The sequence below is a fragment of the Nonomuraea monospora genome (genome assembly GCF_039531895.1).
Lineage (GTDB): Bacteria > Actinomycetota > Actinomycetes > Streptosporangiales > Streptosporangiaceae > Nonomuraea > Nonomuraea monospora.
In genome coordinates this window covers 1-40,441 of the sequence record NZ_BAAAQX010000066.1, presented here as the reverse complement: position 1 = coordinate 40,441, position 40,441 = coordinate 1, and the positions used below count along the sequence as shown (strand labels likewise).

Sequence of the window (40,441 nt, the reverse complement as noted above, 5' to 3'; positions counted from 1 at the left end):
ACCATGCGGACGGCTTCTTCCTTGAACTCCGGCGAGAACTGCCTACGACGCCTTGCCACGTACCTACCTCTTCCAGACTTCTGTCAGCTTATGTAGCCGACTGTCCGGAATCTGCTGGGCACCTCAAGGCCATCGAGGGCATTCGGACCTCAGGCCGCATCATTACGCTGGAGATACAAAGGGAGTTGGCCGCGCCGATCAATGGCGCTGACCGGCGCCTGTATGGGGATCCACTGTCACGTATCCCGCCTTTCAGGATGGCGAGATTGGAGCTCGGCCAGCACTTCTACTGAGGCAGTCGAGAGGCATGATGCATGGAGCATCACAGAGTTCCTGACATGGCGCCTTGAGAGGTGACTGAGTGAGTGGACCTACGCTGACGGACTACCTTCAAGGCTGGGGAACTCTTGCCGCCGTAATCGTGGCCCTCCTGGGAATGTGGCTTGCTCACCGTGCTGGCAAGCAAGATCGCATCGATGCAGAGCGGCGACTGCAAGATGAGCGCCGCATCGCCGACCGGCGACTTATTGAGCAATACGTACGAGAGCGCGAGCGCATTACCCAAGAACACATGCTGGCCAGGCTGCTTCAGGTAGGGGAAATCTTCGCCGACTATGTGCTCGCGGTGCAGCAATCCGAAGACGAAGCCGCAGGCCACGCCATGCAGCGTCTCGAGCTTCATCTGCGCGCGATTCCACGGCGTTGGGCAACTGTCTTACGTCAGCAACTCAGCATCGCCCAGGACGAGGTCTCCGAGAGTGAAGCTGATCGACGCCTCAAGGATCTGCGAGAGGACTCAGGGCTCATCCGTATCGAATGGATCTACGATGAACTTGCTGACAACATCGGTGAGCTGCTCCGATACAGCGAGCTAGAGGAGACATGGCAGCACCTCACAGACGAGCCAGAGGTCCGTGCGCAGGTGCAAGGCGATCGCCACCGCCAGTGAAGCCAGCAGATTCATAGCCATCGCGGGGGCTTCTTCCCTGCGACGCCCTTAGCCCGTGAACGAGAAGCGAACCGCAAGAGGCGCGCGGGAACCGAAGGTCCCGTCCAGTTCACGTCACGCTTGGGTCATCGAGACCTCATGTTGCGGTGAGAACGAGTGGTACTGCGAGCCAGGGTAGTTCTTCGTCCTGCGCCACACATCCAGACCCATGATGGAACCCATAGACATGCAGAAGCCCTCTGCGAAATCGCAGAGGGCCTTTGACCTGGAGCCGCCTTGGGGATTCGAACCCCAGACCCCTTCATTACGAGTGAAGTGCTCTGGCCGACTGAGCTAAGGCGGCGTGCGCTGTGCAGCTTGGAAGAGTCTACAGGAGCCCAAGGGGTTCTCGCTCCCTCCGATCACCCGATGCCCGGACACACCACCCCATCCCCCGGCACCACCCCCGCCACCAGGTACTCCTCCACCACTGCGTCCACACACCCCGACCCACTGGCGTACGCGGTGTGCCCATCCCCCTCGTACGTCACCAGCACCCCCGACTCCAGTTCCCCGGCCAGCCTCCGAGCCCAGGCGTATGGCGTGACCGGATCCCGTTCGGTGCCGATGATCAGGATCGGCGGGGCACCCTCCGCACGTAGGAGGGCGTGGTCGAAGGACGAACGGTGTGGCCAGTAGGCACATGGCAGCGACGCCCACACCAAGTGCGCGCCGAAGCGCGGCGCCCGCCGCCCCGCGAACCTCCCATACATCGAAGGTTCCGTCGGATGGTCCGCGCAGGTGACGGCCATGTTGGCCGCCATCTCGCCGGAGTAGCCCCCGTCATCGCGCCGGCCGGCGAACTGGTCGGCGTTGCGCAGCAGCAGCGTGCCATCGCCTTTGAACGCCCGCCGCAACGCCTCGCTCAACTCCGGCCACAGAGCCGGGTCGTGAAGCGGGCCCAGCAGCCCGAGGACGGCCACCGACTGCGTCACCTGACGCCGTCCGTCGCCACGCAGCGGACGCTCGTCCGTACGCCGGAGCAGCCCGCTCACCTCCGCCAGCACCCCGCCCACAGTGCGGCTGCTGAACGGGCAGCCCGCCGCCGCGACGCAGTCCTCGGCGTACGAGCGCAGCGCCCGCTCGAACCCCACCGCCTGTTCCGCGGCGAGCCGCAACGGCGAGGCGCCGGGATCGAGCGCCCCGTCCAGCACCATGGCCCGTACGCGACCGGGGAAGAGCTCCGCGTACACCGCCCCCAGCAGCGTCCCGTACGACTTGCCCAGGTAGGTGAGCTTCCGCTCCCCCAGCGCCTGCCGCAGCAGGTCCAGGTCGCGGGCCACGTCCGCCGTCCCCAGGTGCGGTAGCAGCTCGCCCGAGTGGCGGCGGCACGCCTCCGCGAATTGCCTCGCCCTCTCCTCAAGCGCCGCCCGTTCCGCGGCTGAGTCGGGGGTGCCGTCGAGGGCGGTGAACGCGTCCAGCTCCGGGTCGGTCAGGCAGCGGACGGGGGCCGACCTGCCGACTCCTCGCGGGTCGAAGCCGACGACGTCGAAGCGTTCGCGTACCTTCTCGCCCAGGACGAGCCGAGCCGCCCGCACATACTCCACCCCGGAGAGGCCAGGCCCGCCCGGGTTGACCACCAGCGACCCGATTCGTTCGCCGCTGGCCGGCAAGCGGATCACCGCCAGGTCCACCTGTTCACCGGATTCAGGGCGACGGTGGTTCAGTGGCACCCGCAGGGTGGCGCAGGAGAATCCGTCGCCGCAAGCCGTCCAGGACAACCCCGCCCGGTCGGAGGTGGAGGTTCCCACCGGGCAGGTCATGGCCATGGCCAGCACGCCGGCGACGGCAGCCGTCCGACGCCACCGTCTCTTCACGTGAAGCTCAGAAGAGCGAGCCGAGGAGCGCGCCCTGGCCGGACTGCAGGACGTGCGCGTTCTTCAGGGGGATCCAGAAGCATTCGAAGTCGGTCGGCTCCTGTTCGCCGTCGTGCAGCTCCCGGCTGGCCCATCGCTCCGGGGTGGGCTCGTCGAGCTCCAGGTGGAAGACGTGGCGGCGTTGGATCTCGAACCGGTAGGGGCTGATGTCGTAGGTGTCCTCGCCCAGCTTCCGGACGATCCTGTACTGGGTGAAACCGGTCTCCTCCCGTACCTCGCGCAGGGCGGCCTCCTCCGGCGTCTCCTCGGGCCGGATGCTGCCCGCGGGGACCTGGATGCCGACCTCCTCGTAGCTGTAGCCGGTGTGCCGGAAGACCAGCAGCCGTCCGTCACGGACGACGTAGCACAACACCTTGTCCTTGAGGACCTTGTCCGTCACGGTTGGGCGAGCTCCGCGGTCAGCCGCTCCAAGCCGCCCCTGATGAGCCGGCCGTAGTCGTCGTCGCCCAGCGCGCCGATCGTGTCCCGTGCCTGCCGGAGGTGCTCGCGGGCGCTGTCGAGGTCGTCCAGCTTGCGGTAGCACTCGGCCAGGTTGAGGTGCAGCGACGGGTACAGGCCTGCCACCGACAGCGGCACCCCGGCTCCCGCCACCCGCTCGTCGGTGAGCGAGTCGGCGGCGGCGAGTGCGCGCAAATCCCACATCAGCTCCTGCCGCGCGTCGTCCTGGACGTCGGCCATCGAGTGGGCGAGCACGCACACGTGCAGCGGGTCGCCTCGCTCGCCGCCGATCTCGTCCCAGATCTTCGCGAACAGGTCGCGAGCGGCGTCACGCTGACCGTGCTGATGGTGTAATTCCACCGCCTGGCCGATTTGCGTGAGGATGGGGTCGTTGTTCATCGGCTGCTCCCTGGGCCACATCGGGTCACCCTGACAACAATGCCAGGCGGGACCGACGATCAAACCGAAACGGACGCATCAGCCTCCCGCACCCGGTATCGGTAACGCAGCGGCGACTCCCCCACCTCGCGCTTGAACGCGGTGCTGAAGGCGCTCTCCGACCCGTACCCCAGCTCGGCCGCCAGCGCCCCGACCCGCGTATCGCCGTCGCGCAGGGCTCGCCGCGCCAGCAACATGCGCCACCGGTTCAGGTACGTCAGCGGTGGCACCCCCGCCAGGTCGCGGAAGCGTTCGGCGAACGACGTCCGCGACATCGCCGCCGCCCGCGCCAGCTCCTCCAGCCGCCACGGCCTGCCCGGCTCGGCGTGCATGACCTTGAGCGCCGGACGCAGCCGGTCGTCGGTCAGCACCCGCAGCCACCCCGGCGGCAGCTCGGTCTGGTCGACGTAGGCGCGCAGCACTTCGAGCAGTAGGAGCTGACCGTACTGCCGGATCGCGAACGCCGAGCCGATCCGGTTCCCGGTCACCTCCTCGAACAGCCGGTCAAGGCTGCGGCGCAGGCCGGTCGCCGCCGACGCCCGCACGTGGCCCACCGGGGGAAGCGCCTGCAGCAGCAGCGCCTGACCTGCCGGATTGAGATCGACGCGCCCACCGACCACGACGTCGGAGGCGCCGTCGTGGGAGGCACCGCCGTCGTGGGAGGCACCGCCGTCGTGGGAGGCACCGCCGTCGTGGGAGGCACCGCCGTCGTGGGAGGCACCGCCGTCGTGGGAGGCACCGCCGTCGTGGGAGGCACCGCCGTCGGAAGCGGAGGAGGCGGAAGCGGAGGCGGCGGAGGAGGAGGTGTCGAAGCGGGTGAAGCCCTCCACGGGCATGATGTCGCGGACGGGACCGTCGCCGGCACCGCCCTCCATACGCAGCCAGGAACGGTTGTTGAGGATGGCGACGTCACCCGGTCCGAGCTCGATCGGCTCGTCGAGGCCGTCGGATTCCAGCCGGGCCCGGCCGCGTACCATCGCGATGAGCTTCAGCGGGTCCTCGACGGCGTGCGCCGCCACCCACCGCCCGCGCACCTCGAACCCGCCGGTCATCTGCCCGCGCACCTGCACGAGCTCGAAGACCTCGGAAAGCTGATCATCCACCACGCCCGTACTCCTGCGAAAGAAATTCGAACTACTGATTATTCAGAGTACGGACGATCCGCCGCAGAGTGGTGTCATGCAGGAAAGACAACACCCCATCGGCTCCGGCTTCACCGCGGCTTCGACGGCCGCCGACGTGCTCAGGGGCATCGACCTGACCGGCAGGAACGTCATCGTCACCGGCGGCCACGTCGGGCTCGGCCTGGAGACCACCCGAGCGCTCAGCGAGGCCGGCGCGTCGGTCACGGTGGGCTCGCGCGACCCGGAGCGCGCCGCCCCGGCGCTGGCCGGCATCGAGCGCGTCGAGATAGCCCGGCTTGACCTCCTCGACCCGGCGTCCATCGACGCCTTCATCGCCCGCTACCTGGGCCTGGGCCACCCCCTCCACATCCTGATCAACAACGCCGGCATCATGGCGGGCCCCCTGGTGCGGGACGCGCGCGGCTACGAGGCGCAGTTCGCCACCAACCATCTCGGCCACTTCCAGCTCACCCTGGGCCTGTTGCCCGCGCTGCGTGCCGCCCACGGCGCCCGCGTGGTCAACGTGACGTCCGGCGGCCACCGCCTCTCCGACATCCGCTGGGACGACCCGCACTTCACCACCGGGTACGACGGCATGCTCGCCTACGGCCAGTCGAAGACCGCCAACGTGCTGTTCGCCGTCGAGCTGGACCGCCGCTGGGCCCCCGACGGGATCCGCGGCTACGCCGTCCACCCGGGCGTCGTCTTCGGCACGAACCTCGCCCCCTCGATCACCGATGACGAACTGCGCGCCATGGGACTCATCGACGAGACCGGCCAGCCGATCATCGACCCGGCACGCGGGAAGAAGACCGTGCGGCAGGGCGCCAGCACCGCCGTGTTCGCCGCGACCAGCCCGCTGCTGGCCGACCTCGGCGGGGTCTACCTCAAGGACAACGACGTCTCCCGGCTGGACACCCCGAGGCCGATCAACTTCGGTGCCGAGGAGGACATCCCCTCCGACGTCGTGCCGCACGCCATCGACCCGGTGTCGGCGCGGCGCCTCTGGGAGCTGAGCGAGCAGCTGCTCAAGGCATGAGTTACACCATCTCCCCGCCCGATTCCTCGCCATAAGCAGAGTCGTACGCCTTCCGCGGCCCGCACACGCTGGCCTTGGAGCACGAGCACCGCCGCCCTCCGTCGTTCAGCCGCACCACCACGGAGTCGGACGGCACGTTGTGCCCCACCACCGTCCCGGCCCCCTGCGGAGTCTCCACGCTCGCCCCCACGCGCGGAGCCGAGGCGCGAAACTCCTGGTAGAGCGGGTGCTCGTACTTCAGGCAGCACATCAGCCGCCCGCACGCCCCCGCGATCCGCAACGGATTGACCGGCAGGTCCTGGTCCTTGGCCATCCGGACGGACACCGGCTCGAAGTCCTTCAAGAACGTGGCACAGCACAGGTCGCGCCCGCACGGGCCGATGCCGCCCTGCAGCCGCGCCTCGTCCCTGGGCCCGATCTGCCGCAGCTCGACCCTGGCCCGCAGGTTGCGAGCCAGGTCGCGCACCAGGGCGCGGAAGTCGACGCGGTGCGGCGCCGAGAAGTAGACCGTGTAGACGTTGTCCTGGTCGAGGTAGTCGATGCCGACGACCTTCATCGGCAGCGTGTGCCGCTTGATCAGCCGCTTCGACACGCTGCGCGCCTCGGCCCTGCGGCGTTTGTTCAACTCGTCCCGGGCGAGGTGCTCCTCGCCCGCCATCCCCGCGCACACCGGCAATCCGTCGATGTCCTCGCTCGTGTACTGCGGCGCCCACACGCACTCCGCCACCTCGGCGCCCGAGTCCGTCGGGACGAGCACCTTGTCGCCCACTTTCGGGCTGTGCTCGCCGGGGTCGAGGTAGTAGAGCCTCCCGTAGCGGGTGAAGCTCACGGCCATGATCATTCCCATGGGCTCGAGCTCGCCTCCTGACGGCCTAGGGGTTACTTACGGCCTTCGCTTGCCACATTACGTGTGCCCACACACTGAAGGTCAGGGCTGGGTGCGCGGATCTTGCGCCGGGTCATTCGCTCCCGGCGCACATCTTGGTGTCCGGCCGCATCAACCCGAAGTCCCACAGCAGGGTCGCTCGCGTGCGCACGCACCTGCCGTCCATCACCTGCGCCACACCAGGCTGCCTCGCCAGCGCTTCGCTGCTCTCCTCGCCCCATCGAGCCCCTTCCTTCAGCTTGATCCTGAACGACTGGGGCATATCCTCCACGCGGGTCGCCTCCAGGAGTGCCTTGTTGTTCGCGAAGGACTCCTTGAAGTGCCGGAACGCGGCCTCCTCGTCCTCGAAGACGACCTCCGCCACCTCCGGCCTGGTCTGGATCAGCTTCTGAATGGCCTTGGTCTGGGCGAGCGTCGCCGCCCTCCCCTCCTTGGTCTCGCCGCCTGCGCGGCAAGCCGGAAGGTTGGTCTCCTTCTTGCACAGGAAGACGCTGACATCCCACTCCTGCGCCTTCGAGGTCGGCGCCGGGGAGGTGGTGCGGTCGATGACGGACAGGACCCCGGCCATCCGGCTCAACGGCCGCTCCACCTGCTTGGGGTCAGCGCCCGGCTGCAGCTTGAGCTGGTACGACGCCGGCACGTCCGTGACCTTGACCTCGTCCAGCAGCGCCCGGTCGTGGGCGAACCGCCGGCGGAATTCGTCGTAGGAGGTCTCCTGGCTCACCCACTGAGCGGCGGCGATCCGCGGCGCCTGCTCCGTCAGCGCGTGCTCGATCGCCTCCCGCTGCCCGGGCGTGACGGCCCCCGCGCACGGCGCGTCCTTCGGCACCGTCGCCGTACACAGGAACACCACCAGGTCGGCGTCGTCACGGCCGAATACCTCCGCGGCCGTCGCCGCCGTGCGATCGTCGTCCCCGGCCAGGCCCCCGCCTGCCAGCACGGCGGTCGCCGACCCCACGAGCACCACGGCCGCCGCCGCTGTCAGCATCCGGAAGTCCACCCGCGACCGCCTGCGCTCCGGAGCCCGCAGCGGCCTCAGCGTGCTCGCGTCCACCGAAGCCCCCGCCTCGGCGAGCGCGTCGCGCAGTCTGTCTTCCACCGGGCTGCTCATGCATCCTCCCCAAGCGCTCTGCCGAGGGCCGCCAGCCCTCGCGCGATCGTCGACCTGGCCGTGCTGGCGCTGATCCGCATCGTGTCCGCGATCTCCTGGTCGGCGAGATCGAAGTAGTAGCGCAGGGTCAGCGCCTCGCGCTGCCTGCGTGGCAGCTCGCGCAGCGCGAGCAGGACCTCGCGCCGCTCCTCGCCCACCAGCACGGCGCTCTCCGCCGACCAGACCGGCGGCTCGTACGGCAGACCCCGTCTGAACACGGTCGCCCGCCTGCGCAGCACCGACCGGCAGCCGTTGAGCACCGCCGAGCGCACGTACGTCAGCATCTTGTCGGCGTCGCGCAGCCTGGCCCGGCCGGCGTGCGTGCGCTCGAAGGCCTCCTGCACGACGTCTTCGGCGGTGGCCTGGTCACCGACCATGAGGAGGGCCAGCCGCACGAGGCCGACGTGGTGCTCGGCGAAGATCGACGCCACGTCGACCCGCTGCCGTGCCAGGGCCTCTTGCTGGGTGAGTAGTTCGACTTCCACGTATCAGAGACGTCTCAGGGTCTCGTCTGCTGCTTGCGGCACAGGACTATCTTGCGCCGCCGCCGACACCTGCCCACGCCTTCATCCACAGCCTGTGGACGACCATCGCCCACCTACGGGCGAAGCGACAGCATCATCGCCTCGACGGCCATCTGCGGGTTCACGTTCGCCGCCAGCCGCTCCCTGCACCGCATGATCGCGTCGATCCGCCGCAACGTCTCCTCCGGCGTGGACGACTTGGCAAGCTGATCCAGATCGAACCGCAGGTCATCGTTGGCCAGCTCCACCCCAGCCGCCCCGAACTGCATGGCCAGCACGTCCCGATAGAACGACACCAGCTCCAGCAGCGCCGCGTCCAGCGAGTCGCGCTTGATCCGGGTGGCCCGCGACTTCTGCCGGTCCTCCAGCTCCTTCAGCGCCCCGGCCCCACCGCGCACCAGCCCCCGGTTGAGCCCCTTCCCGCTGGACCCCTCCCCGTACAGCTTGCGCAGCTCCGAGGTCTCGCTCTCGTTGAGCGCGGTCGTGGCGGCGGCGGCCTCCTCCTCGGCCGTCTTCACCAGCCGCTCGGCGGCGGACACGCACTCGCCGACGCCCGTCAGCGAGCGCGGGATGCTCAGCACGGCCTCCCGCCGCGCCCTGACGCCCTCGTCCAGCGCCAGTGCCCGCGCCCGGCTGATGTGCCCCTGCGCGGCCCGTGCCGCGAACCTGGCGGTCTCCCACGGCACGCTGTCGCGGGTGGCCAGCACGTGGGCGACGGCCTCGGTGGCGGGGGTGGTGAGGGTGACCAGGCGGCAGCGCGACCTGATGGTGATCATCAGGTCGTCGGGGGCGGGCGCGCAGAGCAGCCATACCGTACGCGGCGGCGGCTCCTCGATGGCCTTGAGCAGGGCGTTGGCGGCGGATTCCGTGGCCCGGTCGGCGTCCTCGAACAGGATGACCCGCCACCGCCCCTGTGTCGGCGCGCCGGCCGCCCGCAGGATCAGCTCGCGGGTCTGCTTGACGCTGTAGGACAGCCCCTCGGGACGTACGGACTCCAGGTCGGGATGCGAGCCGATGAGCACCTGGTGGCACTGGTCGCAGTGGCCGCAGCCGCCGTCGGGGCACATCAGCGCGGCGGCGAAGGCGCGGGCGGCGTGCTCCCTGCCCGAGCCGGGCGGGCCGGTGAACAGCCAGGCGTGCGTCATGCCCGCGCCGCGCCCGCCCGCGACGACCTCGCCGGCCGCCGCCGCGGCCCGCGACAGCACGGCTGTCGCCTGGTCCTGCCCCACGAGGTCATCGAAAACCGTCACGCCCGTAAGGCTAGTCGTGCTTCACGCTGCGAGGGACGCCAAAGCCGGGATCGCGGAAGGCTGGTCGCGAAGGCTGGTCGCGGAAGGCTAGTCGCGGATGGCGGGCATCGTGCCGGTGATGTCCTCCGACTCCCTGGGCACCGGGTCGGGCAGGATCTCCCTGATCCGGTCCTGGATCTGCCGGGTGATCACCTCTTGCGGCAGCGTGCCGTCCACCACGAGGTACCGCTCGGGCGTGGCCGCCGCCAGCGCCCTGAACTCCTTGCGCACCCGCTCGTGGAAGTCGAGCGGCTCGGACTCGATCCGGTCGGCCGCGCCGCCGAGCCGGGTCAGCCCCACCTCGGGCGGCGTGTCGATGAGCACGGTCAGATGCGGGACGAGCCCGCCCGTCGCCCAAGCGTTGATCTTGGATACGTCCTTGGGGTCGAGGGCCCGCCCGGCGCCCTGGTAGGCCAGCGACGAGTCGACGTAACGGTCGGTGATCACCAGCGAGCCCCGGTAGAGCGCCGGCCTGATCACCTTCTCCACGTGCTCGGCCCGGTCGGCGGCGTACAGCAGCGCCTCGGAACGCGCCGACAGCCCGCGCTCGGCCGCGTCGAGCAGGATCGCGCGCAGCCGCATGCCGATCTTGGTGGAGCCCGGCTCGCGGGTCTGCACCACGTCGTAGCCCTGGTCGCGCATCCAGATGGCGATCAGGCGCGACTGGGTGGTCTTGCCCGACCCCTCGCCGCCCTCGAACGCCACGAACAGCCCGGGCACGTGCTCGGCCGCCTCGGCGGGGAAGCGCTCACCGCGCACCGCCGCGATCAGGTCGGCCGCCAACGAGACGCCCTTCCTGTCGTCCATGTGCCGCAGTGCCAGCACACCGACGCCCACCGCGAGCGCCCCGCCGATCACCAGCACCAGGTTGGTGCCGTCGAAACGGTAGCTGAACTCGCCCAGCCCCAGCACGTGCACCCCGAAGATGGCGGCCAGCGGGTTGGCCAGGGAGACCACGAGCAGCAGCGTCACCCGCGCGGTCGACTGCAGGAAGGAGAACGTGCGGCCGCGCAGCGCGTCCTCGACCTCCAGGCCGATCAGCGTGTAGCCGATGATCCAGGCGATGCCCGCGCACGCGCCGAGCACCACGGTCAGCATGACCACGATCACCAGGTTGTGCACCAGCGCGATCGCGATCAGCACCAGCCCCGCCACGGTGATGGCCAGCCCGAACAGCCGCCGCCGCGACAGCTCGCGCAGCAGCCTGAGCCCGAAGAACATGCCCAGCGCCATGCCGACGAAGACCGCGCCGAACACCACGCCGTAGGCCGCGTCGCCGCCGCCGAGCGCCTCGACGTAGATCCTGGCCACGCCCACCACGGCGCCGCCCGCGGCGAACGCGCCGAGCATGCCGATGATCAGACCGCGCACCATGCGGTTGCGGCCCACGAACCGCCAGCCCTCGACGATCTGCTTGAGCACGGAGGGCGTGGAGATGGCGCCGTCGCGCTTGGGGATGTCGCGCAGGGTGAAGATGAGGAAGGCCGACACGAGGTACGCGCAGGCGTTGACGACCAGGGCCAGCCCCGTCGCGTCCTGGCCGAGCGGGAACGGGATGACGCCGGCGATCAGGTCGCCCGCCACCGACAGCGCGGCGAAGAGCATCGCCGCGATGGGCGCGGTGCCGTACGTGACCAGCAGGTTGAGCTGGTTGGCCGACTCGAGCTGCGCCTTGGGCACCAGGTTGGGGACCGTGGCCTCCTTGGCCGGGACCCAGAACAGGTTCACGCACTCGACCAGGACGGTCGCGATGATGACCCACTGGTAGCTGCCCACGAACGGGATCGACAGCACCACGGCGAACCTGGCCAGGTCGGCGCAGAACATCGTCAGCCGCCGGTCGAACCGGTCGGCGAACACCCCCGCCAGCGGCCCCAGCAGCACGGCGGGCAGCATCTTGGCGAGGAAGACACCGCCGACGGCCAGCGACTGCACGCGGTAGTCACCCTGCGTGAGGTTGCCCGCGAGAGCGGTCAGCGCCAGCAGGTTGAGCCAGTCGCCGAGGCTGCACACCGACATGGCCGTCCACAACCGGCGGAAGGGCGCATTGGCCAGCACGTGGGTCGGGCGGCTTCGGCCAAGGGCAGTCATGATTTCAGCGTATCCAGGTGTTGACCGGAAGGGGGCGGACAAGAGACGAGCCGGATATTCCCGGCTGCTCGTGGCCGAGGGTATTACGGGAACGACCCCGAGCGCAGGTTACACACCTCGAATAGGCCCCCAAAAACATCATCAATTCATAACTCCGGACTCTTGCCGCGCCTCTTCCACCAATGGCTGCCACGCGCCCCTGATCTCGTCGGGAAGCACCAGCTCATCCCACAGATCGATCAGCAGCACGCCGTCGACGTGGCCGAGCACCTCCGCGGGCCCGCCCCCGCACAACAAGGCCGTGTAGGCCGCCCGCCGCTCGTCACGGTCGGACAGGTCGTGGTCGCGCTCGCCGAGCCGCACGACGCCCAGCGCCGCCGCCACCGGCAGCCGCCGCAGCCGGCTGGGCACGTGGAACGCCCGCCCGTCGGCGCCCTCGTGGGCCGCGCACTCGACCTTGGCCTCCAGCACCAGCCGGAACCCGGCCGCGTCGAGGATGCGCCCCGCCGTCTCCAGCGTCGGCGACTTCCTGCCGTGCTCGTAGGCCGACAACGTCGTGCGCGACGTGCCGCTCACGCTGGCCAGCGCCTTCTGGTTGAGGCTCGCGGCATGCCTGGCCTGCCTGAACAGCAGCCCGCCACGCCTGGCCCAGACGGCTATCTCCTGGCCGAGCATGCGCTCCACAGGGGACGCGACCACGTATCACCTCCGCAAAGTATCCGGGCGGATACTCTACGCTATCATGGCATGGCGTGACCACTGGATTACCCGAAGTCAGGCGTGCACTTCCAACATGGTGATCTCGGGCGGCGCCCCGACGCGCACCGGAGGGCCCCAGAATCCCGCGCCCCTGGTCACGTACACCTGCGTGCCGCCCACCTTGGCCAGCCCCGACACGACCGGCTGCTGCAGCCCCACGACCAGGTTGAACGGCGCGATCTGCCCGCCGTGCGTGTGCCCGGACAACTGCAGGTCCACGCCGTGCTCGGCCGCCTGGCCCACCTGGATCGGCTGGTGGGCGAGCAGCACCGTGGATCGGCTGGTGTCGCGCCCGCCGAGCGCCTTATCGAAATCGGGCCCGTCGCCGGAGGCGGCCCCGCCGACGTCGTTCACGCCCGCCAGGTCGAGCACCGCGCCCCGATGGCTGATCTCCACCCGCTCGTTGCGCAGCGAGCGGGTGCCCAGCTCCTTCAGCTCCTCGACCCACTCGCCCGGGCCCTCGGCGGTGAAGTACTCGTGGTTGCCGGTCACGAAATAGGCGCCATATCGGGACTCCAGGCTGCGCAACGGCCGCGCCAGCGCCCCGAGCTGGGCCACCGTGCCGTCCACGAGGTCGCCCACGATCGCCACCACGTCGGCTTCCAGCCCGTTGATCATCCGGACGATCCGCTCGGTGTGCGCGACGCCCGTGAGCGGGCCCAGGTGGATGTCGCTCACCACGGCGAACCGCAGGCCGCTCAGCCGCGCGTCCAGCTTCGGCAGGGTGACCATGACCCGTTCGATCACGGGGTCGCCGAGCGCGCTCGACAGGCCGTACCCGACCGTGCCCAGCGCACTGACCCCGGCGATGGCGGCGGTCGTCCGCCCGAGAAAGAGCCGCCTGCTCATCGGCGAGGCGCTGGGCACCGGCGCCTTCTCAAGCTCAGGCACCGGCGCCTCTTCAAGCTCAGGCACCGGCGCGACCGCGACCACCTCATCCGCTTCGGCCACCGGCGCCGCCGTGCCCGCCAGCACCGCGACCGGCTCGGGCTCCGGCGCCCGTTCCCGCCGCTCGCTCCCGCGCAGGACCGCCGCCGCGACCGCTCGCGGCACCTCCAGCACGATCAGCCCGATGACCAGGTAGAACATCACTGCCAGCCAGATGTACCCCGGCCAGGCCACCCAGCTCTCCAGCCCCATCCGCGTGCCCACGAACGTCACCACGAGCACCACGAACAACGCGCCCAGCCCCAGGGTCAGCGCCTTGCGCGACCGCCCTGGACGGGTCGTCTGACGCACCAGCCGATGCCACAGGTACCAGTGCGCCAGCAACACCAGGGCCACGAAGATCAGGACGATCACACCATTGATGCTACTTCCGGCAATTACGACTTGGTCGCGGGCTTCTTAGCCGGAGCCTTCTTCGCGGGCGCCTTCCTGGTGGTACCGCTCTTCGTGGTACTGCTCTTGGTGGTCGTCTTCTTGGGCGCGGGCGCCCGCTCACGCCGCTCGGCCAGCAGCTCCGCCGCCCGCTCGATCGTGATGTCCTCGACCGTGTCGCCCTTGCGCAGCGACGCGTTCGTCTCGCCGTCGGTCACGTACGGCCCGAAACGCCCCTCCTTGACCACGACCGGCTTCTTGGAGTTGGGGTCGTCGCCCAGCTCCCGCAGCGGCGCGGCAGCCGCCGCCCGGCCCCGCCCGCGCTGCTTGGGCTGCGCGAACAGCTCCTTGGCCTGCTCGATCGTGACCGTCAGCAGGGCCTCCTCGGACGTCAGCGACCGCGAGTCGGTGCCCTTCTTCAGGTACGGGCCGAACTTCCCGTTGTGCGCGACGACCTCCTCGCCCTCCAGCTCGCCCACCACCCGCGGGATCGACAGCAGCTTGAGCGCGTCGTCCAGCGTGATCGTGTCCAGCGACATGGTCTTGAACAGCGAGCTCGTCCGCGGCTTGGGCGCGTCGGCCTTCTTCGTCCGCCGCTTCGGAGTCTCCTCCTCGGCGGCCGGCTCGGGCAGGACCTCCGTGACGTACGGCCCGTACCGCCCGTCCTTGGCCACGATCATGTGACCGGTCGCCGGGTCGTTGCCGAGCTGCCGGTCGCCGGTCGGCCGCGAGAACAGCTCCTCGGCCTTCTCCGCCGTCAGCTCGTCGGGCGTCATGTCCTCGGGCACGTTGACCCGCGCGCCGTCCCTGTCGAGGTACGGCCCGTAGCGCCCGACCCGCAGCACGATGTCGGTGCCCTTGACCGGGAACGAGCTGATCTCCTTGGCGTCGATCTCGCCGAGGTCCGTGACCATCTCCTTCAGGCCCTCGTCGCCGTCGGCGCCGTAGTAGAAGCGCTGCAGCTCCGGCACCCGCTCCGCCCGGTCGTTGGCGATGTCGTCGAGCACCTTCTCCATCTCGGCCGTGAAGTCGTAGTCGACCAGGTTTCCGAAATGCTGCTCCAGCAGGTTGACCACGGCGAACGCGAGGAACGACGGCACCAGCGCCGTGCCCTTCTTGAACACGTACCCGCGGTCGAGGATGGTGCCGATGATCGAGGCGTACGTCGAGGGCCGCCCGATCTCGCGGTCCTCCAGCTCCTTGACCAGCGACGCCTCGGTGTAGCGCGCGGGCGGCTTGGTCGAGTGCCCGGCCACGTCGAGCCGCGTCAGGCCGAGCGCGTCGCCCTCCGCCAGGTTCGGCAGCCGCTTCTCGGAGTCGTCGCGGTCGGTGGAGGGGTCGTCGGCCCCCTCCACGTACGCCTTCAGGAACCCGTAGAACGTGATCGTCCGCCCGGACGCGCTGAACTCGACGTCCTCGCCGGCCGACGACCTGCCGCCCACCTTCACCGTGACCGACTCGCCGACCGCGTCCTTCATCTGCGAGGACACGGTGCGCTGCCAGATCAGCTCGTACAGCCGGAACATGTCGCCCGACAGCCCGGTCTCGCCCGGCGTGCGGAACTCCTCGCCCGACGGCCTGATCGCCTCGTGCGCCTCCTGCGCGCTCTTCACCTTGCTGGCGTAGACGCGGGGCTTGTCGGGCACGTACGAGGCGCCGTACAGCTTGATCGCCTGTGACCGCGCGGCCGCCACCGCCGTCTCCGACAGCGTGATGCTGTCGGTACGCATGTAGGTGATGAACCCGTTCTCGTAGAGCCGCTGCGCGACCTGCATCGTGTACTTGGCGGAGAAGCCCAGCTTCCGGCTGGCCTCCTGCTGCAATGTGGTCGTCCGGAACGGCGCGTACGGCTTGCGCGTGTACGGCTTGCGCTCCACGGACTTGACCGCGAACGGAACCCCCCGAAGCCTTCCCGCCAGCTCACCGGCGGCGGCCTCCGACAGGTGCAGCACGTCGGCGCCGCTCTTGAGCTGCCCCGTGCTGGCGAAGTCGCGCCCCTGCGCCACCCGCTTGCCGTCGACCCCGGTCAGCGTGGCCGTGAAGTCGCGCGGACGCTCCTCGGGCTTGTTCGTGTCGAACAGCGCCTGGAGGTCCCAGTAGTGGGCGGGCGTGAACGCGATGCGCTCCCGCTCCCGCTCCACCACCAGCCGCGTCGCCACCGACTGCACCCGCCCGGCCGACAGCCTCGGCTTGACCTTCTTCCACAGGACGGGGCTGACCTCGTAGCCGTAGAGCCGGTCGAGGATGCGCCGCGTCTCCTGGGCGTCCACCAGCCGGAGGTTGAGGTCGCGCGGGTTGGCCACCGCGTCGCGGATCGCCTGCGGGGTGATCTCGTGGAACACCATCCGGTGCACGGGCACCTTCGGCTTGAGCACCTCGCGCAGGTGCCAGGCGATGGCCTCGCCCTCGCGGTCCTCGTCAGTGGCCAGGTAGAGCTCGTCGGCGTCCTTGAGCAACTGCCGCAGCTTGGCGACCTGCGTGCGTTTGTCGTGGTTGACGACATACAGCGGCTCGAAGCCGTGCTCGACGTTCACCCCGAGGCGGGCCCATGGGGCTCCCTTGAACTTCTCGGGGATGTCGTCGGCCCGCTCCGGCAGGTCGCGGATGTGACCGATGCTCGATTCGACGATGTAGCCGCGCCCGAGGTACCCGGCGATCGTCTTCGCCTTGGCCGGCGACTCGACGATCACCAGGCGTGTTCCGCCGGCGCTGCCGTTCTTGGCTGGCACGCTGCTTCCTACCTCGCTGTTCGCTAGCAAATCCCCCTGCCGGGAGTCGGCACAGACTGAAAGGTAACCCGACTCGCGGAAATTTCCTTCCCCCGGGCTACCCACTCGCTTCCGGGTCCACCCACAAGCACGCAGAATAAGGCCCATCGAGCGGCATGGCGCCCTGACTCACCCTGGAGACTAATCGTTGTGCTCGACTACTCCTACATGGATATCTTCATTCCACGCGATCTCACTCGCGAAGCAGCACGTCAACTGCTCACCGAACACGCAGAGTACGGGCAGTGGGAGCTCGCGCGCGTCCGCGTGCACCCCGACGGCAGCCGTCACGTGCGGCTACGCCGTAAGATCATGCGAGTACGACGCACGCTTTGAACCCCGGACATGGCTTTGCCCGCCCCGGGCCGCGCCCCCGGAACGGGCAAAGCGTCTATGGCGGACTGCTCACAGGCTGTGAGCAGGAGCCGTACCGTGTTACGTAGTAGCTGTATCCCTTACTTACGGCCGAGCCGGAATCGGGGATCGGTGATCGTTGCGAGCGTGGTCACTTACGGCCGAAGCGGAACCGGCGAGCCGTCGCGAACATCGTCGCCGAGGCGGCCAGCAGCGAGCCGAGCAGCAGCGCGAGCACCGAGCCCGAGTTCATGCCGGTCACGCCGGCGGGCTGCTCGGCGCTCATCAGGCCGACGTCCGGGACGGGCAGGCTACGCGCGGCGGAGTTCACCGCGCCGCCGGCCGGGGTGGAGGCGACCAGGTCGGTGGCCGGGTTGAGCGCGGAGACCGGGCCCGTGGACTTGGCGCGGCCCTTGCCGTCGACCGGAGCCGAGACCGCGGTGCGCTTGGGCTTCTCGGGCGCCAGGGGCAGGCCGGGCAGCTCGGGGAGCTGCGGGAGGCCGAACGTCTTAGCCGCGTCCTCGACGGCCGGGAGCTGGCCGGTGACGTTCCCCACGCCCTCGACCTGCTTGGTGACCTCGGCGACGTTGCCGTAGCCCTCGACCTGCTTGGTGACGGTGCTCACGCCCGGCACCCGCTTGGCCAGCTCGGTCGCGTTGCCGAGCCCCTGCACCTGCTGGGTGACCTCGCCGACCTTGCCGCCGACCTCCTGGGCGCCGCCCAGCACCGGCAGGGACGGCGTGATGGGCAGCATGCCGCCCTTGGCCGCCGCGACCTTGCTGTTGGCGCGGGCGAAGCGCTCGAACCCGTCCGGACGCTCCGGCCCCGGCCTGCCGACGTGCGCGCCACCGAGGCATCCGGCGGCGGCGTCACCCAGGACGGCCGCCGCGTTGCCGCAGACGTTGATCGGGGCCGCAATCGACGCGACCGCCTGGTTGCCGCTCAGCACGCCGCCGGCGCCCGAGGTGCGGTTGCCGCCCCCGCCGATGCCGTCCTGCGCCCAGACGCCCGCCCCGCCCCTGCAGCGGGCCTCGGACAGGCCGAGCACCGCCGCCGCGTTGCCGCAGGCGTTGATCGGCGCCGCGATCGGCGCGACCGCCTGGTTGCCGCTCAGCACCCCGCCGGCGCCCGACGTGCGGTTGCCGCCCGCGTGCCTGCCGGACTTGTGGACGGTCGCGCCGCCCTTGCACCCGGCGAACGCGTGGCCGAGCACGGCCGCCGCGTTGCCGCACACGTCGATCGGAGCGCTGACAGGGGCGACGGCCTGGTTGCCGCTCAGCACGCCGCCCGTGCCCGAGGTGCGGTTGCCGCCCGAGCCCGAGTGCTCGACCTTCGAGCCGCCCTTGCACCCGGCGGACGCGTTGCCCACGGCGTTGCCGCAGACGTCCACGGGCAGGCTGATCGGGGCGACCACCTGGTTGCCGCTGCCGGCCCCGAATCGCCCGTCGGTGTCGTTGCCCGTCGAGCCCGCGGCCATGTGGCGCGCCTGGTAGCGCTGGCCGGGGCCGCCGTTGTTGGTGACGGTCGAGCCGCCGCGGCAGCCGGAGAAGGCGTGCCCGATCGCGGCGATCGAGTTGCCGCAGATGTTGATCGGCGCGGAGATGGGCGCCACGATCTGGTTCCCGCCGAGCACGCTGCCGTTGCCGGACGTACGGTTGCCGCCCACGCCGCGCCCGGTGTTGTTGACGACGGCGCCGCCGGTGCAGCCGGCCGTCGCGTCACCGAAGATGGCCAGCGCGTTGCCGCAGGCGTTGATCGGCGCGGAGATGGGGGCCGAGATCTGGTTGCCGCCGAGCACGCTGCCGTTGCCCGAGGTCTGGTTGCCGCCGGCGCCGCCCCTGCCCTGGGTGCGGACGGTCGCCCCGCCCTTGCAGCCCGCGTCCGACTTGCCGACCAGCGAGACGGCGTTGCCACAGGCGTTGACGGGGACGCTGATCGGCGCGTTGACCTGGTTGCCGCCGCCGACGGAGCCGTTGCCCGACGTCTGGTTGGGGATGCCGGGACGGTTCTGGTTGATGACCTGAGCGCCGCCCTGGGAGGTGGCCTCCGAGTGGCCGATGGCCGCGGCGGAGTTGCCGCTGATGTCGATCGGCACGGAGATCGGCAGGTCGACCTGGTTGCCGCCCGCGACGGACCCGTTGCCGGAGGTGTCGGCCAGCGCGGTACCGCCGGCGCCGAACGACATGACTGCCACGGCCAGCAGGGCCGCGGGGCTTGATGCCTTCGCCCACGTACGCATGATGAATGCTCCTAGTGGTTCTTGGGGGGATTACCTGAACGAGTTCGCGGGCAGCCGGGAAGCACGCGTCGAGCACGTGCACAGCGGGTCCCGGATACGCGAACCGGTGGAACTTGAACTGACGTGTTTCACCCGCGGGCGGAGGGACTCATGCCACGCTCCGTCGCTCTACCGCTCTACCGCTCAACCGTGAAGATTCGGACCACCGGGACCCGGGCCGACTCAGCTTTTCGTGTCGGCTGGCTCTGGGCCTCTAAGACGTCGGGCCCTCTGAGACGGCGCGCTTCATCGCGCGCTGCGAACCATCGTCGCCCGTCGTCCCGGCCGGCTCGCTCATCTCACTCGTCGAGCCGACGTCCTGGGTGCGGGGATCAGTCAGGTGAGAAGGAAGGGTCGTCCGCCGCTGTGCGGACGACGGGGGGAAGCAGGCGCGCCACGAGGGCGCGCCCGGCCTGGAGCCGCGGGTCGAAAGCAGACCTCACGGCATCCCCTGTCGCAGGCGCCACGGGACCGTTGCCACCGCCGTTGGGCACCAGACCATCGGTGTCCAAGATCTTCCCGGCGGAGGAAGGTGCGGGCAGGCCAGGGTCCCGCTGGCTGTTGAGTCCGTCGACCGTACGACCGGCCATGGCCTCGGCGTTGTCCGACGCCGAGACGCGGACGGGGGCGGTGAGCCCGTGCGGCGCGTCCTCGGACGCTTCTGTCACGGCGGTGGCTTCCGCCGGGCCGGCGCCCGCGCTCCCTGCCGCACCTGTCGCCGCGGTGGCGTCCGCGGCCGCCGGAGCGGCGGTGAGCATGCCGAACACGAGAACAAGCAGCCACCCGGCGGCCACCAGGGCGCCAATCGCAACTGCCCGCACGACGACCCGCCGGGCACCGGCCGCGAACCGCGCCATCCGGTCACCCAGCTCGGTGGTCGGGCCTTGAGCAGGGACAGCCTGGACAGTCACGCGCGGGCGGCGCGCAGCACGGGCCTTCGCCCTCAGCTGCTGCAGCACCGCCACGCGCGTCACATGCCCTCCCGAGCTCCAGAACCGGCCTCACGTCGTGAGGCCGGTCCGTGGACTCACCCCTCAACGATCCGTAACCGTAGCAGCACCCAAAGTTGTCGCAAGGCCTTTTCAGCGGAGGACCAGAAATTGGCCAACCGGCCCGGGGGCGAACCCTCCCCAACCCCGACATCCCGCTGCAGCGGTCCCCACGAGAAGCCCATCTTGGGCCCCAGATCGGGTATTCCCGAGGGATGCGGGGTTCCTCTGGCGTCTCTCTGGCGGGGTACGGGATTCTTGGTATGACGCACCCCGCAGAGTTTGCTAACCTTACTGAGCCGACGCGGGATGACGGTCTCGCGTGCAGGCACCAAGTCCGGGTGGCGGAATAGGCAGACGCGCTAGCTTGAGGTGCTAGTGCCCAGTGATGGGCATGGGGGTTCAAGTCCCCCCTCGGACACAGGATTACCCCCTAAAGAGCTCGCCCTGCGGGGCGGGCTCTTTCTTGTTGAGCGCGGTCACGAAAGGAATGTCCGTGTGACAGACGATGACCAGGCCATCGGCTCGCAATGCGGCAATGATCTCAGCCGGCCCATCCCGTTCTCCGCCGCCAACCTTGGCTAAGAGCTCTGCCAGCAGCCGATCCTCCCGTACATACAGACACTTCGGGCCGGACACTTCGCGAGGTCTGGCGCTGGTGAAACCGTGTCGGCACCGGTATCCGGGACGCCCGTTCACCCAGTGCGAATCCAGCCGACGCCCACATGGCCCGCACCTCAGCAGCCCCGCGAGCAGATAGACGCGCCGGTTGCCGTCCTGGGTGGGACGAGCAGCCCGGATCGCTTGCGCGACGACGAAGTCGTCGTCGCTGACCAGCGCCGGATGGCTCCGCTTCGTCGAGATAACCCACTCCTCCGGAGCGTTCCAGCTACGCACGGCCAGGTCGGCGGCGCTGGTGCTCTGCCGATTCCAGACCTGGCGACCGGTGTAGCGCGGGTTGCCCAGGATCGCCGCGACCGTGCGCAGCGTCCAAGCCTGTCCCGACCGATGCGGGTTGCGCTCGCGATCTACGTTCGAGGGACACGGTACGCCACGTTCATTGAGCCTCCGGGCGATCCCCGCCACGCTCATACCCGCCAGCCGCTGCGCGAACATCCACCGTACGTGCGGCGCCGTGACCGGATCAGCGTCAAGCCGGTGCAGGCGACGGCCCCAGCGGGCGTGCGCCCGGTTCGGATGCGGACCCGCGTCGACCAAGCGGTAGCCGTACGGTGGCCGGCCACCGAGAAAGCGTCCCTGATCGGCAGCCTGGTTCCGCATCGCGGCCAGCACGCGGTAGCGGGCCCGCAACACCTCCCGCTGCGATTGCCCGCCCAGCAACAGCATCAACGCCTGATGCACCGGGCTTCCTGGATCTACCGGCCCACCCGCCTCCGGCATCCACAGTTGGACGTCGGAGGACTGAAAGAGCGGCAGAAGCTGCGTGAGCTGATCCCCCGAGAAGGCTCTTTCGTACTCGCCGACCACGATGGCGTTCCAGCCCCTTTCCGGATCGGCCAGAGCCGTCAGCAGAGCGGCAGACTGCGGTCGCTCGGTCCACGACACCCGCCGCGAGTATCCGATGTCCACGAACTCGGCCACGATCACGCCCCGGCCCGCGACCAAGATCTGTGCTGCCTCGCGCTGCCACCCACACGAGGAGACAGGATCCTGGAAATCCTCGGTGGATGTTCGTGCGTAGAAGGCGAACTGCAACGGCCCGTCCTTCGGACGATGACGAGGAGGTCGCGAACCGATGACCTTGTGCTGGACCCAATCGTCGAACAAAGAGGACATACCTAGTTGACGCAGGAATGCGCCGCCTATGACGCCACACGATGAGGCATCATGAAGGGGCTCAACGACGTGATCCAGGAGGTGGGCATGGCCATTGATCGGTTCACCACGCCGTTGTACGGCATCGCCGAAGCGGCCGGCTACCTCGCGATACCCGCCTCCACCTTCACCAATTGGGCCTTCGGTTACCAACGCCGTCAGCACGATGGCCGTGCGACCCGCGCCAAGCCCGTCATCACCGCCACCCGAGCAGAACGGCCGAACGAAGCGTCCGTGCCGTTCATCGGCTTGGCCGAGGGCTATGCCCTGGCCGCCTTCCGGCAAGCGGGTGTACCCCTGCAGCGCATCCGACCGGCGATCGACGCATTGCAACGGGAACTCGGCCTGGAACACGCCCTGGCCAGCCGCAGGCTCTTCACCGACGGCGCCGAAGTTCTCTACGACTACGCCGAGCACGTCGGCGACGATTCGGCCCGCGAACTCGTCGTCGTCCGCAACAACCAACGCGTCTTCACCGAGGTCGTGCAGAACTACCTGCGCCGGGTGCACTTCGCTCACGATGGATACGCCGAAGTGATCACTCTCCCGCAATACCACGTCGCCGAGGTCACGATAGATGCCCGTCACGCCTTCGGCCGGCCCCGGTTCGCCCGCGGGGGCGCCAAGCTCGAGGACGCCATCGACCTGTTCCGCGCCGGAGAACCCGTCGACGTCGTAGCAGAGGAGTACGGACTCACACGCGACGAGATCGAGGACGTCCTGCGTGTCGCCACCCGCACAGCCGCGTAAGTTCTTCGTCGATCGCAGCCTCGGCCGAGTCGCCGTCCCCAAACTGCTGCGCGAAGCCGGATGGGACCTGATCACCCTCGCCGAACACTACGGCGTCCCCGAAGACGAGACCGTCGAAGACACCCGCTGGATCGAAGACAGCGCCAAGCTCGGTTGGGTCGTCCTCATGAAGGACAAACGCATCCGCTACCGGCAAGCCGAGATCGACGCCGTCATCGGACATCAGGCCCGCTGCTTCGTCATCACCCGCGGGGATCTCACCTCCGCCGCCTACGCCGAACGCTTCGTCGCCAACCAGCAAGCCATCTTCGCCGCCTCCGACACGCCTGGTCCCTTCATGTACGCCGTCCACATCGACCGGCTGGAGCGTCTCTATCCCCCGCGTGGCTGATCCCCCGACGGGGACCTGATGCACATCGGCGGACCGCCACGTTCTGATGTCGTCCTCGACGCGATACCCGGCGAACTGCGGCATGCTTTGTCTGTGAATGACGAACGGCACGGTCGCCCCGGATCTGACGTCGAGGTGGATCACGCGGCGGATGCCCGGTGGCAGATCCGCACGCTGATCGGGCTCATCGTCAGCGGCGACCTCGACGAGCATCTCCCGGAGATCGCCCGCGCGGTCAACCAGCGCCAGCACGAACGCAAGAACGCCCAAGAGCGTGAGGTCTTCGCCGCCTTCCAGGTCGGTGACCGAGTCCGGGTCAACCACAGTAGACGCCCCTCCTACATGCACGGCGTGACCGGCACGGTGATGGGCTTCGCCCACAAGAACGTCCGTGTGCTCCTCGACACACCCGTCGGCCGCTTCACCGACGGCGAGGTCACGGTGCCCCCGCTCGGATTGGACCCGTTGTGACCGCCCTGTCTCACCTTTCCGGCCACGAGGCCGCCCTCGTCCTCACCAAGCTCCTGGCCGGGCACCCCGAGGACGGCGTTCCTGGCAGCTCCCGCCGGAGCGCTATCCCCGCGCAGTAGCGTTGGTTCCACGACAGAAAATGGGGGACTCCGTGCCCGGCATGGCCCGTGAACGACTGGCCGAGTTGCTCGACGCCTCTGCGGAACCGGCCGCCTCCAGCGTCTATCGAAAGCTTCCCAAGACCGCTCTATCGATGAAGGTCGATGGAGTCGGTCCGCTGCGGTTTCCCGTCTCCGATGAGCAGGCCGTCCAACTGCGCGGGCTCGGCCGCCGTGCACGGTTCGGACGCGGGGAGCAGACCCTGACCGACCCGGAGGTTCGCGACACCTGGGAGATCCCCAAGAAGTTGGTACGGGTCAAGCGGACGGAGGCGTTCGCGACCGCCCTCGATGGGATGCGTCAAGAGCTGGGGTTGCCACCGCACTGTGAGCTCACGCCGGAGCTGCACTCCATGCTCCTGTACGAGACCGGGCAGTTCTTCGTCGCGCACCAGGACTCCGAGAAGGACGACGCCATGGTCGCGACCTTGGTGGTGACACTGCCGTCCGCGCACACCGGCGGCGAACTCGTCATCGAGCATCAGGGCCAGACCAAGAAATACCGAGGGCTGAAGACCGCAGTCTCGCTGGTGGCCTTCTACGCCGACTGCCGCCACCAGGTTCTTCCCGTCACAGCGGGCAACCGTGTCACCCTCACCTACAACCTGCTCCTGGCGGGAGACAGCCAGGACGCGGCGGCAGGACATCCGCTGGTCAGCGAGCTCGCGGCCTGCCTTCTCACACACTTCGACACCCCGGTCGTCCTCCCGTACAGCCATCGCAGGGGCGATCCGCCGGCACGACTGGCGTACCTCCTCGACCATGAGTACACCGCCCGCGGCCTGAGCTGGTCCCGGTTGAAAGGCTCCGACGCCACGCGGAGCGCCCTCCTGCGAGTCGCGGCGGAGCGGGCGGATTGCGAGATCACTCTGGCCCTCGCGGAAATACAGGAGACCTGGGACGCCTACGATCCCGACGAGGATGAGGACGGGTGGTACGGCGAGTATGAGGACGAGGACCCCGACGATGAAGGTTCGGGCAGCGCGGACGACCGGGATTACGTCCTTCAGGACCTGATCGAGACCTCCACCACCCTCGCCCACTGGATCGGCCCGGAAACCGGGCGGCTCGAGGACATCTCGCTGGACCTCAGCGACGCCGAGGTGGCCTCGACCACCCCAACGGCCGACATGACGCCCTACTCCTCCGAGTACGAGGGCTACATGGGCAACTACGGCAACACCCTGGACCGCTGGTACCGGCGAGCGGCACTGGTCATCTGGCCACGCAGCCAGGGCTTCGCCAGCCGAGCCGAGGCGTCTCCGGGGTGGGCGCTGGACGAACTCAAGACGATGGCCCGCGCCGGGAAGAGCGCGCAAGCCCGTGAGGCGGCACGGTCGCTGGAATCCTTCTGGCATGCCGCGGGCCGTTACCCCGGCCAGACCGAACTTCTCGGCAAGGCGCTGGAAGCAGCCAGGGAGTTGAACGACGCGCAGATCGCCGTCATGCTTCTGCGACCGTTCGCGCTGGAGCGATTGTCCCCCGGGCACGGTCCGGCAGTCGCCGGCCTGGCGGCGCACTACGGCGGCACCTGGATCGACGCGCTGCTGCACGACTGGACCGAGGGCTGGCGCCCCGGCTCCTACGGCCTCGCCAAGACACCGCTGGAATGGCTCGAGAATCTCCCACAGCTGTGTGCAGCGCTCTCGGTTGAGGGGAGCCCGTCCACCGAGGCCGCCCGCCGCATCGTCGATCTGTCGTGGACGATGTTCGCGGGCCAGGTCGGTCCGGCGCTCGACGGGCCGCTCACCTCCCGGCAAGCATCGTGGCTGACCGCTTTGGGCGCGCCCTGTTGCGGGATCATCGCGGCCGCGGCCTGGCTGGGATCGACGGACGTTCTGAAGGACGCCCACCAGCTCGCGCGCACGGCCGGCGATCGGGCGCACGTACTGGCGATGTCCACCCTGCGCGCCGCCGGGACGCGCCGAGCGGGCTTCGGCGACTTGGCCGTCAACTGTGCCGAACGGATCCAAGCATCGCTGGCGCAGCCACAACGCGCGCCGGACAACTGGTCGATCGCGCTGCCCACCGAGTGCGAGTGCGAGCTGTGCGAAGTGCTCGGTACGTTCCTCCGGCATCCTGAACGGCGTGCCCTCGACTGGCCGCTGGCGAAGGACGGGCGCCGGCATGTGCACGGTCGAATAGATGACGCGGAGCTGCCCGTCCGTCACGAGACCAGACGGCAGGGCCGCCCGTACACCCTGGTCCTGACCAAGACAGAGGCCCTCTTCGAACGGGAGCGTCTCGCCCGCGAGCGCCACGAAGCGGATCTGGCTTGGCTCACGAACGAGTGGAAGGTCTCCACCTGAGCCATCACGGACACCGTCAGGTCACGTGAATGTGGTGTTCCGGGATGGGGATGGCAGCAGGCCATGTGCGTCCAGTGACGCTCAATCCTCGGACACACGGTTTCGTACATGATCGCCTGAGCTCAGCTCGGGCGATCTTTGCGTTTCAGGCCCAAGACCTCCAAAACGCGCGTGAGCCGGGCGCCACATCGCATGGCGCCCGGCTCCCCCATAAGTGTCAGCGTTGCTCGCGTACGTGTGACGCCTGCTCCTGCGCATGCTGCTTGGTAGCCTGCGCCGCGTCGGCGGCCGACTCCTTGACCTGCTGGGCCGCCTCCCGGGCGGTCGACCTGGCCTCCTGGCCCAGCGACTGCGCCGACTCTTTAAGGGAGTCGACGACGGGTTCGGCGTAGGCGCTCGCCTGTTCCTTGGCCTGGAGGGCGGCGCGCCGTTCGGCTCGGGTCTCGGGGATGAGTGCGGCGGCAAGGGCGCCGAGGCCGAACGCGATCAGGCCGGCGGCCAGGGGGTTGCCCTGGGTGGTGCGCATGGCCTGCTGGGGTGCGGCCCTGACGGCGTCGGCGGCCTGGCTGGCGTTGTCCTTGACGACGCTGGCGGTGTGGGCGACGTTGTCACGCACGGTGGCGCCGGTTTCGGACAGGGCGTTCTTGGCGCTGTCCGCCGTGTCCTGCATGCGTTCGCCGGCGTGTCCGGTGGTGCCCATCACGCGCTCCTTGAAGTTACGGGCCTTGGTTCGGATACCCGCGGTCCTGCGGCGGATGATCTGGCTCGGGCTGGTCTTGTCGGCCAGCCGGTCGACGTCGCGGCTGATCTCGCCGCGGGTCTGCTCGATCTGCTGCTTCAGTTCTTCAGATCGCGTGCCCACTGCACGTCCTCCTTCAGTGTCTTCACGGTCTCCTCCGGCACCGGTGACACGGTCTGGAGTCGTTTGCGGCCCATGACGAACATCACCGCTGCGGTGACGCCCCACAGCACGGCCACGATGAGGGCGGCCCAGCCGGCGTCGATGGCGGCGTCCAGGCCCCAGACCAGGGCCAGGCTCAGGAACAGGGCGGTCATCCAGCCGGCGAAGCCCGCGCCGCCGAACATGCCGGCGGCCTTGCCGGCCTTGGTGGCCTCTTCGCGGATCTCGGTCTTGGCCAGCTCGACCTCCTGGCGGAACAGCTTCGACAGGTCGCTGCCGAGGTCGCCGACGAGGTCGCCGAGGGAGGGCTTGGAGGCCGGGGTGGGGGTGTTACTCATCGGTCCTCACCCTCCGGCGGGTAGCGGGTCGTGCCCGAGGACGGGGCGGGCGGCGTGACGGGCACGGTCGGCGTCGTCGCGTAGGTCGCGGGTGTGTCGGTCACGGGGGTGTCGGTCGCGGGGCCGGCCGGCTGGTAGCCCTGCGTGTGTCGGGGCGCGGGGGTGGCCGACTCGTAGTCCTGCCTGCTGCGCGGTGCGGGAGTGGTGTCGCGTGGTGCGGGAGTGGTGTCGCGTGGTGCGGGGGTGGTGTCGCGGGCGAGGTCCTGGCGCGGCCGGTCGTCGTCGTCCTGGGTGGCTGCCGCGCTCGCCTTGACCAGGCGTCCGAAGAGGAACCCGGCCGCGAGCGCGCCCGCCAGGAACACTCCGGGACGGCGGCGCGCGAAGTCCTGCAGCTCACCGACGGCGCCGCCGATGCCCCGGTCCTCCAGGTAGTCCGCGGCCTTGTGGCCGGTGCCGGCGACCTGCTGGAGCACCCCCTGTACGGGGCTGTCGGGCTTGCCGCTCTCCGTCATCTCCTTGAGCTCGTCGGCCCAGTGGCGGAGGTTCCGGGCGGCCCGGCGGCTCTGGGAGTCGGCCTCGTCGCGCACCCGTCCGCGCAGGTGGGTGACGGCCTGGCCGGTCTGCTGCCTGATCTCGCCGCCGACCTGGCGGGCCTGCTGGGTGGCGGTGTGCGCGGTGTCGGCCGCGGCTTCCCCGGCACGGCTCACCGTGCCGTGCTCGGAGCGGGGCTGCTCCGGGTGTCCGCTGCGGCCGGATGTCGGGAATTCACTCATCGGTGGCTCCTCTGCCATCGCGGTAGGACTCACCCTGACTGCCCTACATATTTCGGTAAAACTCGTTTGTATGGCGCGGATAACGCGGAAGAAGATTTTCTTCCGCATATAAGCGATCAATACAGGGGCTGCGACGTGGGTTGATAAGGCGTTCGCGAGAACGGCGAGATCACGGCAGAAAGTTCGTGCCGTTTCGATGGGGTGGGCGAGGGCAGCAAGGGCGCTCACCAGCGCAGGGCTGATGACGGCGCTTCGCCTCGCGGACCGGAAAGCGGCATGCCCCGATGCCGTTCTTTTTTCGCGAGTAAATCTGCGGGGAGGGCCGATGACCGGAATTCGGCGCGCATCAGCGCTGGGCCGGGTCGGCGGCGGTCGATTGCGTGGACGCGCAAAACCTGCCGTGGGCGCGCAAAACCCCGCGCAGGTCGTGTTCTCGGCGCGGGCTCGGGTGTCTGGCGGTTCGCGACCTGTCCTGGGTGCAGGAGGAGCCCGGTGCCGTTTCACGCCGAGGTGGAGCACGGGCTCACGGCATGTCCTGGGTGCAGGAGGAGCCCGGTGCCGTTTCACGCCGAGGTGGAGCACAGGCTTACGGCATGCCCTGCGCCGCCCCGTCCCCGACCGGTGCGAGCCGCAGGGCGAGCAGGGCGATGTCGTCGGTGAAGTGGTCACTCCGGAAGGCCAGGAGCCGGTCGCACATCTCGTCCAGCGGCAGCCCCCGCAACTCGGCGGCCAGACGAGCGAGCCCACCCATCCCCTCGTCCAGGCTGTGCGCGGGATCCTCGACCAGCCCATCGGTGTACAGGATCAGGGTCGATCCAGCGGGAATGATCTGCGCGTGATCGGGGCGGGGCAGGTCGGTGGTGACGCCGAGGGGGTGGCCGCTGTCGCCGCGCAGGTAACGGGCCGGGCCGGAGGAGGGGACCAGGAGCGGGGGCGGGTGGCCGGCGCTGCTCCAGCACAGCCGCCACCCGGCGCCGGCGTGCGACTCCAGGCGGGCGAGCAGGACGGTGGCCATCGGGCCGCCGTGCAGGCCGTGCAGCACCTCGTCCAGGCGGCGCAGGATGAGGGACGGCGGCTCGCACTGCTCGTAGGCGATCACCCGCAGCATGTTGCTGATGCGGCTCATGATGGTGGCCGAGCGCAGGTCGTGGCCCATGACGTCGCCGACCATGAGGCAGGGGACGCCGTCGGGCAGGACGATGACGTCGTACCAGTCGCCGCCGATCTTGGGCAGGGAGCTGGAGGGCCGGTAGCGGGCGCAGGCGTGCAGGCCGCGCGGGTCCGGCAGTTCGGGCAGGTCGGGCAGGAGGCTGCGCTGGAAGTCCTCGGTGCTGCGGCGCAGGCGGTCGTAGAGGCGGGCGTTCTCGATGGCGACGCCGGCCGCGCTGGCCAGGGCGGCGATGATGCGCTCGTCGTCACCGGTGAATGGGCCGCCTGAGCGCTTGTCCGCGAAGTACATGTTGCCGTAGACGGTGCCGCGGACCAGGAGCGGCGTGCCCAGCAGGGTGTGCATCACGGGGTGGCCGTCCGGGTACTCGCGGAAGTGCGGGTGGGCCGGGACGTCGTCCACGCGCATCGGCCTGGGGTGGGCGACCAGCTCACCCAGGAGGCCGTGGGTGGTGGGCATGCGGCCGATGGCCTCGTACACCTCCTCGGAGACCCCGCAGGTGAACAGGTCGGCGAACTCGCCCTCCTCGTTCAGCACGCCGAGAGCGCCGTAACGGGCGTCCACCAGGTCGGCGGAGACCTCCACGATGGTGCGCAGCGCCGCGTTCAGCTCCAGCTCGGAGCTGATCGCCAGCACGGCCTCCAGCAGGCGCTTCATCCGGTCGTGCAGTCCGCGGATCTGGGCGAGGCTCTCCTGCAGCCGCTGCAGGTCCTCGGCGCCCAGCCGTCCGAGGAACCCGTCGAAAGCGCCGCCTCCCAACTGACTGACCCCCCGAGGTGTTCTCGCCTGCCTCATGCCCCCTGGCCATCCGCATGACACCTGGTCAGAGGGCAGGCTCTGGACAAGGGGGCGATGTCGTGATCTGACGGAGGTAGAGCGCCGACGATCACGAACAGGAGCACCTGGGACATGAGCGACACGCCGCGACTGCACAGAGCCGGCACGACCCTGCTGGACAGGGCCCGCGACCTGCGTCCGCTGATCGAGAGCGAGGCGGGCCGGGCCGAGGCGGAGGGGAGGCTGACCACGCCCGTCGTGGACGCCCTGCACGAGGCGGGCGTCTTCGGCCTCTGGGTGCCGGCGCCGCTCGGGGGCGCCGAGCTGTCCCCCCGCGAGCTGCTCGACGTCTTCGAGGAGCTGACGTACGCCGACCCCTCGACGGGCTGGGTCGTCATGGCCACTACCCTGGAGAACGGCACGGCCGGCGCGTACCTCGGCGACGACGCCGTGGAGCTGCTCTTCAAGGGCCCCCGCATGCCGCTGATCGCCGGACAGGGCACCCGGCCCGGCGTCGCCGTGCCGGACAGCGGCGGGTTCCGCCTCACAGGGCAGTGGAGCTTCGCGTCGGGGATGCTGCACGCGCAGTACGCCCACAGCGCCGCCGCCGTCGAGGGCACCCACGAGGTACGCATCTTCATCACCCCGATCGAGGACGTCACCATGCTCGGCAACTGGGACGTCCTCGGCCTGCGCGCCACGGGCAGCGTCGACTACACCATCGACGGGGCGTTCGTGCCGGAGTCGCAGTCGCACGACTTCCTCACGACCGAGCCGCTGCGCGGCGGCGCGATCTTCCGGCTCGGCCTGCTCGACCAGGCGCTGATCTGCCACTCGGGCTGGGCGCTCGGCATCGGGCGGCGGCTGCTGGACGAGCTGGCCCGGTACGCGGGCGCCCGGACCGGCCGGCCCGGTCAGCTCGCCGGCAGTGACGCCTTCCACACCGACTTCGCCCGCGCCGAGGCGGCCTTCCGCGCGGCCTCGGCGCTGATCCGCGAGACGTGGGACGACGTGGAGCGCACGCTGGACGGCGGCGGGCGGCTCGGCACCCGCCAGGAGACGATGGTGCGGCTCGCCCTGAACCACATCACGGCGACGATCGGCGAGGTGGCCGGGTTCGTCTACCGGTCGGGCGGCACCACGGCGCTGCGCGACGGGCTGATCCAGCGCCTGTTCAGGGACGCCCAGGCGGGCACCGCGCACATCCTGTCCGGGCCGCAGGCGCTGCGGGAGTGCGGGCGGGAGCTGGCGGGGCTGGCCGAGGGGCAGTCGTGGGCGGTCCTCTCCCTGGAGGGGTGAGTGGCGCTCGCCGACGCCACCAGGCGCCAGATCCTGGAGGACCTGAGGGACGGGGAGCTGGCCGCCGGAGAGATCGCCGGGCGCTTCTCGATCAGCGGGCCGTCCGTCTCCCGGCATCTCAGCGTGCTCAAGGGAGCCGGGCTGGTCACCGAGCGCCGCGACGGCAACCGCATCCTCTACTCCCTGGTCGAAGAGCGGCTGGCGAGCTGTGTCGGGCGGTTCCTGAGCGCCGTGTGCCCCGAGCAGATCGTGCTGCGCCACACCAGGTGGCGCCGTCCGCAGGAGAGTGAGGACTAATGAGGCAACCCCGGCTGTCCAGTGTCGTCGAGCGCCGTCTGCTGGTGAACTACCGGGTGGATCCGGAGGCGGCGGCGCGGTTGCTGCCCGCGCCGCTGCGCCCCCAGCTCGTCAACGGTTACGCGGTGGCGGGCATCTGCCTGCTGCGGCTGGGCGGGGTGCGGCCGGCGTGGGCGCCGCGCGGGGTGGGGCTGCGCAGTGAGAACGCGGCGCACCGGTTCGCCGTGGAGTGGGACGGGCCCGGCGGGGTGGAGACCGGCGTCTACATCCCGCGCCGCGACACCGCCTCCCTGGTCAACGCCTGGGCCGGCGGGCGGGTGTTTCCCGGTGAGCACGGGCGGGCCGACTTCTCGGTACGCGAGACGCCGCGCGAGCTGCACGTCGCCTACGCCACCCGTGACGGCGGCACGCGGGTGAGCGTCGAGGTGGAGGTGACGCCGGAGCTGCGCGGCAGCGAGCTCTTCGAGGACCTGGAGGGGGCTTCTGCGTTCTTCCGCGCGGGCGCCAAGGGGTTCTCGGCGACCGCGTCGGGGCCGCGGCTCGACGGCATGGAGCTGCGTACCGAGCACTGGGCCGTGGACGCCTGCCGGATCCGCTCCGCCAGTTCCTCGTTCTTCGAGGACCGGGGGCGCTTTCCCGGTGGGAGCGCGGTGCTGGACTGCGCGCTGGTGATGCGCGAGGTCCCGGCGGTGTGGCAGCCGCTGCCCGCGATGGCGGTCTCCTGAGCGGTCTGCTCAGCGGTGGGCAGGTGGCGGTCTGCTGAGCGATGAGTTCCGGTGACGGCCGGGGTCTGACCTTCGACACACGTGAACGAAGGAAGGAAGGTCTCGCCATGACCGCCATTCACACCCTGCGCCGCCCGGACGTCCGGCTGCGTTACGAGGTACGCGGGTCGGGGCCGCTGCTGGTGTTGACCGGCGCGCCGATGGCGGCGGCGGACTTCGCGCCGCTGGCCGAGGCGCTGGCGTCCGATCACACGGTCGTCACGCACGACCCGCGCGGCATCTCCGGCAGCGTGCTGGACGACCCGGCGCAGGATTCCACGCCCGAGCTGCGGGCCGACGACCTGGCGGCGATCATCGAGGACCTGGGGGCGGGGCCGGCCGACGTGTTCGGCAGCAGCGGCGGCGCGGTGAGCGGGCTGGCGCTGGTGGCGCGGCATCCCGGGCGGGTGCGGACGCTGGTGGCGCACGAGCCGCCGTGCGTGGAGCTGCTGCCGGACGCGGACGAGCAGCGCGCCGCGGTGGACGACATGATCGAGACCTTCCACCGCGACGGGCTGTGGGCGGCCTTCGCGAAGTTCATGGGGAACGCCGGGTTCGAGGGTGGGGAGGAGGATGCCGGGCCGCCGCCGTCGGAGCAGATGGTGGCCGACAGCTCGCGGTTCTTCGCGCACGAGCTGCGCGGCACCACCCGCTACGTGCCGGACGTGGCCGCCCTGCGGGCCGGGAGGGTCGTGGTGGGGGTGGGGGCGGAGTCGGGGCAGCTCGTGACGTACCGGACGTCGGTGGAGCTGGCCGGGCGGATCGGGACGACGCCGGTGGAGTTCCCGGGGGAGCACGGTGGGTTCATGGCGCATCCAGAGGAATTCGCAGAAGTGCTGCGCAAGGTGTTGTAGGGGTCACGCCCGCATCCGGGTGGAAGTCATCGCCACATCGCGCTCACCCGGGCCGCCGCACCCCGGCCCTGGGTGTAGCCGGCCTCGGCGCTGGGTGTGCGCGCCTCGGGTGACAGCAGGTCGGCGCCGAACGCGGCCAGCGCGGCCTCGTCCGGCTCGATCACCTCGACCGTCCCCTCCAGCCGCCCCCACGACGGCTCGCCCAGGTCGGCCATGGGGGCGAGCACCAGCACCCGGTCGAAACCGGCCGCCAGGTCGGCGTTGGTGCTGGTCCGCACGCCGCCGTCCATGTACCGCGCCCCGCCGATGCTGACGCACGGCCACACGCCGGGCACGGCGCAGCTCGCCGCCACGGCGTCCACGAGGCTCACGCCGGAGCCCGGCCCGAACAGGCGCTCCTCCCCCGTGTGCGCGTCCACCGCCACGATCACCAGGTCGCGCTCGGGCCACGAGTGCGCGGGCAGCCGGGCCTCGATGACCGCCCGCCGCTCGGCCTCGCCGACCGTGTCGGCGGCCAGGGCGAGCGCGCCGATCTCGCGCCGCTGCCCGGCCGGGTCGAGCGGGCCCTGGGCGATGAGCTGCAGCTTGATCCACAACTCTTCCAGCGACACCCCGCTCGCCAGCTCGGGCGTCTGCAGCGCCGGGTCGAGCTGGCGGGCCAGCAGGTCCTTCAGCGGCAGGCCGCTGGTGACCTGGGCCGCCACGGTGGAGCCGGCCGACGTGCCGACGATCCGGTCGGCGGTGGTGACGTCCACCCCTTCGTCCGCGAGCGCGGCCAGCACGCCCGTCTCCCACGCGATCCCGGCGACGCCGCCGCCGCCCAGCACCAAGGCTCGTCTCATGGCGCCCACGGTAGCCGGGCGGTCATTCGAAGCGCACGGCGTCGTATCTCGTCGTGACGTTCAGCAGCGGAAGCGCCGCCATCGTGATGGCCAGCGCCGCCAGCGCGCTCCCGGCCAGCCCGGTGGCGAGGGCGAGGCCGGGCGGCGACCACGGGTCCCCGGCCGCCGCGGTGACGGCGTACGAGGCCGTCGAGCCCAGCGCGGCGCCCATCAGGATGCTGAGCACCAGTGGAACGGCCGTCTCGACCAGCACGATCCGGCGCAGCTCCGCGAGCCGCGCGCCCGCCGCCCGCAGCAGCGCGAACGACCGGCGCCGCTCGATCAGCCCCGCCACGGCGCCGACCGTCAGGCTGCATCCCGCTACCAGGATGACGAACCAGGTCACCAGCCGGGCGTACGTGGTCAGCTCGTCCTGCAGCCTGGTCTCCTGCAGCACGGTGTCGCGCCGGCTGTTGACGATCGCACGCGGCAGCACGATCGCCGCCCTGGTGCGGACACGTTCCTCGGCGGCGAGGCTGCCGTCGGTCCTGACGTACAGGGCCCGCACGGGCAGGCTCCCATGCCCCGGGGCCGGCTCCCTGAGCTCCCCGCTCATGACGCCGATCGTGGCGTACCGGCCGAGGCCGCGCGCCCGAGCGGAGGCGGGCAGCGGGCAGGAGGCGTTGACCACCAGCGCCAGGTCGGCGCAGGACACCGCGGAGCCTCCCGCACTGACCCTGACGACCACTGTGCCCGGATCCATCAGGGGTGCGAGGCGGCCGGCGGGCTGTTCACCGACGTAGACCTCGATCACGCCGGGACGCAGCTCGCCGTGGAAGTTCCCGCCGGGCTCCTCGCTCGCCAGCCCGGCCGCGAACGTCGCCACGGACACGGTGAGCACCACCCCGCTGACCGCGCGGAAGGCGGCACGAGGATCGCCGGCCACGCGCCGCGCGGCCATCAGCGTGGCGAAGCGGCGGCCGAGCCGGCCCAGGACGCGGGCCGCCACCAGGCAGAGCCAGGGCCCGGCGACCACCGTGCCCACCATGGCGGGCAGCAGGAACCAGAGGTACAGCCCCTCGCCTGCCGGCGGCGGCACGGACGGGGCGAGGCACAGCCCGAGGACGCCTGCCGCCGGCGGCAGCACCCGCCACGCCCGGGGCGGCCTCCTGCGGACGGTCTCCGGCCCGATGCCGAGCGGCGTCACCCGGAGCCCGCGCAGCGAGACGGCCGTGGTCGCCACGGCCAGCAGCGGCACCCCGGCCAGCACAACGGCCATGGCGCCGGCCGGCACGGAGACGTCGGAGCCGAGGAAGCGCACCCCGCCGTGGGTCAGGTGCGCGGCCACGAGCGGACGGACGGCAAGGTAGCCGAGCAGGCCGAGCAGCGCCCCCGCGACGGCGCCGAGCCCCGTCTCCGCCGCCGCCATGACCGCGATCTGGGCACGGGTGGCGCCGGCCAGCCGCATGGCGGCGAAGCGCTGCTCGCGGCGGACGGCGGCGATCCTCGTGACCATGACGATGAACACGACGACGGGCACCAGCAGCAGCAACGCCCCCACGCCGAGCAGCAGCCTGGCCGCGACGGTGTAGGAGTGGTCGCCGGGCGGACCCGTCTGGATGCCGCGCACCTCCTGCGCCCCCGTGTGCGCCCGCAACTCCCGCGCGCTGTGCCCGACGACGGCCACCAACTGGTCGGGATGGGTCAGCGCCGCGGGGCCGACCGTCGCGGCGATCCGGCCGGGGAAGCGGTCCCCGAGCTGGTCCGCCGGAATGGCCTCGATCAGCCGCCGCAGCGCCGGGGAGACGGCCACCTCGCCGTCGGACGGGAGCCGGTCGAGCCCTGGCGGCACCGGCGGGCGCGGGCCGAGCGCGGCCACGTGCAGCCTGAACAGCGGCTCGCCCGCGTAGTGGTCGCTGACCCCGAGCCACAGCGCCGCGTCCTGGGCGGTCGCCGGGGTCTCGGACGTCGAGTCGCGCCACGTCGCGCGGTCCGCCCGCCCCTGCAGCGCGGACTGCCCGGTGAGGCAGAGCAGCAGCAGGACGACTCCGACGCCGACCCCGAACGCGGTCAGCCCCAGCCGTGCCAGGCTCTCCCGCCCACCGGCCAGCGCCAGCCGCAGGCCCAGCCGTACGGCGCTCACCCCGCACCCGCCAACCGACCTGACGGCCTTCATCGCGCACCCACCGGCTGGACGACCCGGCCGTCCCTGACGGTCACGGTGCGGTCGGCGAAGGCCGCCACCCTCGGCTCGTGGGTCACGAGCACCATGCAGGCGCCCTGCGCGCGTACGGTGTCCACGAGCAGCTCCATCACCTCGTCGGCGGCCACGGAGTCGAGCGAGCCTGTCGGCTCGTCGGCGAAGACCACGCGCGGGCCGGCGATGAGGGCGCGGGCCACGGCGGCGAGCTGCGCCTGGCCGCCCGACAGTTCGCCGGGCAGCCGGTCCCACAGGCCGTCCAGGCCCAGCCTGGCCACCCAGTCGGCCGCCTCGGCCAGCGCGGGCCTGCGTGAGCGGCCCGCGAGCAGCAGCGGCAGCGCGATGTTCTCGATCAGCGGCAGTTCGGGCACGAGCTGGCCGAACTGGAAGACGAACCCGAACGTGCCGCGCCGCAGCCGGCTGAGCTCGCGATCGCTGAGCCGGTCGAGCCGCACCTCACCACAAGACGCCTCACCCGCGCCGGGCCGCACCTCACCGAAGCGCACCTCGCCCGCGTCGGGCCGCAGCACGCCGCCCAGGCAGTGCAGCAACGTGGACTTGCCTGAGCCGCTCGGGCCCATGACGGCCAGGATCTCGCCGTCCGCGACACGAACGTCCGCGCCCCGCAGCGCCCGCGTACGGCCGAAGCTCTTGCTCAGCTCACGACCCTCCAGCATCACCGACCTCCTCGGCCAGGGCGGGCAGCCGGCCCGCCGCGTGCTCGATCCAGCGCAGATCCGCCTCGACGTGGAAGAGCTGATAGTCGGCGAGCAGGGCGTCCTGCGCCGAGACCGCCTCGCGGCGCATCGCGGTCAGCGCGCGCATCGCGGCCAGGTGCCGTGCCCGCTGGGCGTCGAGGAACTCGGCGGCGGGCCTGCCGGACATCAGCGCCAGCGTCACCTTGGTGAACAGCACCGCCTGGAGCTGGGGCTGCGGGTCCTCGGGTTCGGCCAGCCAGCGGTCCAAGTCGGTCACTCCCTCCGGGGTGATGGCGTAGCGCTTGCGGTCGGGGCCCGCCCCCGGCTCCACGCCGGCGACCTCCACCCGGCCGTCGCGGACGAGCTGGGCCAGCGTCCGGTAGACCTGCCCGAACCTGATCGGCTTGGCCGCGCCGAAGTGGCGGTCGTAGGCCTGCTTCAGGTCGTAGCCGTGACGGTCGCCCTCTTCCAGAAGCCCCAGCAGCGTGTAGGAGACGGTCATGCCGCTGACTATACACATCGGGTATACCCGTCGGGTATATCCGTTCCGGTGACTCCCAAGTGACTTCCAAGCCCCCACTCCTAGGTTGGCGGCCATGAGGCTCATCTACCGCGAGGAGGCCCTGCGCGAGCGGGCGCGAGGCCGTACCCCTGCACGGTTGCCGCTCGTGATCAGCGGGCCGTCCTTCCTGGTCATGTGGATCGCGGTGGCGATCGTCGTGACGGCCGGGATCGGCGTGACCGTGCTGGCGCTCGGGCTGGTGCGCTGATGCGGCGCGTCCCCGTCGTGCTGCAGAACACCGACACGGAGTGCGGCGCGGCCTGTCTGACGATGGTGCTGGCCCACCACGGCCACCGCACCACGCTGCACCAGGTCGCCGGCCGGCTGGGGATCGGCAGGGACGGGCTGAGCGCCAGGGCGATCGTGGACGGCGCGCGCGAGCACGGGCTGCGGGCGCGGGCCTTCTCGCTGGCGCCTGAGGACCTGGCGCGGGTGCCGCTGCCGGCCGTGGCGCACTGGGAGTTCAGGCACTTCGTGGTGGTGGAGCGCTGGTCGCCTGACCGGGTGGACCTGGTGGATCCCGGGCACGGGCGGCGGAGGCTGACGGCGGAGGAGTTCGGGGCGGGGTTCACCGGCGTGCTGCTGGTGTTCGAGCCGGGCGAGGGGTTCCGGCGGGGGTCGTCGTCGATGGCGGGGGCGTGGCGGCGGGAGTTCGCGCGCACGCTGCTGCGGCGGCGCAGGGGGCTGCTGGCGCAGATCGTGGCCGCCTCGTTGCTGCTGCAACTGCTCGGGCTGGCGCTGCCGCTCTTCTCCGGGCTGCTGGTCGACACGATCGTGCCGGCGCGGGCGGCGGAGGTGCTGCCGCTGCTCGGGCTGGCGATCGGGCTGGCGGGGGCGGCGCAGTTCGTGATCGGGTACCTGCGGGCGGCGCTGCTGGTGGCGGTGCGGGCCAGGGCCGACCAGGAGCTGACGGAGAGCGTGGTGGGGCGGCTGGTGGCGCTGCCGTACCGGTACTTCACCCAGCGGGCCAAGGGCGACCTGGTGACCCGGGCGGCCGGCGTGTCCACGCTGGGCGACATCCTGACCGGCCAGGTCGTCGCCGCGCTGCTGGACGGGCCGCTGGCCCTGGGCTACCTGGTGCTGGTCTACCTCTGGGATCCGGTCTTCGGGCTGGCGCTGACCGGCGTGGCCGTCCTGCAGACGGCGCTGCTGCTGTCCACCACGCGCAGGATCGCCACGCTCACCCACCAGGAGCTGGCCGCGCTGTCGGCGTCGCAGAACAGCCTGATCCAGACGATCACCGGGATCGAGACGCTGAAGGCGTCGGGGGCCGAGCGGCGGGCGGTGGACCAGTGGTCGGCGCACTTCGCCAGGCAGCTCGACGCCGACGTGCGGGCCGGGCTGACCAGGGGCCTGCTGGAGGCGGCGCTGTCGGCGATCAGGGTGACGGCGCCGCTCGCCCTGCTGTGGCTGGGCGCCTGGCGGGTGCTGGACGGGCAGCTCACGCTCGGCACGCTGATCGCGCTGAACGCGGTCGCGCTCGGCGCGCTGACCCCGCTGGGCTCGCTGATGACCGGGCTGCAGAGCCTGCAGCAGGCCGGCGCGCACTTCGACCGGCTGTCGGACATCCTCGCCGCCGAGCCGGAGCCGAGCGACGGCATCGAGGTGCTGCGGCTGCGCGGCGCGGTCGAGCTGCGCGGGGTGGGCTTCCGCCACGATCCGCGCGGCCCGTGGACGGTGCGGGACGTCTCCGTGTCCATCCGTCCCGGCCAGAAGGTCGCGCTGGTGGGCGCGTCAGGCTCGGGCAAGAGCACCCTCGCCAGGCTGCTGCTCGCGCTGCACGACCCGGTCGAGGGCGAGATCAGGTACGACGGCGTCCCCGCCGCCGAGCTGAACCTGCGCACGCTGCGCCGCCAGTTCGGCGTGGTCACCCAGGACCCGTCGCTGTTCAACGGCTCGATCAGGGAGAACATCGCGCTGAACGACCCGGGCGCCCCGATGGAGCGGGTGGTCGCGGCGGCCCGCCTCGCGGCGCTGCACGACGAGATCGCGGCCATGCCCATGGGGTACGAGACGATCCTGACGGACGGCGGCGGCCTGTCGGGCGGCCAACGGCAGCGGCTGGCCCTGGCCCGCGCGGTGCTGCCGCGCCCGAAGATCCTGCTGCTCGACGAGGCCACCAGCAACCTGGACAGCGCCACCGAGGCCGTCATCGAGGCGGGGCTCGGCACGCTCGCGCAGACCAGGATCGTGATCGCGCACCGGCTGAGCACCGTCAGGGACGCCGACCTGATCCTGGTGATCGACGACGGCCGGGTGGTGCAGCGCGGCACCCACGACGAGCTGATGGCGGCGGGCGGCCGGTACGCCGGGCTCGTGGCCGCGCAGGCGGTGCTGACTTGACCTTCATCTAGGGGAACACTGGCGGCAAAGGCTCTCGGGGGATCCATTCCGTCAGGGACACACGATGAACAACATTCACCCCAAGGTCGAAGAGGCGCTGGACACCCTCCGCCTCACCCCCGTCGCCAGGCGGCGACTGCTCACCGGAGCGGGGCTGGCCAGCGCCTCGGCGGCGGCGAGCGCGCTGCTGGGCGCGTGCTCGTCCGATCAGCCCAAGCCGGCCGCCACCGGCGGGGCGGGCACGGCCGGGGACTTCCCGGCCACGCCGAAGTGGAAGTTCGTGCTGGTCTGCCATGTCACGACGAATCCGTTCTTCACTCCCACGCAGTACGGCGCGCAGGACGCCTGCGCGTTGCTCGGCACCGAGTTCCAGTGGACGGGTTCGAAGGACTCGATCGTGGCCGAGATGGTCAACGCGT

Annotated in this window: 38 protein-coding genes, 2 tRNA genes and 1 pseudogene; 17 read left to right on the top strand and 24 right to left on the bottom strand. The window is 70.6% G+C overall.

From position 1 onward, the window contains the following. Both ABD331_RS58425 and ABD331_RS58420 read left to right on the top strand, forming a co-directional pair. The coding region (locus ABD331_RS58425; RefSeq protein WP_344495865.1) for a hypothetical protein at window positions 1–293 on the top strand (293 nt) is incomplete at its 5' end. 68 nt (window positions 294–361) lie between these two features. Next, a complete protein-coding gene (locus tag ABD331_RS58420) occupies window positions 362–949 on the top strand; it encodes a hypothetical protein (RefSeq protein WP_344495863.1) in 588 nt (195 codons plus the stop codon). 266 nt (window positions 950–1,215) lie between these two features. On the opposite strand, the gene ABD331_RS58415 is transcribed toward ABD331_RS58420, so the two are convergent. From ABD331_RS58415 to ABD331_RS58395, 5 genes are all read right to left on the bottom strand, one after another. Further along, window positions 1,216–1,292: transfer RNA gene (locus ABD331_RS58415), tRNA-Thr, on the bottom strand. 58 nt (window positions 1,293–1,350) lie between these two features. Next, window positions 1,351–2,610 (bottom strand): alpha/beta hydrolase, encoded by a 1,260-nt coding sequence (locus tag ABD331_RS58410; RefSeq protein ID WP_344495861.1) that lies wholly within the window; start codon window positions 2,608–2,610, stop codon window positions 1,351–1,353. 202 nt (window positions 2,611–2,812) lie between these two features. Then, entirely contained in the window at window positions 2,813–3,244 is a 432-nt protein-coding gene (locus ABD331_RS58405; protein WP_344495859.1) for an NUDIX hydrolase, read from the bottom strand. After that, window positions 3,241–3,702 (bottom strand): hypothetical protein, encoded by a 462-nt coding sequence (locus ABD331_RS58400; protein WP_344495857.1) that lies wholly within the window; start codon window positions 3,700–3,702, stop codon window positions 3,241–3,243. Before ABD331_RS58400 ends, ABD331_RS58405 begins: the two co-directional genes overlap by 4 nt. A gap of 59 nt (window positions 3,703–3,761) precedes the next feature. Further along, window positions 3,762–4,844: an AraC family transcriptional regulator gene (locus ABD331_RS58395; protein WP_344495855.1), complete on the bottom strand. Its 1,083-nt coding sequence runs from the start codon at window positions 4,842–4,844 to the stop codon at window positions 3,762–3,764. Window positions 4,845–4,920: 76 nt separating this feature from the next. On the opposite strand from ABD331_RS58395, the gene ABD331_RS58390 reads away from it, so the two are divergent. Further along, window positions 4,921–5,904 (top strand): SDR family NAD(P)-dependent oxidoreductase, encoded by a 984-nt coding sequence (locus ABD331_RS58390; protein WP_344495853.1) that lies wholly within the window; start codon window positions 4,921–4,923, stop codon window positions 5,902–5,904. Between the two features lies 1 nt (window position 5,905). Here ABD331_RS58390 and ABD331_RS58385 read toward each other — a convergent pair whose 3' ends face one another. The 8 genes from ABD331_RS58385 to topA form a co-directional block, all read right to left on the bottom strand. Then, window positions 5,906–6,745 carry a PSP1 domain-containing protein gene (locus ABD331_RS58385; protein ID WP_344495869.1) on the bottom strand — a complete coding sequence of 280 codons (840 nt, stop codon included), beginning with the start codon at window positions 6,743–6,745 and terminating at the stop codon, window positions 5,906–5,908. Between the two features lie 118 nt (window positions 6,746–6,863). Then, the gene (locus ABD331_RS58380) at window positions 6,864–7,901 is read right to left on the bottom strand and encodes a permease-like cell division protein FtsX (RefSeq protein WP_344495851.1); all 1,038 of its coding nucleotides are present in this window, start codon (window positions 7,899–7,901) and stop codon (window positions 6,864–6,866) included. Next, window positions 7,898–8,425 (bottom strand): sigma-70 family RNA polymerase sigma factor, encoded by a 528-nt coding sequence (locus ABD331_RS58375; RefSeq protein WP_344495849.1) that lies wholly within the window; start codon window positions 8,423–8,425, stop codon window positions 7,898–7,900. Before ABD331_RS58375 ends, ABD331_RS58380 begins: the two co-directional genes overlap by 4 nt. A gap of 113 nt (window positions 8,426–8,538) precedes the next feature. After that, entirely contained in the window at window positions 8,539–9,714 is a 1,176-nt protein-coding gene (locus ABD331_RS58370) for a DNA polymerase III subunit delta' (RefSeq protein WP_344495847.1), read from the bottom strand. A gap of 87 nt (window positions 9,715–9,801) precedes the next feature. Then, the gene (gene tmk / locus ABD331_RS58365) at window positions 9,802–11,844 is read right to left on the bottom strand and encodes a dTMP kinase (protein WP_344495845.1); all 2,043 of its coding nucleotides are present in this window, start codon (window positions 11,842–11,844) and stop codon (window positions 9,802–9,804) included. 141 nt (window positions 11,845–11,985) lie between these two features. Next, complete coding sequence (locus tag ABD331_RS58360; RefSeq protein ID WP_344495843.1) at window positions 11,986–12,543, bottom strand: helix-turn-helix transcriptional regulator; 558 nt, start codon at window positions 12,541–12,543, stop codon at window positions 11,986–11,988. A gap of 75 nt (window positions 12,544–12,618) precedes the next feature. Beyond that, window positions 12,619–13,905 carry a metallophosphoesterase gene (locus ABD331_RS58355; RefSeq protein WP_344495841.1) on the bottom strand — a complete coding sequence of 429 codons (1,287 nt, stop codon included), beginning with the start codon at window positions 13,903–13,905 and terminating at the stop codon, window positions 12,619–12,621. Window positions 13,906–13,928: 23 nt separating this feature from the next. Further along, window positions 13,929–16,652, bottom strand: a complete 2,724-nt coding sequence (topA, locus tag ABD331_RS58350) for a type I DNA topoisomerase (RefSeq protein WP_344495839.1) — start codon at window positions 16,650–16,652, stop codon at window positions 13,929–13,931. A gap of 189 nt (window positions 16,653–16,841) precedes the next feature. On the opposite strand from topA, the gene ABD331_RS58345 reads away from it, so the two are divergent. Beyond that, window positions 16,842–17,027, top strand: coding sequence for a DUF5703 family protein (locus ABD331_RS58345; protein WP_103957247.1), 186 nt, complete (start codon window positions 16,842–16,844; stop codon window positions 17,025–17,027). A 169-nt stretch (window positions 17,028–17,196) separates the two neighbouring features. Here the strand turns inward: ABD331_RS58345 and ABD331_RS58340 are convergent, their stop codons facing one another. After that, window positions 17,197–19,284, bottom strand: coding sequence for a chaplin family protein (locus tag ABD331_RS58340; RefSeq protein ID WP_344495835.1), 2,088 nt, complete (start codon window positions 19,282–19,284; stop codon window positions 17,197–17,199). A gap of 371 nt (window positions 19,285–19,655) precedes the next feature. Continuing rightward, window positions 19,656–20,288: a hypothetical protein gene (locus ABD331_RS58335; protein WP_344495833.1), complete on the bottom strand. Its 633-nt coding sequence runs from the start codon at window positions 20,286–20,288 to the stop codon at window positions 19,656–19,658. A 359-nt stretch (window positions 20,289–20,647) separates the two neighbouring features. Here ABD331_RS58335 and ABD331_RS58330 point away from each other — a divergent pair. After that, window positions 20,648–20,733, top strand: a tRNA-Leu gene (locus tag ABD331_RS58330). Window positions 20,734–20,738: 5 nt separating this feature from the next. Here the strand turns inward: ABD331_RS58330 and ABD331_RS58325 are convergent. Beyond that, window positions 20,739–22,028 (bottom strand): recombinase family protein, encoded by a 1,290-nt coding sequence (locus ABD331_RS58325; protein ID WP_344495832.1) that lies wholly within the window; start codon window positions 22,026–22,028, stop codon window positions 20,739–20,741. 132 nt (window positions 22,029–22,160) lie between these two features. Here ABD331_RS58325 and ABD331_RS58320 point away from each other — a divergent pair, with 132 nt between their 5' ends. From ABD331_RS58320 to ABD331_RS58300, 5 genes are read left to right on the top strand one after another with little or no spacing between them, the layout of a single operon-like run. Next, the gene (locus tag ABD331_RS58320) at window positions 22,161–22,898 is read left to right on the top strand and encodes a DUF433 domain-containing protein (RefSeq protein WP_344495830.1); all 738 of its coding nucleotides are present in this window, start codon (window positions 22,161–22,163) and stop codon (window positions 22,896–22,898) included. After that, window positions 22,873–23,289 (top strand): PIN-like domain-containing protein, encoded by a 417-nt coding sequence (locus ABD331_RS58315; RefSeq protein ID WP_344495828.1) that lies wholly within the window; start codon window positions 22,873–22,875, stop codon window positions 23,287–23,289. Before ABD331_RS58320 ends, ABD331_RS58315 begins: the two co-directional genes overlap by 26 nt. 18 nt (window positions 23,290–23,307) lie before the next feature. Beyond that, window positions 23,308–23,760: a hypothetical protein gene (locus ABD331_RS58310; protein ID WP_344495826.1), complete on the top strand. Its 453-nt coding sequence runs from the start codon at window positions 23,308–23,310 to the stop codon at window positions 23,758–23,760. Continuing rightward, on the top strand, window positions 23,757–23,879 hold the full coding sequence (locus tag ABD331_RS58305) for a hypothetical protein (protein WP_344495824.1): 123 nt from the start codon (window positions 23,757–23,759) through the stop codon (window positions 23,877–23,879). Before ABD331_RS58310 ends, ABD331_RS58305 begins: the two co-directional genes overlap by 4 nt. 41 nt (window positions 23,880–23,920) lie before the next feature. After that, on the top strand, window positions 23,921–26,227 hold the full coding sequence (locus ABD331_RS58300; RefSeq protein WP_344495867.1) for a 2OG-Fe(II) oxygenase: 2,307 nt from the start codon (window positions 23,921–23,923) through the stop codon (window positions 26,225–26,227). 217 nt (window positions 26,228–26,444) lie between these two features. Here the strand turns inward: ABD331_RS58300 and ABD331_RS58295 are convergent, their stop codons facing one another. The 4 genes from ABD331_RS58295 to ABD331_RS58280 all read right to left on the bottom strand — a co-directional run bounded on the left by ABD331_RS58295 (window position 26,445) and on the right by ABD331_RS58280 (window position 30,166). After that, on the bottom strand, window positions 26,445–27,089 hold the full coding sequence (locus tag ABD331_RS58295; protein ID WP_344495822.1) for a DUF3618 domain-containing protein: 645 nt from the start codon (window positions 27,087–27,089) through the stop codon (window positions 26,445–26,447). Continuing rightward, on the bottom strand, window positions 27,065–27,466 hold the full coding sequence (locus ABD331_RS58290) for a phage holin family protein (RefSeq protein ID WP_344495820.1): 402 nt from the start codon (window positions 27,464–27,466) through the stop codon (window positions 27,065–27,067). The genes ABD331_RS58295 and ABD331_RS58290 overlap by 25 nt, the downstream gene beginning before the upstream one ends. Further along, a complete protein-coding gene (locus ABD331_RS58285; RefSeq protein WP_344495818.1) occupies window positions 27,463–28,239 on the bottom strand; it encodes a hypothetical protein in 777 nt (258 codons plus the stop codon). Before ABD331_RS58285 ends, ABD331_RS58290 begins: the two co-directional genes overlap by 4 nt. Before the next feature lie 586 nt (window positions 28,240–28,825). Then, window positions 28,826–30,166 (bottom strand): PP2C family protein-serine/threonine phosphatase, encoded by a 1,341-nt coding sequence (locus tag ABD331_RS58280; RefSeq protein ID WP_344495816.1) that lies wholly within the window; start codon window positions 30,164–30,166, stop codon window positions 28,826–28,828. A gap of 150 nt (window positions 30,167–30,316) precedes the next feature. On the opposite strand from ABD331_RS58280, the gene ABD331_RS58275 reads away from it, so the two are divergent. From ABD331_RS58275 to ABD331_RS58260, 4 genes are all read left to right on the top strand, one after another. Then, complete coding sequence (locus ABD331_RS58275; protein ID WP_344495814.1) at window positions 30,317–31,483, top strand: acyl-CoA dehydrogenase family protein; 1,167 nt, start codon at window positions 30,317–30,319, stop codon at window positions 31,481–31,483. Beyond that, window positions 31,484–31,780, top strand: a complete 297-nt coding sequence (locus ABD331_RS58270; RefSeq protein ID WP_344495812.1) for a metalloregulator ArsR/SmtB family transcription factor — start codon at window positions 31,484–31,486, stop codon at window positions 31,778–31,780. After that, complete coding sequence (locus ABD331_RS58265; RefSeq protein WP_344495810.1) at window positions 31,780–32,505, top strand: DUF2071 domain-containing protein; 726 nt, start codon at window positions 31,780–31,782, stop codon at window positions 32,503–32,505. The genes ABD331_RS58270 and ABD331_RS58265 overlap by 1 nt, the downstream gene beginning before the upstream one ends. Before the next feature lie 107 nt (window positions 32,506–32,612). Continuing rightward, window positions 32,613–33,398 (top strand): alpha/beta fold hydrolase, encoded by a 786-nt coding sequence (locus tag ABD331_RS58260; protein WP_344495808.1) that lies wholly within the window; start codon window positions 32,613–32,615, stop codon window positions 33,396–33,398. A gap of 26 nt (window positions 33,399–33,424) precedes the next feature. Here ABD331_RS58260 and ABD331_RS58255 read toward each other — a convergent pair whose 3' ends face one another. Genes ABD331_RS58255 through ABD331_RS58240 form a run of 4 tightly spaced genes read right to left on the bottom strand, consistent with a single transcriptional unit; the run spans window position 33,425 to window position 37,619 of the window. Further along, a complete protein-coding gene (locus ABD331_RS58255) occupies window positions 33,425–34,240 on the bottom strand; it encodes a patatin-like phospholipase family protein (protein ID WP_344495806.1) in 816 nt (271 codons plus the stop codon). A 22-nt stretch (window positions 34,241–34,262) separates the two neighbouring features. Continuing rightward, on the bottom strand, window positions 34,263–36,362 hold the full coding sequence (locus tag ABD331_RS58250; protein ID WP_344495804.1) for an FtsX-like permease family protein: 2,100 nt from the start codon (window positions 36,360–36,362) through the stop codon (window positions 34,263–34,265). A gap of 29 nt (window positions 36,363–36,391) precedes the next feature. Then, complete coding sequence (locus ABD331_RS58245) at window positions 36,392–37,096, bottom strand: ABC transporter ATP-binding protein (protein WP_344495802.1); 705 nt, start codon at window positions 37,094–37,096, stop codon at window positions 36,392–36,394. Beyond that, on the bottom strand, window positions 37,080–37,619 hold the full coding sequence (locus ABD331_RS58240) for a PadR family transcriptional regulator (protein ID WP_148443055.1): 540 nt from the start codon (window positions 37,617–37,619) through the stop codon (window positions 37,080–37,082). The genes ABD331_RS58245 and ABD331_RS58240 overlap by 17 nt, the downstream gene beginning before the upstream one ends. 94 nt (window positions 37,620–37,713) lie before the next feature. On the opposite strand from ABD331_RS58240, the gene ABD331_RS58235 reads away from it, so the two are divergent. From ABD331_RS58235 to ABD331_RS58225, 3 genes and pseudogenes are all read left to right on the top strand, one after another. Beyond that, window positions 37,714–37,887 carry a hypothetical protein gene (locus ABD331_RS58235; protein ID WP_344495798.1) on the top strand — a complete coding sequence of 58 codons (174 nt, stop codon included), beginning with the start codon at window positions 37,714–37,716 and terminating at the stop codon, window positions 37,885–37,887. Next, a complete protein-coding gene (locus tag ABD331_RS58230) occupies window positions 37,887–40,022 on the top strand; it encodes a peptidase domain-containing ABC transporter (RefSeq protein WP_344495797.1) in 2,136 nt (711 codons plus the stop codon). Before ABD331_RS58235 ends, ABD331_RS58230 begins: the two co-directional genes overlap by 1 nt. A gap of 64 nt (window positions 40,023–40,086) precedes the next feature. Beyond that, a pseudogene (locus tag ABD331_RS58225) lies at window positions 40,087–40,441 on the top strand (hypothetical protein); the annotation flags it as partial.

What these genes read in the sequence shown, in the direction of transcription:
- ABD331_RS58340 (WP_344495835.1), bottom strand. Translation starts at nt 19,284, where the DNA reads ATGCGTACGTGGGCGAAGGCATCAAGCCCCGCGGCCCTGCTGGCCGTG.
- ABD331_RS58310 (WP_344495826.1), top strand. Translation starts at nt 23,308, where the DNA reads ATGCACATCGGCGGACCGCCACGTTCTGATGTCGTCCTCGACGCGATA.
- tmk (WP_344495845.1), bottom strand. Translation starts at nt 11,844, where the DNA reads ATGACTGCCCTTGGCCGAAGCCGCCCGACCCACGTGCTGGCCAATGCG.
- ABD331_RS58255 (WP_344495806.1), bottom strand. Translation starts at nt 34,240, where the DNA reads ATGAGACGAGCCTTGGTGCTGGGCGGCGGCGGCGTCGCCGGGATCGCG.
- ABD331_RS58235 (WP_344495798.1), top strand. Translation starts at nt 37,714, where the DNA reads ATGAGGCTCATCTACCGCGAGGAGGCCCTGCGCGAGCGGGCGCGAGGC.
- ABD331_RS58285 (WP_344495818.1), bottom strand. Translation starts at nt 28,239, where the DNA reads ATGAGTGAATTCCCGACATCCGGCCGCAGCGGACACCCGGAGCAGCCC.
- ABD331_RS58230 (WP_344495797.1), top strand. Translation starts at nt 37,887, where the DNA reads ATGCGGCGCGTCCCCGTCGTGCTGCAGAACACCGACACGGAGTGCGGC.
- ABD331_RS58260 (WP_344495808.1), top strand. Translation starts at nt 32,613, where the DNA reads ATGACCGCCATTCACACCCTGCGCCGCCCGGACGTCCGGCTGCGTTAC.
- ABD331_RS58400 (WP_344495857.1), bottom strand. Translation starts at nt 3,702, where the DNA reads ATGAACAACGACCCCATCCTCACGCAAATCGGCCAGGCGGTGGAATTA.
- ABD331_RS58240 (WP_148443055.1), bottom strand. Translation starts at nt 37,619, where the DNA reads ATGACCGTCTCCTACACGCTGCTGGGGCTTCTGGAAGAGGGCGACCGT.
- ABD331_RS58320 (WP_344495830.1), top strand. Translation starts at nt 22,161, where the DNA reads ATGAAGGGGCTCAACGACGTGATCCAGGAGGTGGGCATGGCCATTGAT.
- ABD331_RS58245 (WP_344495802.1), bottom strand. Translation starts at nt 37,096, where the DNA reads ATGCTGGAGGGTCGTGAGCTGAGCAAGAGCTTCGGCCGTACGCGGGCG.
- ABD331_RS58265 (WP_344495810.1), top strand. Translation starts at nt 31,780, where the DNA reads ATGAGGCAACCCCGGCTGTCCAGTGTCGTCGAGCGCCGTCTGCTGGTG.
- ABD331_RS58290 (WP_344495820.1), bottom strand. Translation starts at nt 27,466, where the DNA reads ATGAGTAACACCCCCACCCCGGCCTCCAAGCCCTCCCTCGGCGACCTC.
- ABD331_RS58380 (WP_344495851.1), bottom strand. Translation starts at nt 7,901, where the DNA reads ATGAGCAGCCCGGTGGAAGACAGACTGCGCGACGCGCTCGCCGAGGCG.
- ABD331_RS58300 (WP_344495867.1), top strand. Translation starts at nt 23,921, where the DNA reads ATGGCCCGTGAACGACTGGCCGAGTTGCTCGACGCCTCTGCGGAACCG.
- ABD331_RS58385 (WP_344495869.1), bottom strand. Translation starts at nt 6,745, where the DNA reads ATGATCATGGCCGTGAGCTTCACCCGCTACGGGAGGCTCTACTACCTC.
- ABD331_RS58275 (WP_344495814.1), top strand. Translation starts at nt 30,317, where the DNA reads ATGAGCGACACGCCGCGACTGCACAGAGCCGGCACGACCCTGCTGGAC.
- ABD331_RS58390 (WP_344495853.1), top strand. Translation starts at nt 4,921, where the DNA reads ATGCAGGAAAGACAACACCCCATCGGCTCCGGCTTCACCGCGGCTTCG.